Raw genomic sequence first — 57,671 nt, forward strand, 5'->3', positions numbered from 1 at the left:
CCTGCGAATCGACGGTGGGATCGGTGACCTCGAAGCTCGAGGCCATCGCGATCGCCTTGTCGGCGTCGGCGCCAAGTGCCTCCTTGACACCGCGCAGATATTCCTTGCCGGCGTCGTCGTTCTGGTAGAGCACCGCGAAGCGCGCATTCGGGTTCTTGGCGCGGGCATAGGCGACGTCGATCGCAGCCTCGCTGGTGTAGTTCGGCGCCCAGGGCAGCGCCATCGACCACGGCATGTTGGCGGGATCGTTCCACTTCGAGGCCGAGCTGATCAGGAAGATCTGCGGCACCTTGTTGCTGTTGAGGTATTTTGCGATCGCCGAGCTCGGCGCGGTGCCCATGGTGGCGAAGATGAAGGCGACGCCGTCGCCCTCGACGAGACGCCGCGCAGCTTCCATCGTCTTCGGCGGCGAGAACGCATCGTCGAGCGACAGGAGATTGAGCTTGCGGCCGTTGACGCCGCCCTTGTCGTTGACCTCGTCGAAATAGGCCGAGATGACCCTGCCGGTGATACCGAGCGGCGATGCCGGGCCGCTATAGGGCATGGTGTTGCCGATCTTGATCTCGGTGTCGGTGACACCGGGGCCGTAGGATTTCTGTGCGGATGCGGGCGTGGACAGGCAGGCGGCAGCCAATGCTGCGGCCAGGGCCAAAGCGGCTTTCATGGTTTCTCCCCGGTGATAACAGCCGCGCGGAGTCATGAGGCAAACGCGCGACGCGCTGCTCTTTGTCAGCGCGTCAGATCAGCGGAGTTCCACGACATGGTCTTGCGTCGAGTTGCTGGTCAGTGCCGCCGCTTCAGACCGAAGCCGACGCTGATCCAGCCCGCGCCCGCCGTGATCAGGTCGATGCCGAGGAACAGCCCGAGGATGTAGACGCTGTTCACCGGCCAGCGCGCCAGGATCAGGAGCCCGAGCAGCAGCGTGACGACGGCCGACAATGCCACCCACACCCACGGGCTCTCGCGCTTCATGCTGAAGGCGAGAAACAGCCTGACCGCGCCGGAGGCCAGCAGCGAGGCGCCAAGGAACAGGGTGAGCAGCACGGCTGCGAACAGCGGGTTCTCGAAGGTCAGGAAGCCCGCAATGACATAGAGCACGCCGAGCAAGGCCCAGATCAGAAACTTGCCCCAGCTCTTCATCTGGAACGCGCCGATGATCTCGGTGACGCCGGCGACGATCATCATCGCGCCGACCACGATCACGCTCGCCACCGTCGCCATCACCATGCTGCCGAGCGCGACGAAGCCGGCGATGAGATAGACGACACCGAGCGCGACGATCCAGCCCCATTTGGCACGGAGTGCCGCGATGCCCGAGCCTAAACTGGCATGGTGAGAGGTGTCTGAAACACTTGTCATGGCGGCACTCCCTGCCTGCTATGCCCCGCGGCGGACACGCCGGGGCAGAATAGTCGCGCGTCGGACCGGCACCAGCAGAGCAGTGCCGGGACGGGCCGACGTTGACGCAAGTCAAGCTCCCAGACGAAGTCCGGCGCAGCGTAATCGTTCCTGCCCGGGGGCGGCCGGGATCGCCGTAAAACGGCGCGAAGCAGAGGCGGCGCCGATGTCTCAGCGCCCGCTCAACGCCGCCCTGCGGATATCGAGCACGGCCTGCGCCCATTCGGCGGGCTGCTCCTGCGGCAGGTTATGGCCGGCCCCGGCGAACACGCGCCGCTCGAAGAAGCCCTCGAACTTGCGCGCGTGATGGGCGGTGCCGGGATTGACGCCGTCGCTGTCGCCGTCGATCGCAATCGTGGGAACGCGGATCTGTGGCTGCGCGGCGAGCTTCGCCTCGATGGCCGCATAGGCGGGATCGCCGTCGACCAGCGCGTAGCGGTGGCGATAGGAGTGGATCACGACGTCGACGAAATCAGGATTGTCGAACGACACCGCGCTTCTCTCGAACGTCGCGTCGTCGAATGTCCATGTCGGCGACCACATCGACCAGAGCTGGCGGGCAAAGCCGGCCCGGTTGCGTTCCAGCGCGCGGCGGCCGCGCTCGTTGTGAAAGAGATATTGATACCAGAGCGCGGCTTCCTCAGGCGGCGAGGCCGGCTCCATCGCGCGCGCGATGTTCTGGATGTTGTAGGAATTGCCGGAGACGAGGCCGACCACGCGCGCAGGATATAGCGCCGAGACCACGCAGGCCGCTCGGCCGCCCCAGTCATAACCGCCGACCACCGCACGCTCGATATGAAGCGCATCCATGAAGGCCAGGAGATCGGCGCCCAGCGCGGCCTGCTCGCCGGAACGCAAAGTGGATGTGGAACGGAAACGTGTCGGCCCGTAACCGCGCAGCCAAGGCACCAGCACCCGCGCGCCTGCTTCGGCGAGGATCGGCGCAGCCGCGGCATAAGCGTTCACGTCGTAGGGGAAGCCGTGGCCCATGATGCAGGGCCAGCCATCGGGCGCGCCGTAATCGAGATAGGCGATGTCGAGGACGTCGGTGGTGACGGTTTTTTGTTGCATGATGCGAACCCTTGCCGAGCCGTTCCAGCATAGACCGGAAAGCGGCGGTGATCCATTCGCGCAGACGGTTCGTTTTGGACTCAGCGAGGCTAATGGAACGCAACCATGGTCTATGTCTCGATGACTGGCTTCCGGCCGCATGGACTCGCGCAGTTGCCGCTGTTCTGGTGACGGACAACCCGGGCGTTTGCCCAGGCGCGACGCGCTCCCGGGAATTTGCTCACAACCTCCAGGCGGGTCGATGGTGTGTATCACACGATGACCGCTTGGTCAGACCCGGCCAGCATGCGCCTTTTTGTCACGAGCGGCGCGCACCTCAAAGCCATGGCCGACTTTCCCAGGCTGGGCACCGGACGCACCTTCGGTTACGCCTGCGAAAAGCTGCCCGATTGGGACGTCGTCTACGCACTCTGGAAGACATATAGCCGAGAGGTCTGATTCCCCGGATTCTGCCGTCGGCAACGCACCCGAAAGATGCCGTTGGAAACCAGCGCTCGCCATCTCGCGGTCGGATATCATGCGATTGACGAGATCGACGGGCATGGGTCGACCGAACAGATATCCCTGCACGCTGTCACAGCCCTCGGCGCGCAGGAAATCGAGATGCCTGGAGGTTTCAACGCCCTCGGCCAGGACGGGAATATTCAGGCTCCGGCCAAGCAGCAATGTCGCCTTGACGATTGCAGCGGCATGAACGCTGGTCTCGACCGACTGAATGAAGCTCTTGTCGACTTTTATCTTGTCGAACGGGAAGGCCTGGAGCGTCGACAGCGAGGAGTATCCGGTGCCGAAATCGTCCATGGCGACGGTCACGCCGATGGCCTTGAGTGCCAGCACGACCTGGAGCGCGTGCTGACGGTCAGCGATGATGCCGCTTTCCGTCAGTTCGATCTCGAGCCGTGACGGAAGGAGCCCCGTCTCCTTGAGAATTTCCGCCACCCGCCGCGGCAGGTCGTGGTTGAGCTGCATTGGCGCAACGTTCACCGCGACCTTGAACGGCAGGCGCCATTGCGCGGCCGTGGTGCAGGCCGTCCGCATCACCCAGTCTCCGATCTCGACGATGAGGCCGGTTTCTTCCGCGATCGGGATAAAGGCGTCTGGCGGCACGCGACCCTTCTGTGGATGGTTCCAGCGGATCAATGCCTCGAAGCCGACGATATCGCCGGTCTGCGCATCGTTCTGCACCTGATAGTGCAGCTCGAACTCGTTGCCCAAGAGCGCACGTTTGAGGTCGATGGCGAGCTCGGCGCGCATGCGGCTGGCCTCGTCCATGGAGGGCTCAAAAGTGCAGATCCTGCCCTGGCCGAGGCTCTTGGCGCGATACATCGCAAGGTCCGCGCGATGGATCAGCACGTCGCCGCTCTGACCATGCTCCGGGAAGAGCGCGACGCCGATGCTGCAGCCGACCGCAAGCGTCTGGTGCTCCCACACGACTGGCTCCAGTACGACCTTGCGCAGGCGTTCGGCGAACTTGACCGCCTCCCCCCGCGCGAAAATCTCGCTCTTGACCGCGACGAACTCGTCGCCGCCGATGCGTGCCAGGAATTCGCCGTCCTGCAAGACGGCAGAAATGCGCTGGGCCAGTTGCTGTAGGAGATGGTCGCCGCCAAGATGGCCATGGACGTCGTTGATGTCCTTGAACCGGTCGAGATCGATGGTCAGAACGACCACCCGTGCGGTGTCGTCGACACGCCCGCCAAGTAGATCGTGGAGGCGCTGAACGAGCCCGTTGCGGTTCGGAAGACCCGTCAGCGGATCGTGCAGCGCCAGATGCCGATAGTTCTCGGTGGCTTCATTGGCCGCCTGGAGATCGATCGCATAGGCGGAGGCCGCCATCGCCATCATCAGGCTGACGCCGACGATGACGCTGATGATCATGAACGGGTCCGACAAGGTCTGCGGAGGGATCGCCAGATCGAACACGGGATAAATGGCAACGGCCGCCATGCCGGTGAAATGCAGCGACAGAATCGCCAGGATCATCGCCAGGGTGCCGCCATATTTGCAGAAGCGGGTGATGGGTCTCGCGATCCGGTTCGCGGCAATGGCTCCGAAACCTGCCGCGAACAAGACGGACAGCACGACCAGCGGGTAATTCCAGCCGAGCACGCCCGGAATCTCGAAGGCCATCATGCCCGTATAATGCATGGCGGCGATGCCGAGGCCGAAGATCGCGCCGCCTGCCTCGATCGCCGGTCCAAGCTTGCTACGGGTGGTGATGAAGAAGCCGGCCCAGGCGAACACCACGGCGATGATCAGCGAAGCAAAGGACAGCGCGGGATCGAACGCGCGGGCAACGCGCGCATCATAGCCGAGCGTCGCAGCGAAATGGGTGGTCCAGACCGTCGCGCCGGCGACCAGACCAGCGAGGAAGAGAAGGTGCAGCCGGCGCAAACCCGTGTTGCGCCGGACGCGCGCGAGCAGCCGCATCGACAGCAGCGATCCCAGCACGCAGACGAGCGCCGCGGCGGTCACATAGCGGAGGTCGTGCTGCCCCGGAAGGCAGGTGAAAGCTTGCAACATCGGCTGATCTTCTCCCGAATGCGAGATACGGATCGGGGCTGGAAATGGATCTGGGCGGCTGGATGTTTGGTTAGGGAAGTACGAATGGACGCTGAACCGCGGGTTTGACGATCAAGCCATGGGAGAGCTTAAGCGCGGGTTGGGGCAGCCTGCCCCCGGCCCACCGGGCCCCCAGCAATTGGCGGCAGGATGAACAATCGGTGTCTGCGCAGGTGCCGCTGGGGCGCCGAACTTGCGCCGAGCGGTCGAGCATCTGGAAAATGGTGGCCCAGAGGTGATCCAAGCGGTGGCAGCCATCGTCCCCTAGACCAATACGCCGCCCGAGGTTCCATGAACGCCGAGTTTTTAATGCTGAACAGGCTTCCGCCGAGCAGACGTGCCAAGGCCGCAAGGCGGCTCGGTTCATGAGCCGGCAGGTGAAGCGAGTGCGGACGGCCGGAGAGGTCCGAAACCTGGTGATTGTGCTCGGCGATCAGCTCGATGCCGACAGCGCCGCCTTCGACGATTTCGATTCCGCGCGCGATGTGGTGCTGCAAATGGAGGTGACCGAGGAGGCCTCGTACATACCGCAGCACAAGAAGCGCATTGCATATTTTCTGGCGTCCATGCGCCATTTTCGGGACGAACTCGGCGCGCGCGGCCGGCGTGTCCACTACGTGTCGATCGACGATCCCGCAAACACCGGACGCTTCGAAACCGAGATCGCCCGCGCCCGGCAACTGTTCAATCCGGAACGGACCATTGCCCTCGAACCGGGCGACTGGCGTGTCCTGGACAAGCTGCGCCGCCTCGACCAGTCGCCGGAGATCCGAAGCGACCGTCATTTCATGTGCTCGCGGGACGAATTTTCGACGTTCTCCGAACGCCATCCACGCCCGATCCTGGAAACTTTCTATCGCGCCATGCGCCGAAAGACCGGCATTCTCATGGATCGCGATGGACATCCGATCGGAGGCGCGTGGAATTTCGATGCGGAGAACCGCAAATCCTTCGGCCGAGCGGGCCCGCGGATCCCTCCGAGGCCCGAATGCCCGCCTGACGCGATCACGAAGGAGGTGCTGCGGCTTGTTGCCCGGCGCTTCGCCGACAGTCCTGGAAAGCTCGACGGCTTCGACCTGCCAGTCACGCGCGCCGAGGCGCTGGCGCAACTGGACGACTTCGTCGCCGAACGCCTCCCGCTGTTCGGCACTTATCAGGACGCCATGCGATCCGGCGAACCCTTCCTTTTTCACTCGGTCTTGTCCGGCCCCCTGAACCTCCACCAGTTACATCCGCGTGAGGTGATCGAAGCCGTATTGAAGAACAGGACCGCCCCCCTCAATGCACTCGAAGGTTTCGTCCGCCAAATCGTCGGATGGCGCGAATTCGTCCGCGGCATCTATTGGCAGCGCATGCCGCAATATGCTGAGAGCAACGCACTCGATGCCGGCCTGCCCATGCCCCGCTTCTATTGGACCGGCGAGACAGAGATGCGCTGCCTCGCCGAAGCCATCGGCCATACCGTCGATCATGCCTATGCTCACCACATCGAGCGCTTGATGGTGCTCGGCCTGTTCGCCATGCTGCTGGGCGTGCGCCCCTACGACGTTCATGGCTGGCACATGTCGATGTTCTGGGATGCCGTCGACTGGGTGTCCCTGCCCAACACCCTCGGCATGAGCCAGCATGGCGACGGCGGCGTCGTCGGCACCAAGCCCTACGCTGCGTCGGGCAATTACATCAACCGCATGAGCGATCATTGCAGGCATTGCCGCTACGATCCAAAGCAGTCGGTGGGGGAGGATGCCTGTCCGTTCACGACGCTCTACTGGGACTTCCTCGACAAGCACCGCAAGCGCTTCGCCGCCAACGGCCGCATGAAGAACCAGTATGCCAATCTGTCGCGGAAGGACAATGACGAACTGCGCGCGATCCGGCGCCAGGCGGCCGCGATCACCGAATCGGTAACGTGATCGCGCCAGCTATTTCTGCGGACCGGACAGCGAGATGTCGCGCTCTGCGCGGAAGACGTTGCTGTAGAGATTGGCGATCCACTGCCGGCCGATTTCGGTCTTGTTCAGATATCCGATCTGGGTCTGGATGTGCGGTGCGACGCTATTCCAATAGAATTGCGGATAGCGGTTCACGATGTCGGCGGGCGAGTCGTAGCCGAGTTGCCGGTTCATGCCGACTTCCTCGAACTCGTAGTACAGCGCATTGGCCTTGCGCAGATAATTGGGATCGCCGAGCTGGCCGATGAAATCGGCGGCGCGCAGGATCGAGGCCTCGTCGTCATACTCCTGCCCTTCGCGGGCCGGAAAGCGCGTGCCCTCGATGGCGCGAGCCACGCGCTCGCTGTCTATGCCGGGAATATGGGGCAGCCGCCGCCTCACGAAAAGCTTTGAACGATCAACGTGGTACATCATCAGGCTGGCATCGGATGCGCCGCGCTGGAGCGACACCTTGGTGCCGGCGTCGTCGATGATGAAACCGTCCTCGTCGTCCTCCTCGAACAGGCCGCGGACATAGCCGATGTCGTGCGCGAGGCATGCGATCAGGATGTGCGTGTAGTCTTCCGCGGCGATATGCGTGTTGAGATTGCGGCCCATCAGGATCGCCTGGCCCGCCAGCGTCACCAGCATCGTGTGCTCGATGTTGTGGTAGAGCGCGTCGCTGTTGCCGATCAATTCCATGGCGGTGCGCGCCGATCCCCCCAGCACCCTGGCATAAGATTCGTCGAACCGGCTACGCATGAACGAGCCCAGCAACTTCTCCAGGGATTCAGCCGCCAGTCGCGGTAACGTCATCATGGATGCAGCCCCGTCTGTCGGTGGGCGTCCCACGCCAGCTCCCGACATCTCGTTCATGTCCTCGACGCAAGGGCCAGCATAGCCCATCTTTGGCTGGCTGGCCAAATCCGGAAACCGAAACACGCAGATATGTTACGGTACCGCTGCGCAGCATCACGGTTGCGGTCACGGTGCGGCACACCCGTCGCAGCGGGGCCGGCCGGCCAATGGCCGACCCTGACATTCATGTCATGAGGCGGGGACGTCGCAAGCCCTTGACATCGCGCACGGCCATGCACTGGCGCCTGCGGACAGCTGCGTCAATTCCCCCGCGCGGCGCGCCAGCATGGCGTCGAAGGCGACCTTGATCCGGCGGATGTAGGGGTCTTTGTAGGGGCAGTCCGGATTCTGGTCGTGCACCAGCATGGAGGCATTGACCTCGAACACGACGAGGTTGCCGTCGCGGTCGAGGGCGCAATCGATGCCGAAATAGTCGAGGCCGATGCGATCGCGGATCACCTGCAACATGGCGTCGTGCGAGACGTCAAAGACCCCGCCGGGATCGCGCAGAAAACGCTCTTCCTCCGCTTGCATCCAGCCGTGGCTCGCCATCTCGGTCGCATCGCGATGCAGCTTCCAGTCGTCGCCAATCGCCAGATGATAGGGCAGGATCTCCTCGCCGACGAACAGGAATCGATACTTGCGGAAGAAGCCGTCGATAGAGCGGTAATCGATATAGTCGATCACGTAGCGATCATGGTCCGCATGCGCCGCAAGAAACCCGATCAGCGCCTCGTCGTCGTCGAGCTTCTCGAAAACGTCGCCGCCATGGGTGCCGGCCAGCCGCGCCAGAATCGGAAACGTAAGCTCCGGGCACGCGGCAAGTCCCTCGCCTGCACCAATGCGGATCGTGCGCGGCATCCGGCAACCGTCGATGTCAGCAAGTGCCAGCGCCGTCGCATCGCGCGTCGTGCGCAGGACCTTCGCGGGATCGTTGATCACGGGCTTGCCGAGCGCATCTGCAACGGCGGCAACGAGCGGAAGCACCTCTCTGCCCTGGTCGGCATCGGAGACCAGGTTGACGACGACGTCGGCCTGATGCGCGAGCATCGCGATATCCGGCCGGCTCGCGGGCAGCAGCGACAGGATGCTGGTCTCGTACGTGCAGTCCCTGAACAGAAACTCGACCGGTGTGTTGCCGACGAAGGGCGCGAACAGCGCCAGCGCCCGGAACGACGGCTGCGCTGTAATCGCGGGCTTGCGCAGCAGCGGATGCGCCTGCGCGGCGCGGGCGTAAGCCGCCTGCGCCGCCTCGTTCTCGCCCTGCGCCTGCCTGACGGCACCGATCCAGTAGAAATTGTCGGCCTGATCCGGCGCGAGCGCCATCGCCTGCTCGAAATGTGCGATGGCTTCGCTGGCGTCACCGAGCTCGAAGCCCACCTTGCCGAGCTGGTTATGGAGGCCGGCATCGGCGGGCGTCTCCTCCAGCAATTCGAGCAGGAGCGACCTTGCGATCGCGAACTGCCGGGTTGCGACCAGTGCCTCGACCAGGTTGGTCCGCGACGGCCGGTGCGCCGGGTTGAGCCGGAGCGCTTCCAGATAGAGCGCGATGGCCTGTTGCGTCATGCCGCTGCGCTGATGGACGATGCCGAGATTGCACCAGCAGGCGACGAGACGCGGCGACAGACGCAAGGCCGCCTTGTAATTCTCGCCTGCCGACGCGATATCATCGCAGAGCATGAAGGCGTTGGCGAGCGCGGCGTGGAGATCGGCCGCGACATCGCTGGCTGCGCCGATCGGCATCATTGCCGCGCGCGCAAGCCCCGCCTGGAAGATCGCGATGGCGTCGGTGAGCTCGCCGCGGCGGTAGTGCTCGCGTCCCCTCAGCAAACAGGCAGCAGCGTCCGGCACGCCGGCTGCCGCCGGCGCGATGGCAATTGAAGTCGCAGTCATGGAATCTCCGCCGGAGGCCGCGCCGCAGAGATTCCGCGGGCCGCTTCAGCAATGACGATGAGCCAACATGTCGCGGCTCAGCGTTAACAGGCGCTTAATGAACGGCGCTTGGCCACAGCCAGGAAACATGCCGAAACAAATTTATCCGCCTGGTTCGTTCCCGACGCGAAATCCCGCTCACTCCACCAGCAGCACGTCGACGGCGACGCCGAGCTTCTGCTTCGGCGAACCGACGATGATGCCGTCGACGGGCGAGACGTCGGAGAAGTCGCGGGCGACCGCGAGCACGATGTGGTCGTTGGCGACGAGCAGATCGTTGGTCGGATCGAAATCGACCCAGCCCAGCTCCGCCCCGCACCACAGCGACACCCAGGCGTGGGTGGCATCGGCGCCTTGCAGGCGCGGCTGGCCCGCCGGCGGAATGGTGCGCAAATAGCCGCTGACATAGGCCGCGGGCAAACCAAGCCCACGGAGCCCCGCGATCATCACATGGGCAAAATCCTGGCAGACGCCATGGCGCTTGTCGAAGACCTCGTCGAGCGGCGTCGAGATCACGGTGGCCTTGGGATCGTAGCGGAATTCGGTGCGGATGCGATGCATCAGATCGACCGCGCCGGTGAGGATGCCCGCGCCGGGCGGAAAACTCATCGCAGCATAGGCGCTGACCGGGCGCAGCACCGGCACCAGCGGGCTCGCAAAGACATAGCCGACCGGCGAGGACGGACCGAGGCTCGTCGCCTCGAAGGCGATGTCGCGGATGCTCTCCCAGGGCGGGCTCGCAGCGTCGCGCGCGGGCGGCTCGCGCGAGATCGAGACACGCGAACGTGAATCGATGCGCAGATGACGGTGCGCGGCTTCGATCACCACGCTCTCGGTGAGCGTGCCGAAGAAATCGCGCCGGACGTGGCGCTCGACGGGGCGCGGACGGATCTCGACATGATGCGAGATCAGCTCCTGGCCGCCGCCGCTTCTGGGCTCCAGCCGCAGCGTGCAGCGTGCGAAGCTGACCGGGCTTTCATATTCGTAGGTCGTGACGTGCCGGATATCGTAGATCACGCCAGCCCCGTCAGCTTTTCCGGGCGGCTGGCATTGGGGCCGTGCGGGAAGTAGTGCAGTCCGATCGCCTCGGCGAGGCTGAGCAGATCCTGCTCCAGCGAGAACAGCGTCTTGACCTCGAGCTTCTCGGCCTCGGCGGTCGCGAGCATCGCCTGCACCGCGACTGCGAGCCGCTGCGGCTTCTCGATCAGGCCGTGCTCCTTCAGGCTCGGCAGCGCGGCGATGTGCTCGTTCAGCGTCATCACCTGGAACGCGACCGAGCGCGGATTGTAGGGATCGAGCACGGCAAGGTCGCGCACCGGCGCCAGGATCGGCGCCAGCAGATAGCGCGAACGGTAGGTGATCTGGGAATCCACCAGCGTCAGCAGGATGTCGAGATCCTCGTCGCCGGCCTCGTCATAGGCGAACTGGCGGGCGAAACGCGCGGTGTTGATGGCGCGCTCGGTGCGGCGGCCGATGTCGAGGAAGCGCCAGCCGGCGGCGCGGTTCATGTTTTCCTGCGCCAAACCTGCAAAACTGGAGAGCTCCTGCAAGGTCAGCTCGGCGGCGCTGAGCACGCCGTCGTCGTCCTCGACCTCATAAGACAAGCGCTCGGCCATCTCGATGATGACCTGCCAGGCGTCGGGCGACAGCCGCTCGCGCAAGGAGGTCGCGGTACGCTGCGCCGCGCGCACCAGCGACAGCGCCGAGCCGAAGCGCTCGGGGCTCTGCAGCGCCTCGGCGACGATGCGCCCTGGTGCGGCGCGCGAGGCTTGCGAGATCGCTCCCCATGACACCAGCAGGCGCTGGATGCGTTCGGAGGATTGCAGCGAGGCCGCGGTGCCCTTGTTGGGTCCGCTCGGCGAGCCCAGCGCGCGCACCAGGCGAAGCGTCGCCTCGGCACGTTCCAGATAGCGGCCGAGCCAGAACAGATTGTCGGCAGCCCGGCTCGGCAGCACGCCGGCCACGCGGCGAATGCGGACCTTGTCGGTCGCCGGCAGCAGCGAGGCGGTCGAGACCTGCTTGCCGGAGACGACCCAGACGTCGGCGGCACGCGCACCGTCTCCCATCGACACCGCGCGCGCGTCGGCCTTGTCGGCGATCCGGCAGAAGCCGCCGGGCATGATGGCCCAGCCGTCTGGCGTCGCGGCCGCGAACACGCGCAGTACGAAGGGGCGCGGCGTGATTTGGCCCTGGTCCCACACCGGCATGGTCGAGAGCCGCACCACCTCCTGGCCGACATAGTCCATGCCGCGCGCGCTGATGGCATCGGCGAGGCGCTGGCGTCCGGCAGTATCGAGCTCGCTCGCGAGCACCGGGCCGTTCTGATCAAAGCCGGGAACGCCGCGTGCGTAGGCGCCTTCGATCGCGACCTGGTCGAGCCGCGACAGAACCTCGTCGCGCGCCGATTTCTGACCGCACCACCAGGTCGCGATGTGCGGCATCTTCAGCTCTTCACCGAGCAGGCGGCGGGAGAGCGCCGGTAGGAAGCCGAGCAGCGCCCGCGCTTCCAGGACGCCCGAGCCCGGCATGTTGGCGACGACGACGCCGTCCTTGCGCAGCACGTCGATCAGGCCGGGCACCCCTAACCGTGAGGACGCATCGAGCTCGAGCGGATCGAGCGAGTTGGAATCGACGCGGCGGAGCAGCACGTCGAGCCGCTTCAGCCCGGCGACGGTGCGGATATGGACGCGGTCCTCGCTGACGGCGAGATCATCGCCCTCGACCAAGAGGAAGCCGAGATAGCGCGCCAGCGTCGCGTGCTCGAAATAGGTCTCGCTGAAGCTGCCGGGGGAAAGCACGCCGATCCGCGGCTCGTCGCGGTCGGCGCGTGCGCGCAGACTGTCGCGGAACGCTTCGAAAAACGGAGCGACGCGCGGCACGTTCATCGACTTGTAGAGATCGGAGAAGGCGCGCGAGAGCACCAGGCGGTTCTCCAGCGCGTAGCCCGCGCCCGACGGAGCCTGGGTGCGGTCGCTGAGCACCCACCAACGGCCATCGGGGCCGCGGCCGACATCGGCGGCATAGAGCGAGAGATAGCGCCCGCCGGGCGGCTCGACGCCGCAGACGGGACGGAGATATTCGGGGCTGCCGGCGATCGCAGCGGCCGGGAGCGCGCCTTCGGCGACCAGCTTGCCCGCGCCGTAGATATCGCGCAGCACGAGCTCGAGCAGCTCGGCGCGCTGCGTGATGCCGGCGGACAGCTGCTTCCAGTCGGCCTCGTCGATCAGAAGCGGCAAATGGCTGATCGACCACGGCCGGTCGGCGCTGTCGCCGGGCGCACGGTAGGTGACGCCGGCCTCGCGCAGATGGCGGTCGGCCATGCCGAAGCGCCGCTCGACCTCGTCGGGGGCGAGCGCACCGAAGGCGTCGAAGAAGCGGCGCCAGACCGCGCGGGGGGCGCCGTCGGGCCCCAGGAACTCGTCGGGAATGCCGGGCAGCCGGCTATAGTCGCGAACCCATTGCGCGATGCGCTGCTGGGCCTGCGCCCTGTCCGCCTGGTCGTTGTCTTCCGCTGCGCCCTCGCCCATGGGCCTTTCCCTCCCCCACCCTCATACTCATTGCAGGAGCGGGGTCCGCAAGTCGAGGGTCAGCGGAAATTCATTTGTGCGTTCCTCGGGCGGCGGCTGCATTGGACCCGGCGTATGGCCGTGGTCCTGGAAGCGCGCCAGCCGCCGCGCCTCGGCCTCATAGGTGTTGACCGGCTTGGTGTCGTAGTTGCGCCCGCCCGGATGGGCGACGTGGTAGACGCAGCCGCCGAGCGAGCGGCCGTTCCAGGTGTCGATGAGATCAAACGTCAGCGGCGCATGGACGGGAATGGTCGGGTGCAGGCCGGAGGCCGGCTGCCAGGCCTTGAAGCGGACGCCCGCCACGGCTTCGGCCGAGCGGCCGGTCGCGGTCATCGGCAGGCGGCGGCCGTTGCAGGTGATGATGTGGCGGCCTTCGACGAAGCCTTCGGCCTTGACCTGGAGGCGTTCGACCGAACTATCGACATAGCGCACGGTGCCGCCGCCCGAGCCCTCCTCGCCGAGCACATGCCAGGGCTCCAGCGCCTGCCGCAGCTCCAGCGTCACGCCGGCATGATGGATGCGGCCGAAGGCGGGGAAGCGGAATTCGAGCTGGGCCAGATACCATTCCGGCTCGAAGGCATAGCCTGACAGCTTGAGTTCGGAGAGCACGTCGAGAAAATCTTCCCAGATGAAATGCGGCAGCATGAAGCGGTCATGCAGCGCGGTGCCCCAGCGCACGAACTTGCCTTGTTGCGGCTCGCGCCAGAACTTCGCGATCAGCGCGCGGATCAGGAGCTGCTGCGCCAGCGACATGCGCGGGTCCGGCGGCATTTCGAGCGCGCGGAATTCGACCAGGCCGAGCCGGCCGGTCGGGCCCTCCGGCGAATAGAGCTTGTCGATGCAGATCTCGGCGCGATGGGTGTTGCCGGTGATGTCGACCAGCAGATGCCGGAACAGACGGTCCACCAGCCACAGCGGCGTCTGATAGCCCGGCGGCGGCACGTGCGAGAGCGCGATCTCGAGCTCGTAGATGCTGTCGTGACGGGCCTCGTCGATGCGCGGCGCCTGGCTGGTCGGGCCGATGAAGAGGCCGGAGAAGAAATAGGACAGCGAGGGATGACGCTGCCAGTACAAGACGAGGCTCTTGAGCAGGTCGGGCCGGCGCAGGAACGGCGAGTCCTGCGGTGAGGAGCCGCCGACTACGACGTGATTGCCGCCGCCGGTGCCGGTGTGGCGGCCGTCGACCAGGAAGCGGTTGGCGCCGAGGCGAACTTTCGCGGCGTCTTCATAGAGGCCCGAGGTGATCTCGACCGCATCGCGCCAGCTTCTGGCCGGCTGGATGTTGACCTCGATGACACCGGGGTCGGGCGTCACCTTGATCACCTCGATGCGCGGATCGAATGGCGGCGGATAGCCCTCGACATGGACCTGGAGCTGCATCTCCTCGGCGGTGGCCTCTAACGCCGCGACCAGCTCGAGATAATCCTCGATGCGCTCGACCGGCGGCATGAAGGCGCAGAGCACGCCGTCGCGAACCTCGATCGACATCGCGGTGCGCACCGGGATGGTGGTGTTGAGCTGCTCGGGCTTGACCCGCGGCGCCGGCTTCTCCGGACGCGCCGGCGACGTGAACACCGGCAGCTTGTCCCGCGGCTCCATCGGGTCCTGCTCGACGATGTAGGGATATTGGCTGGGCGGGATGTAGCCGAGCGAGCCGATCGGCAGGCGCAGGCCGAGCGGTGAATCGCCCGGCATCAGGAACAGATGACTGCGCCGGAGCTGCCAGCGCTCGCTGCGCCAGCGCGGCGGCGCGTTCCAGCGCTGCACCGGCAGCACGAAGCCGCGCGGCGTATTCAGGCCCTCGTCGAACACGCGGGCCATGCGGGCGCGCGCTTCCGGATCGGAGAGCTTGGAGTCGGAGGGATCGACGTTGACGGGAAGCTCGGCTTCCTTCTGCAGCCAGTAGGCGGTGTCCTCATAGGCCGGCATGATGTAGCCGGGATCGAGCCCGAGCCGCGCAGCCGTCGCTTCCATGAAGGTCTCGGCATCCTTCACCCCGGCGCGGCGCGGGTTCTCGATCTTGGCGATGAGGTCCGCGTTCTTCCAGATCGGCACGCCGTCCTTGCGCCAGTACAGGCCAAAGGCCCAGCGTGGCAGGCTCTCGCCGGGGTACCATTTGCCCTGGCCGTAATGCAGCAGGCCGCCCTCACCGAAGCGCGCGCGCAGGCGGCGGATCAGGTCGTCGGCGAGCGCCCGCTTGGTCGGGCCGACGGCTTCGGTGTTCCACTCCGCCCCTTCCAGATCGTCGACGGAGACGAAGGTCGGCTCGCCGCCCATGGTGAGCCGGACGTCCTGGGCCACGAGGTCGCCGTCGACCTGCTCGCCGAGATCGTTGAGCCGCGTCCAGGATTCGTCTGAGAACGGTTTTGTGATACGTGGCGCTTCGCGGATGCGCTTCACGCTCATGTCGAAGGCGAACTCGACCTCGGCAAAGCCAGCGCCGCCCGAGATAGGCGCGGCCGAGCGGTAATGCGGCGTAGCGGCGACCGGGATATGCCCCTCGCCCGCCAGCATGCCGGAGGTGGCGTCGAAGCCGATCCAGCCGGCGCCGGGCAGATAGACCTCGGCCCAGGCGTGCAGATCGGTAAAATCGTTCTCGACCTCGGGCGGGCCCTCGATCGGGTCGATGTCGGGACGGATCTGGATGAGATAGCCGGAGACGAAACGCGCGGCGAGGCCGAGATGGCGGAAGGTCTGGATCAGCAGCCAAGCGGAGTCGCGGCAGGAGCCCGCGCAGGAGGTCAGCGTCTCCTCCGGCGTCTGCACGCCGGGCTCCATGCGGATGATGTAGCGGATCTTCTTCTGGAGCTCGCGGTTGAGGTCGACCAGGAAGTTGACGGTGTTCGGCGCCTCGTGCGGGATGGTGTCGAGATATTGCGCGAACAGGCGATCGGGCTTGATGGTCTCGAGATAAGGCGCGAGCTCGGTCTTGAGGTCCTTCGGGTATTCGAACGGAAAACTGTCGGCATAGGGCTCGACGAAGAAGTCGAACGGGTTGACCACGGTCATCTGCGCCGTGAAATCGACCTCGAATTTCAGCTCGGTGGTCTTCTCCGGAAAGACGTAGCGGGCGAGCCAGTTGCCCTGCGGGTCCTGCTGCCAGTTCACGAAATGATTGGATGGGGTGACCTTGAGCGAATAGCTCAGGATCGGCGTGCGCGTATGCGGCGCCGGCCGCAGGCGGATGGTCTGCGGGCCAAGATCGATCGGGCGGTCGTATTTGTAGTGCGTGACGTGGTGTAATGCGACGTAGATCGACACGGGGTACGGTGCTCCAGCAGCTTTTTTGAGCAGAACACCTGACGTCAATGCGATCAAGCACTAACAACGGGCAGAGGGTGCCTATGCAAGGTGCGGGCCGGATGGTTGTGGGGCGTTATTGGTGTGCTGGCGGCGCTGTAGCCCCGGCCTCAGTATCGTAGGGTGGGCAAAGCGGAGCGTGCCCACGTCTTTGCCCAATTGATGCGAAGACGTGGGCACGGCGCGAGTGCGCCTTTGCCCACCCTACGAGGACGCTACGCCGCCGAGGTCAGGCGCTGCAGGAACTGCGTGACCTCGCGGCGGAGCGTTTCGACTTCGCCGTGGACGCGTTCGGAGGCGCTGTTGACGCGGCCTGCGACGCGGCCCGTATCGGCGGCGGCTTCGCTGATGCCGGTTACGTTGGAGGAGACCTGCGAGGTGCCGGCGGAGGCTTCCTGAACGTTGCGGGCGATCTCGCGGGTGGCGAGGCCCTGCTGCTCGATCGAGGTCGCAATCGAGGCGGTGATGCCGTCGATCTCGGCGATGGTCTGCGCGATCGCCTCGACGGCCGCGACCGAGTTGGTCGTTGACTGCTGCATCTCGCCGACCTTGGCGCTGATCTCTTCCGTCGCCTTCGCGGTCTGGTTGGCGAGGCTCTTGACCTCGGAGGCCACCACCGCGAAGCCGCGGCCGGCCTCCCCTGCCCGCGCCGCCTCGATGGTGGCGTTGAGCGCAAGGAGATTGGTCTGCGAGGCGATCTCGCTGATCAGCTTGACGACGTCGCCGATCCGCATCGCCGCATCTGCCAGCGAGCGGATCTCGCTGCCGGCGCGATTGGCTTCGTTCACGGCGCGTCCGGTGCTCGCGGTCGAGCCGGTGACCTGACGGCCGATATCGGCGATCGAGGATGCCAGCTGCTCGGCGGCGCTGGCGACGGTCGCGACATTGCGCGAGGCCTGGTCGGAGGCGCTGAGCACGCCGGAGGTCTGCCTGCTGGTCTTGTCGGCGGCCGCCGCCATCTGGTGGGCGTCGGATTCGAGATCGCTGGCCGCCCCCATCAGCGTGCCGGCGACGCTGTCGAGATGTGTGCCGAATTGCTTGGCGAGATCGGCGATCTCGACGACGCGACGGCCGAGGCTGTCGGTTCCGGAATTGATTACGACCGCGGAACGGCGGAACGAGCCGGGCAGACCGCGTGCAAGAATCTTGCGGAAATATTTACCGCGGCTGGCATAGTCCATCGAGGCCGACGCTTCGCGCAGATAAGCGTCGGTGATGTCGAGCATGTCGTTGACCGACTTCTGGATCGAGCCGATGCGGCCGGCCTGACGATGGCTCAGGATGCGCGCCTCGAGATCGCCATGCGACGCCTTGCGGCAGACTTCGGCGACCTCATCGACGGCCACCGCCGTGCGATGCTGGCACCAGACAGCGTAGCCGAGCAGTGCGATCGTCGCGCCGAGCAATGTCGCAACGACGATACCGGTCACACCGAGAAGCGAGAGGCCGAACGCGATGACGGCGAGAACGCACGCAAGCGCGGTCGCTCCCTGCGCCTTAGAGAGAGAGCACAAATTCATCGTAACCGACACCTTGTTGGTTTAGCAGCCCGACCATCGCATCGAAGCTCGCATGCATGCCGTCCTTGGCATTGGCATGCCGTGCCTCTTCCGCGCACAGCGTCTTGTAGATCGGCTTGATGCGCTCGATCTGCGCTGGATCCGGCTTGCGGCGGTTGGAGTGATAGCCGACGACATTGCCGCGCTCGTCGAAGGTCGGCGTGACGTGGGCGAACACCCAGTAATGGCTGCCGTCCTTTGCCAGATTGACGACGTAGGCGAAGATCTCCTGCTTCGCCTGCAGCGTGTCCCAGAGCAGCTTAAAGACGGCGCGCGGCATGTCGGGGTGGCGGATCAGGCTGTGGGGCGCGCCCATCAGCTCGGCGTAGGAGTATTTCGCCATCCGGATGAAGACGTCATTGGCGTAGGTGATGCGGCCCTTCAGATCGGTCTTCGAGACGATCAGTTCCTCCTCGCCGAGGAAACTTTCCACGCCGGTCGGCCGTATCGCGCGCGTCATCGTCGTTCAATCCTTGAAGGGCCAGCGCCCCAAAGGAGTGGGAGCCCGCATCACACCAAGGATTACGGCAGGAAACATTAAGCATAGGTGAGCGCGGGAACCCGTGCGGCTACGAGGAACACCCGTAGATTTACGGAGAGCGGTCGCCCGGCCTGCAAATTTCAGCAACGAGCTGCGCGCGATTACATGGTCGCGCCGAGCACCCAGGGCGCGAACTCGGCGCCGCCGAAATCAAAGCTCTCGCTCTTGGTCCGCTGGCCCGAAGCGGTCTTCAGGATGAGATCGAAGATGCGCTGGCCGCATTCCTGCACGCTCTCCTCGCCCTCAAGGATGGTGCCGCAATTGACGTCCATGTCCTCTTCCATGCGCTTGTACATGGGCGTGTTGGTGGCGAGCTTGATCGAGGGCGCGGGCTTGCAGCCGAACACGCTGCCGCGCCCCGTGGTGAAGCAGACGAGGTTGGCGCCGCCGGCGACCTGCCCCGTGGCTGCGACCGGGTCGTAGCCGGGCGTGTCCATGAAGACAAAACCCTTCTTGGTGACGGGCTCGGCGTAGCGCAGCACCTCGACGAGATTGGTGGTGCCGGCCTTGGCCATCGCGCCGAGCGATTTTTCCAGAATGGTGGTGAGGCCGCCGGCCTTGTTGCCGGGGCTCGGATTGGCGTTCATCTCGGCGCCTTCACGCGCGGTGTATTCGTCCCACCAGCGCATCAGGTCGACCAGCTTCTCGCCGACCTCGCGGCTGACCGCGCGGCGCGTCAGGAGATGCTCGGCGCCGTAGGTCTCCGGCGTCTCCGAAAGGATCACGGTGCCGCCATGGCGGACGATGAGATCGCTGGCCGCACCAAGTGCCGGATTGGCGGATACGCCGGAATAGCCATCCGAGCCGCCGCATTGCAGGGCGACGGTGAGCTCACTCACCGGCACGGACTCGCGGGTGACCTTGTTGGAATCGGCGAGCGCCTCGCGCACGAAGGCGATGCCGGCTTCCACGGTCTTGCGGGTGCCGCCGACCTCCTGGATGTCCATCGCGCGCAGGCGGCCCGCGAGCTTCTGTTCCTCCATCAGGCCGCCGATCTGGTTCACCTCGCAGCCGAGGCCGAGCACGATGACATGGGAGAAATTCACGTGCCGCGCATAGCCGCCGAGGGTGCGGCGGAGCAGCGCCAGCGGCTCGTTCTGCGTCATGCCGCAGCCGGTCTTGTGGGTCAGCGCAACCACGCCATCGACGTTGGGGAAGTCGGCCAGCGGATTATCGCCGGTGAAAGGATTCTTCTTGAAGACGTCGGCGACGAGGCTCGCGACATGCGCGCTGCAATTCACCGAGGTGAGGATACCGATATAGTTGCGCGTGGCGACGCGGCCGTCGGGGCGGCGGATGCCCTCGAAGGTCGCCGGCAGGTCGAAATTCGGCGTCGGCTTGACGTCGGCGCAATAGGCGTAGTCCTTGGCGAAATCGCCCATGCCGCAGTTCTGCACATGCACGTGCTGGCCCGGCGCGATGGCTTGGGTCGCAAAGCCGATGATCTGGCCGTAGCGGATCACGGGCTCGCCGACTGCGATCGGTTTGATCGCGACCTTGTGGCCTGAGGGAATGCGCTCGACCGTGGTGACGCCGTCGGCGACGACGGTGCCCGGAGGCAGGCTCGCGCGCGCGATCAGCACGCCGTCAGCGGGATGCAGGCGGATGACGGGGCTGATGGTCATGGGAGGTCTCCTTCGGAGGCGAATAGCGAATAGGGAGTAGCGAATGGAATAGGGAGCGGCGCTATTCGCCACTCCCTATTCACTATTCGCTAGAGATCAGGCCTTGCCGCCGGAATCCTTGCGGGTCGCGTTGACCTGCATCTTGGCGTAGGTGGTCATCAGGCCGACTTCGTTCGACAAGGTCACCAGCTTGAAGCCCATGTTGATGGCGCGCGCGGCACCTTCGGCGCCGCTGCAATGGATGCCGGGGTTGAGGCCGCGCTTGCCGCATTCCCTAATGATCTTCTCATAGATCGCGAGGATCTCGGGCTCGGTGCGGTCGAGCTTCGGCTCGAGGCCGTAGGAGAAGCCGAGATCGGACGGGCCGATATAGACGCCGTCGATGCCCTCGACGTCGAGGATCGCTTCCATGTTCTCGACCGCGGTTTTGGTTTCCATCATCGGCAGCAGGATGGTGTCGGCGTTCGCGGTCTTCTGGTAGGAGCCGGCGGTGCCGTACATGCCGGCGCGGATCGGACCGTTGGAGCGGACGCCCTGCGGCGGATACTTGGAATAGGAGACGAGGTTTTTGGCTTCCTGAGGCGTGTTGACCATCGGGCAAATCACGCCATAGGCGCCGCCATCGAGCACCTTGCCGATGATGCCGGGCTCATTCCAGGGCACGCGGACCATCGGGGTGACCGGGTGCTTGTCCATCGCCTGGAAGCACTGCACCATCGAGAGATAATCCTGCACGCCATGCTGCATGTCGACGGTGACGCTGTCGAAGCCGCATTGCGCGATCATCTCGGCCGAGAAGCCCGAGGGAATGGCGAGCCACGCATTGACCACGGCCTTGCCCGACTTCCAGATTTCCTTGACCTTGTTCGCCACGTTGCCTTCCTTCTTTGTTGTTGGGGCCTCTAGCACCACGCCGAGCGCCGCGACAGCACGACCCTGTTGTTACCGCCAACCGGATCGTCGCGCTACGCTCGCAATCACGCAAGACCTATGCGCTTGCCCATTGGGTGCGGGCTGCGCGGGCGGCGGACAGTATCGCCGCCCGGGTTCATCCGGCAAGGGATGCCTTTCGAGGCGCGTAGCCCGGGCTTTCGGCCCGGAACTGTCCCGGTTACGCACTGACCTTGGCATGGCCGCCGAGATAGGCGGCGCGGATGGCTTCATTGCCCCAGAGCTCGTCCGGCTTGCCGCCGAGCACGATGCGACCGGTCTCCAGCACATAGCCGTAATCGGCAACCGACAGGCCCATGCGCGCATTCTGCTCGACCAGCAGCACCGTCGTGCTGCGGCGGATCTCCGAGATGATCTTGAACACGGCCTGCACGATGACGGGCGCCAGCCCAAGCGAGGGCTCGTCGAGTAGCAACAGACGCGGCTTTGCCATCAGCCCGCGCGCCACAGCCACCATCTGCAGCTGACCGCCGGAGAGCGTCCAGCCGAGCGCATTGGTGAACTTGCGGATATCGGGGAACAGATCGAACATCGCGTCCGCCTCGCGCGAGATCTCCGAGGTCGACGCCTTCCGATTGGAGGCGCCGAGCATGATGTTCTCTTTCACCGTGAGGCCCGGAAACACCCGACGTCCTTCCGGCACGTGGCTGATGCCCATGCGGACGATCGCTTCGGGGCCGAGGCCCGCGATCGACTTGCCGTCGAACAGGATCTCGCCGGAGGTCGGCTTTGCGAGGCCGGAGATGGCGCGCAGGGTCGTGGACTTGCCGGCGCCGTTGGCGCCCAGCAGCGTCACCACCTGCCCCTCTTCCACCGCGCAGGTGACGCCGCGCAGCGCTTCGATCTCGCCGTAGCGCACGACCAGATTGCGGATTTCGAGCAACGGCATCATTCGCTCCCGAGATAGGCGGAGACGACGTCGGGATGACGCAGCACGGCCATGGATTCGCCGTCCGCGATGCGGCGTCCGAAGTTGAGCACGGTGATGTGCTGGGCCGCTTCCGAGACCAGCGTCATGTCGTGATCGATGATCAGGATGGTGAGGCCCTGCGCCGCAATACGCTTGAGCAGCTCGTGCAGCTCCAGCTTCTCGGTCGAGTTCAGGCCGGCCGCGGGCTCGTCGAGCAGCAGCAGCGTCGGATTCGAGGCGAGCGCACGCGCGATCTCGATCAGGCGCTGATGGCCATAGGAGAAGCTCGAGATCAGCTCGTTGGCGCGGCTGCCGAGGCCGACGAAGGTCAGCGCCTCCATCGCACGCTCGGTCAGAGCGTCATCGCCCTTCCCGACCATAGCGTTGCCCGGCCGCTCCGCGCCGATCTCGACGTTTTCGAGAGCCGTCATCGAGCGGAACAGGCGGATATTCTGGAAGGTGCGCCCTAAGCCCGCAGCCGTGCGCTGATGCGGCGGCATATGGGTGATGTCGGTGCCATCGAGCACGATCCTGCCTGATGTCGCCTGATAGAGGCCCGAGAGCACGTTGAGCGTGGTGGTCTTGCCCGAGCCGTTCGGCCCGATCAGCGCATGCACGCCGCCGCGCCTCACCGCGATGTCGACGCCGTCGACGGCCTTGAGGCCGCCGAAATGTTTCGACAGGCCGGTGACCTCCAGCACGATGTCGCCGCCGACCGTCGCCGGCTTCAGCTGCAGGGCGGCCGCGGCCGGCGTCGGCTTGATCCTGGCGCGCCAGCGCGTGAAGGCGTCCGCGACAAAACCCCAGATGCCGTCGGGCATGAAGCGGATGATCAGGATCACGAACAGGCCGTAGATCGCCAGATACAAGCCCGGCACACTCTTGAGGAAGCGCAGCCATTCCGGGATCAGGATCAAGAGGCCCGTGCCGATGGTCGAGCCGATCGGCGACGCAACGCCGCCGAGCAGCGACATGGTCAGGAACACGATCGATTCCGCGAAGGAGAACTGATCGGGGCTGACATAGGCAAAGCCGCCGGCGAACAGGCCGCCGGCGAGGCCGCCGAGCAATGCGCAGAGCGCGAACGCGTAGATCTTGGTACGGAAGACATCGATGCCGTTGACGCCGGCCGCAAGCTCATTGTCGCGCACCGCGCGCATGGCGCGGCCGAGCTTTGTATCGGCGAGATGCCAGACGAGATAGCCGACGATCGCCAGCATCGCGACGCAGAAGGCCAGATAGCTCTGCGAGGTCTGGAACAGGTCCGGACGCTTGATGTTGGAGACGCCGTCCGGGCCGTGCGTCAGCCAGATCGCGTTGATCATCACCAGCGTCACGATCTGCTGGAACGAGATCGTCACCATCGCGAGGTAATGCCCGCCGAGCCGCAAGGTGGACATGCCGAGGAACGCGCCCGCGAGCAGCGAGATGACGCAGCCGCCGACGAGGCAGAGCCAGAAGCTGAGATGCAGGTCGTTGGTGCCCAGACCAACCGCATAGGCGCCGAGGCCGAAGAACGCGGCTTGCGCCAGATTGATCTGGCCGCACAGGCCGAGCACGACCGAGAGGCCGAACACCGCGATCGAGAACGTGGTCGCCTGCAGAAGGATGTTGTGGACGTACCCATCGAAGCGCATGGTCGCGGCGAGCGCGACCAGGATCGCCGCGCCGATGAAGTACGGCAGGTGCCTGACCAGCAGCGGCTTCGAATGGATGGCGGGTGCCGGGATCGGCATGTTGTCGCTGGGAGCGCTCATGCTTTTTCCGCCACGCGTTCGCCGAAGATGCCCTGCGGCCGGAAGATCAGGAAGGCGACCAGCACCAGGAAGGCGAAGCCGTCCTTGTAGGGCACCGAGATGTAGGCGGCACCAAAAGTCTCGATCACGCCGAGCGAGAGGCCGCCGATGATGGCGCCGGCGACGTCGCCGAAGCCGCCGATGATGGTCGCCGCGAACGCCTTCAGCGCGATGGTCGAGCCCATCTGGATCGAGACGAACAGCACGGGCGCGACGAGGATGCCGGCGAGACCGCCGAGCACCGCCGAATAGATGAAGGTGATCATGATCATGGTGGAGACGGAAATGCCGAGCAGCGAGGCTATCTCCTTATCCTGCGAGGTCGCCTGCAGCTTCTTGCCAAGCAGCGTCTTCTCGAAGAACCAGAAATTGAAGATCACGAGGCAGATGGTGACGCCGATGATCAGGAGATACTGGCTGTCGAGATAGACCGGGCCGAGTTGGATGCCGGGCGTATCGAACCAGCCCTGCAGCACCTGCGGCTGCGGGCCGTAGATCGCGAGCACGGAGTTTGCCAGCAGGATCGAGGCGCCGATGGTGGCGATGATCACGGGCAGATAGGTGCGGTGGCGCAGCGGATAATAGACGCCGAGATTGAAGACGACACCGAGCAGCGCCATGCCGAGCAGCGCGACGATGAAGGCGGCCCAATAAGGCAGGCCAGCTTCGACCGCCACGACCATCAGGTAGGCCGCGACCATGGAGAATTCGCCCTGGGCAAAATTCACCACGTTGGTGGCCCGGAAGATCAGCACGAAGCCGAGCGCGACCAGCGCGTAGACGGCGCCGATACCGATGCCGGTAAAGAGCAGTTGGAGGGCGAGATCCATGACAAGCTTCTGTTGGAGAGCGGATACATTCAACGTGAGACGTTTCGGCCTCCCCGACCGGCATCGGGGAGGCCGAACGAGCGTCAGTCGTTGAACTCGATGTGCTTGTCGAAGACGATGTTGCCCTTGTCGTTCTTCACGATGTTGTAGCCGTGCAGACCGTCGCCGTTCTGGTCGAAATTGTATTCGCCCTCGGCGCCCGCGAACTTCTTGATCGACAGGATGGCTTCGCGGATCTTGGCGGCATCGGTGGAACCGGCCTTGTTGATCGCCGCCGACAACACGTTGATCGCATCGAACGTCCAGGAGCTCTGGTTGTCGGGCGCGACCTTGACCGCGTCGCGGTAGATCTTGCCGAACGCCTTCGAGCCCTCGCTGGAATCCTCGGCATAGTCGGCGACGCCATAAGTGTTGTAGAGCGCGGGACCGGCGAGCTTGAGCGCGGTGATGTTGACAATCGAGGGCGAGCCGACCCACGGGATGTTCACGCCGAGCTGACGAAGTTGGCGGGCGAAGATGCCGAGATCGTTCTCGAAGGTGAAGTAGGAGCCGAGGATGTCTGCGCCGGACTGCTTGATCGCGAGCACGACCGGCGTGAAATCCTGGCTCTGGTTGGCGTAGCCCTGGTCGAGCACCGGCGGCGCGCCGAGCTTGGTCAGTGCCTCCGTCAGCGCCTTGCCGCCGGCGGTGCCGAAGGCATCGGTCGAATGCAGCACGGCCCATTTCTTCTTGCCAAGCGTGCTCACGCCGTACTCGGCGATGACGCGGCCGGAATAGCTGTCATTGGGGCGGCAGCGGAACAGCCACTGATTACCCATATGCGTAAGGTTCGGATCGGTGCCGCCGATCATCACGGGCTTGCCGAGCTTGATGACGTCGGGCGAGATCGCATGGACCTGGGTCGAACGGATCGAACCGAGGAAGCCGACGATGTCGGACTGCGCAGCAAGCTTGGAGAAGGCGAGCACGATGCCCGGATTGGTGGTCTGGTCGTCCTCGACGATCAGTTCGGCCTGCTTGCCCAGGATACCGCCGGCCTTGTTGACGGCTTCGAGCGCGAGCTTGGCGCCCTTGATGGCGTAACCGCCGGATTCAGCGGCAGGACCTGTGACGGGCGCGCACATGCCGATCTTGATGGTGGCGCCTTGCGCATGTGCGCTCTTGATGAGGTAGGGCGCGGCAATGCCGGCAGCAATTCCGGCCGCAAAATCGCGTCTCGTCAGTCTCATTCATTCCTCCCTGGAGCCGGGCATCCTTGTCGGCCCTTCTTTGTTTGGCCTTGTCACTGAATACAGAGCCGGATGCTACTTACGGATTCTCGCCGTGTGAGTAAATTGATATTGAGGCATCATCGACTAAGTGCGGAGAGTTCGCGCCTAACGATGATGAACACCGGCAGCGACGATCTATTCTCAGCTGTTTTTTCCGGGAAATTCGCGTATTTCACTCTGCGCGCACTGCCCACGCGTTATGCAACGACGACAGTCATGCGCGGCAGGAACATCATCATGCAAATTTGCCGTTACGTTTCATCCGTAACGTCGTCGCTCGCACCGGTGGAAGCGAGACACAATTCCAACTCTCCGAGCATCTCCTGCAACTCGGCGAGCTTGCGCGCGCCGAAACGCTGCGTGATTTCGGCGTAGATCGCTTCCGACGATGGCGCCACGGCGGCCATCAGCTTCACGCCCTCTCTGGAAATCGAGACCATGCTGCGGCGCTGGTCCGCCTTCGCCGTCTTGCGCTCGATCAGATTACGCGCCTCGAGATCGCGCAGGATGCGCGACAGGCTCGGTCCTAGCAGAAACGCGGTGCGCGCGAGTTCCGTGACCTCCGCGGCCTCGATCGCCGCGAGCGCGCGCAGGATGCGCCATTGCTGCTCGGTCAAACCGTGCTCGCGCAGCTTTGGACGGAACTGCCGCATCACGGCTTCGCGCGCGCGGAGCAACGACATCGGCAGCGAGCGCGAGAAGTCGCGCATCGGCACCTGCCGTGCGGCGGGCTCACTTCCGTTCGCGGGATCAGCCGGTCTCTTCGCCATAAAGCCCTTTCAAACTCGCCCTTTCAGGCCGCAAAAAGTTTGCAGTGCAGCAAGGGGGAATTGTGTTTGACGCATTCACTTAACATGTTAAGTATCTTCGCGCACCACGATTTTGGTAGGCCACCCCATGGCGCTTTCCAGAGACGATATCCAGGCTTGCGCGAGCCGTCTGCACCAGGCGGAGAAGACCCGCGTGCAGATCCGGCAGCTCTCGCAGGATTTCCCTGACATCAGCATCACTGACGCCTACGCGATTCAGAAGACCTGGGTCGACGTCAAGATCGCCGAGGGGCGCGTGGTCAAGGGCCATAAGATCGGCCTCACCTCCAAGGCGATGCAAAGCGCGCTCAATATCGACGAACCTGACTCCGGCGTGCTGCTCGACGACATGTTCTTCGCCGATGGCGGGATCATTCCGACCAAACGCTTCATCGCGACGCGCGTCGAGGCCGAGCTTGCCTTCGTGATGAGCAAGCGGCTTACGGGGCCCGATTGCACGCTATTCGACGTACTCAACGCCACCGATTTCGTGGTGCCGGCGCTGGAGATCCTGGATACGCGCATCGAGCGCGTCGATCCCAAGACAAAAGCCACGCGAAAAATTTTCGACACCATTGCGGACAACGCGGCGAATGCCGGCATCGTGGTCGGCGGACGGCCAATCCGTCCGCTCGATGCCGATTTGCGCTGGATCGGCGCGCTGTGTTTCAAGAACGGCCAGCTGGAAGAAACCGGCCTTGCCGCCGGTGTGCTCAATCATCCCGCGACATCAGTGGCCTGGCTTGCCAACAAGATCGCCCCGCTCGGGCTCGCGCTCGAACCGGGACAGGTCGTGCTCGCGGGCTCCTTCATCCGTCCGATCGAGACCCGCAAGGGCGACACAATTCAAGCCGATTATGGCGCCTACGGCTCGGTCAGCTGCTACTTCGCCTAGACGAAAAGAAAATACAGGGAGTGAAACCGCGATGCCGCATTTCACGATCGAATATTCGGCCAATCTCGACAGCCGCCTCGATATCGGCAAGGTCTGCGAGGTCGTGCGCAAGGCGGCGGTCGAGACCGGCATCTTCCCGCTCGGCGGCATCCGCGTCCGCGCGATCAGGTGCGAGCATTACGCGATCGCCGATAACAGGAATGATTACGGCTTCCTCGACATGGTGCTGCGTATCGGCGAAGGCCGCGACCTGCCGACGCGCCAGAAGGCCGGCGAGCATGTCTTCCAGGCGCTGTCGAAACATCTCGATCCCGTCTTCGCGGCCGGCAAGTTCGCTCTGTCGTTCGACATGCAGATCAACGACAAAGACACGAGCTGGAAGCGCAACAACATCCACGACGCCCTGAAAGTGGAGGCCGCCCATGGATAAGCCCACCCCGAAAGCCGATGTGTTCCAGGCCAACCGCGACCGCGCCGCACCGCTGCTGAAGACGCTGCGCGCCGACGGCATCGGGCACATGATCGACGGCAAGGTCGTCCCGTCGATCTCCGGCGAGACCTTTGAGACGAAGTCGCCGGTCGATGGCGCCGTGCTCGCCAGTGTCGCCCGCGGCAATGCCGAGGATATCGACGCCGCCGCTACGTCCGCCGCCCTCGCCTTCAAGTCCTGGCGCGACATGGGGCCGGCGATGCGCAAGAAGCTGCTACATCGCGTTGCCGACGCGATCGAAGACAACGCCGAAGACATCGCAGTGCTCGAATGCATCGACACCGGGCAGGCCTATCGCTTCATGGCCAAGGCCGCGATCCGCGCCGCCGAGAATTTCCGCTTCTTCGCCGACAAATGCGCGGAGGCGCGCGACGGCCTCAACACGCCTAGCGACGAGCACTGGAATATCTCGACCCGCGTGCCGATCGGCCCCGTGGGCGTGATCACGCCTTGGAATACGCCGTTCATGCTCTCGACCTGGAAGATCGCCCCTGCCCTCGCTGCGGGCTGCACTGTCGTGCACAAGCCGGCCGAATGGTCGCCGGTGACCGCCAGCATTCTGGCGCGGCTCGTCAAGGAGGCCGGCGTGCCCGACGGCGTGCTCAACACCCTCCACGGCTTTGGCGAAGAGGCCGGCAAGGCGCTGACCGAACATCCCGCCATCAAGGCGATCGGCTTCGTCGGCGAGAGCGCGACCGGCTCGGCGATCATGGTTCAGGGCGCGCCGACCTTGAAGCGCGTGCATTTCGAGCTCGGCGGCAAGAACCCGGTGATCGTGTTCGACGACGCCGATCTCGAGCGCGCACTCGATGCCGTCGTGTTCATGATCTACTCGCTCAATGGCGAGCGTTGCACCTCGTCGAGCCGCCTGCTGATCCAGCAGAACATCGCCGAAAAATTCGTGGAGAAGCTGACCGCGCGCGTGAAGGCGCTGAAGGTCGGCCATCCGCTCGATCCCTCAACCGAGATCGGGCCGCTGATCCACGAACGCCATTTGGCGAAGGTCTGCTCCTATTTCGACGTCGCGCGCCAGGACGGCGCCACCATCGCGGTCGGCGGCAAGACCTATGACGGCCCGGGCGGTGGACATTATGTCGAGCCAACATTGGTCACAGGCGCGCATGGCAAAATGCGCGTGGCGCAGGAGGAGGTGTTCGGACCGTTCCTCACCGTGCTGCCGTTCAAGGATGAAGCGGACGCCATCACGATTGCCAACGACATCCGCTATGGCCTCACCGGTTATGTCTGGACCAACGATGTCGGCCGCGCCCTGCGAGTTGCCGACGCGCTGGAGGCCGGCATGATCTGGCTGAATTCGGAAAACGTTCGCCACCTGCCGACACCGTTCGGCGGCATGAAGGCGAGCGGAATCGGCCGCGACGGCGGCGACTATTCGTTCGACTTTTACATGGAAACCAAGCACGTCTCGCTGGCGCGGGGCACGCACAAGATTCAGAAACTGGGGATTTGACGCTCGTCGAGCCGAGGGGAAACGCCAATGCCGGTACCGCAACACATCTTCGAGCCGCCGTTCAACATCATCCGTTCCAGCCACGTCGTGCTCGACGTGACCGACCTGAAGCTGAGCCGCGAGTTCTACGAGACCACCGTCGGCCTGCATGTCGAGGATGCCGATGACAAGCTCGTGTACCTGCGCGCCGCCGAGGAGCATCAGCATCACTCGCTGGTATTGCGCAAGGCCGCCGCGCCCGCCTGTAACAGGCTCGGCTTCAAGGTCGGCAATGACGGCGATCTCGACAAGGCCGCAAAGTTCCTGTCCGAGAACGGGCTCGGCTACGCCTTCACCGATCAACCATTCCAGGGTCGCACGCTGCAGTTCACTGATCCCTTCGGCTTCCAGCTCGAGCTCTATGCGACGATGGACCGCCGGCCGCATCTGCTCCGCCACTACGACCTCTACCGGGGCTGCCACCCGCAGCGGCTCGACCATTTCAACGTCTTCGCCGCCGAGGTGCAGGACACCATGGATTTCTACGCCCGGCTCGGCTTCCGCCTCACCGAATATGCCGAAGAGGACGGGCCGAACGGCCGCATTGCCGCGGCCTGGATGCATCGCAAGGGCAATGTCCACGACTTCGCCATCACCAACGGCAAGGGTCCGCGCCTGCACCATTTCGCCTACTGGACGCCGACGGCGATGAACATCATCCATCTCTGCGACGTCATGGCCTCGCAAGGCTTTGTGAAGAACATCGAGCGCGGCCCCGGCCGTCATGGCATTTCCAATGCCTTCTTCCTCTACGTCCGCGATCCCGATGGCCACCGGCTCGAGCTCTACACCAGCGATTATTTCACTGGGGATCACGACCACGAGCCGCTGCGCTGGTCGCTCCGCGATCCGCGCCGTCAGACGCTATGGGGCGCGCCGGCGCCGCGCTCCTGGTTCGAGCAGGGTTCGCCCTTCACGGGCCAGGCCGTGCGCGAGCCGAGATTCGTGGCCGACGTGCTGGTGGCAGACTGATGAAGCTCCCTCGCCTCGCTACCTATTCCGTCAAGGGTGAAACACGCTACGGCGCCGTTCTCGAAGGCGGCATCGTCGATCTCTCCGCGCGCCATGCCAAGGATTATCCGACGCTGCGCGAGGTGATCGCGGCGGGAAAGCTGATCAGCCTTGCCGAGGAAGCGGCCGGCCGCACGCCGGTCCACGCGCCCGGCGAGATCACCTGGCTGCCGCCGGTACCTGCGCCGGAAAAGATCATCTGCATCGGCGTCAACTATCCAGATCGTAACGCCGAGTACAAGGACGGTCAGGAGGCGCCGAAATATCCGAGCATGTTCATGCGCTCGCCCCGCTCGTTCGTCGGCCACGACACGCCGCTGGTGCGCCCGCGCGCATCGGCTCAGCTCGACTATGAGGGCGAGATCGTGTTGGTGATCGGCAAGCCCGGCCGGCACATCGCGGAGAGCGCGGCGCTCGACCACATTGCGGCACTGACGCTCTGCAACGAAGGCTCCGTGCGCGACTGGTTGCGCCATGCCAAGTTCAATGTGACGCAGGGCAAGAATTTCGATTCCAGCGGCAGCCTCGGGCCGTGGCTGGTGCCCTACACCAGGGAAGCGCAGATCGCGGACATCCGCCTCACGACGCATGTCAACGGCGAGCTCAGGCAGGACGACCGCACCAGCCGGCTGATGTTCCCGTTCCGCTACCTCATCAGCTATATCTCGACGTTCGCGACGCTCGTTCCCGGTGACATCATCGTGACGGGCACGCCGACCGGCGCCGGTGCGCGGTTCGATCCGCCGCGTTACCTGAAGCCCGGCGACGTGATCGAGGTCGCGGCCGAGGGCATCGGCACTTTGCGCAACGGCGTCGTCGACGAAGCCTGAACAAGAACTGAAGTGGAATGAAGCAATGACCACCCTCACCGGCGGCGAAGCGATCGTAAGCGGGCTTGTCGCTCATGGCGTCGACACCGTGTTCGGCCTGCCCGGCGCGCAAATCTACGGCCTGTTCGACGCCTTCCACCAGGCCCAGCTCAAAGTGATCGGCGCACGGCACGAGCAGGCCTGCGGCTACATGGCGTTCGGCTATGCCCGCTCCAGCGGCAGGCCCGGCGTGTTCAGCGTGGTGCCCGGCCCCGGCGTGCTCAACGCCAGCGCGGCGCTGCTCACCGCCTATGGCTGCAACGAGCCGGTGCTCTGCGTCACCGGCCAGGTGCCGACGCAGTTTCTCGGCAAGGGCCGCGGCCATCTGCACGAGATGCCCGACCAGCTCGCGACCTTGCGCACCTATGTGAAATGGGCCGACCGGATCGAATATCCCGGCTACGCTCCGACCATCGTGGCGCGGGCGTTCCAGGAGATGATGTCGGGACGGCGCGGCCCCGCCTCGGTGGAAATGCCCTGGGATATCTTTACCCAGCGCGCCGACACCCGCGCGGCACAGGTGCTGGAGCCGCTGCCCGCGCCGCTGCCCGACCCTGATCTGATCAAGCAGGCGGCCGCCCTGATCAAGGCCAGCAAGGCGCCGATGATCTTCGTCGGCAGCGGCGCGATCGAGGCCGGTGCCGAGATCCTCGAGCTGGCCGAGATGATCGATGCGCCCGTCGTCGCCTTTCGCAGCGGCCGCGGCATCGTCTCCAATGCGCATGAGCTCGGCCTCACCATGGCCGCCGCCTACAAGCTGTGGCCGACAACCGACCTGATGATCGCGATCGGGACACGCGCGGAGCTGCCGGTATCGGGCTTCCGCTGGCCCTACCAGCCATCCGGCTTGAAGTCGGTCCGCATCGACATCGATCCCGCCGAGATCCGCCGTGTCGTCTGCGACACGTCCATTGTCGCCGATGCCAAGGCCGCGACGGCCGATCTCGCCGCCGCCGTCCGCAAGGCCGGGTACAGCAAGACCGCCGGCCGCCGTGCCGCGATCCGCGAGGCTAGCGCGGCCGCGCAGCAGGAGATCCAGCGCATCCAGCCGCAGATGGCCTATCTCAACATTCTGCGCGAGGTGCTGCCGGCGAACACGATCGTGACGGATGAATTGTCGCAGTTCGGCTTTGCCTCCTGGTACGGCTTCCCGATCTACCAGCCGCGCACCTTTATCACCTCGGGCTATCAGGGCACACTCGGCTCGGGTTTTCCGACCGCGCTCGGCGCCAAGGTCGCCAATCCCGACAAGCCGGTGGTCGCGATCACCGGCGATGGCGGCTTCATGTTCGGCGTGCAGGAACTTGCCACCGCCGTGCAGTTCAACATCGGCGTGGTGACGCTGGTGTTCAACAACAACGCCTATGGCAATGTCCGCCGCGACCAGCGCGAACGCTTTGACGGCCGCGTGGTGGCGTCGGATCTGGTTAATCCGGATTTCGTCAAGCTCGCGGAGTCGTTTGGGGTGGCCGCGGCGCGCGTGACGGCGCCGGATCAGTTCAAGGCCGCGATGGAGAAGGCGCTCGCACATGGCGGGCCGTATCTGATCTCGGTGGAAGTGACCAGGGATTCCGAAGTGAGCCCGTGGGCGTTCATTCATCCGCCGAAGCCGTAAGCGAAGCACGTCACGCCGCGGCTCTTTCCTTTTCCTCTTGTGGGAGAAGGAAGATTACCGCGTCCGGCGAAAGGTCAGATTGATCCGCTTGCGTCCGAGCAGCGCATGCTCGCCTTCCGCGAGCGGCGCGACGCCGTGATAGGCGAGCCGCGACGGGCCACCCCAGACGACGACGTCGCCATGGACGAGCCGATAGCGGCGCGGCTTGTCGGCACGTGCCAGGCCGCCGAACAGGAAAGTCGCGGGCAGGCCGAGCGAGACCGAGACGATCGGCGCCGAATAGTCCAGCTCGTCCTTGTCCTGATGCAGCGACAGTTTTGTGCCGGGCTCGTAGCGGTTGACGAGGCAGGCATCGGGCGTGAAGTTTTGGAAGCCACCCTGCTCCGCCGCGCGGCGGGCGAGGTCGCGGAGGACGGACGGCATCGCCGGCCAAGGCGCGCCGGTGCGCGGATCGATGGCATCATAACGATAGCCGGTGTGATCGGTGACCCAGCCGCGCTCACCGCAATTGGTCATCGCCACTGACATCAAATGGCCGCCGGGCGTGGTCATGCGGCGCAACGGCGACTGCGTCACGATGGCGCGCACCGCTTCGATCAGCTCGCGCTCGATCGGCTTGACGAAGCCGCGCAGCAGCACCGCGCCGTCGGCGATCTCCTCACGTGACGGCTGCGCCTCAGCGACGCTATCGAACAGATCAGCCGTCAATCGTCCCACTCATTTGGCATCATGAAAGATCACACCCAGCGTGTGGCGCTGGCCGGACCTGATCCGGCTGACGCCATGGCGCATATTAACGCGGTAGCTGCCGCGTGTCCCCTGCACCGGGCGGTGATGCACAGCGAACGCCACCGCATCGCCCTGTGCAAGCGGAACCACCTCGGCGCGGGACTGCATGCGCGGGCGCTGCTCGGTCAGCACGAACTCGCCGCCGGTGAAATCGCGACCGGGCTCGGAGAGCAGAATCGCAACCTGGAGCGGGAACACGTGCTCGCCATAGAGATCCTGGTGCAGGCAGTTGAAGTCGCCGGCCTCGTATTGCAGCAGCAGCGGTGTCGGCCGCATCTGGCCGGCGTCGTGGCAGCGCTTGAGGAAAGCGGCATGAGCTGTGGGATAGCGGATGTCGATGCCCATCGCCTCGTTCCATCGATTGGCGACGGCTTGAAGATGCGCGTAGAGCGCCGGCCGCAACTCCGCAATCAGATCCGGGAGCGGGTAGGAGAAGTATTTGTACTCACCGCGGCCGAAGCCGTGGCGGCCCATGACGATGCGGCTGCGGAAGTGCGCATCGTCGGGATAGAACGCAGCGATGGCGCGGCATTGCTCGGGCGTGAGCAGGCCCTTGAGGACAGCGCAGCCCTGGGCGTCAAGTTCGGCGGTGATCCGGGGCCAGTCGAGGGTGTCGACGTGGGCGGCGAGATCGACGGCGGGTTTATGCAGTGATTTGCGTGCGGTCATTGTCATGCCAATCACCTTTGCAGTCGGACGTTCCCCTCCACCACCCGATTTCCGATGACTGTCTCCCCGTCATTGCGAGCGAAGCGAAGCAATCCAGAATCCCTCCGCGGAACCAGTCTGGATTGCTTCCGCGTTCGCCGGTTGCTTGTGGAGCTAGCCCCTCACCGGCAGCGTCACCACGTCATAACCGTGCTTGATCGTGCGCTTCAGCACGGGATCTTCCAGCTCGAAATCGAAACGCTCGGCGGGGCGGATGCCGCCCTTGGCGGCGAAGGTGCCGCCGAACATGGCGCAGCCGTCGGGGAATTTTCCGCCTTCGAAACCGCGAGCGATGAGGTCCTTGACGGGCAGCATCGCGTCGAGCGTGCCTTCCTGGTAGAGCACGCGCTCGCCCTTGATCGTGGCATAGGAGCGCAAAATCATCTTGTCCCAGTGGCCGATGACGTCCTCAAGCTCCCACAGCGTGGACGCAATGGGCTTGTCGCACATCTGCTTGGAGACGGTGACGTTATAGGCCTCGACCTTCCGGTCGGTATGGTCGGAGCCGCAGCCGACAAAGATGCGGCCCTGCCAGCCAATCAGCACGAACTCGACTTCACCGGAGGAATCGCCGCCGGTGCATTCGATGCTGTCCTCCTGGGTCAGCCGCCGCGCCGAGGCGCGGTAGTAGATCGGCGTCGAGGCCGGCGGGGCGATCCCCATCTCCTGCAGCTCTTTGATGTGCTTGTCGCGCGCGACGGGATCGCGGCCGGTCCAGCCGGCGATGACCATCTGGTCGATCGCCAAGGTCAGCGGCGTGGTGGTGTCCTGGGCGTCGACGGTGAAAGTCAGGTCAAACACGAATAACGGCCTCCATGCCGGCAGCAAGTTCAAAGATGCGGCGATCCGAGCCACCCGCCCCTGCAAGCATCAGGCCGACGGGAATATCGCCCTCGCGATGCGCAGGGAGCGAGATGGCGCAGCCGTCGATCATGTTGATGAGGGTGCAGTTGCGCAGCGCGCGCAGGTTTTGCGTGGTGAACGCCTTGTCGTCGGCGAGATCAGAAATCTTCGGCGGCGTGTTGGCGGTGGTCGGCAGCACCAGGGCGTCATAGGGCGCGATGCGCGAATTGACGCGGGCGATCAGCGAGCGGCGCTCGTTGAGCAGATCGATGTAATCGGCCGCGCTCTGCGCCTCGCCGCGCATGATACGCACGGAGACTCGGGGGTCGTAGACGTCGCCCTTGGCGGTGATGAGATAACGGTGCCAGGCATAACTTTCGGAGGCCGCAAAGCCGCCCTTGGCATTCATCGGGCCGATGTCGTGGAATTCGGCTATCTCGATACGCTCGATGATCGCGCCGTGATCTGCAAGCGATTTCAGCGCGCGCTCGAAGGTCGCGGAGACCTCCGCGTCGAGGTCGTCGAGCGCGATCGTGGTAGGCACCGCCAGCCGCATGCCCTTCACGGGACGCGGCCGCAGCGGAACGATCGGCTCGTTCGCGAGCACCGCATCGAGAATGGCACAGCAGCTGACCGATCGCGCCAAGGGTCCGATACTGTCGAGCGAGAACGACAGCGGCACCGAGCCATCGAGCGGCACGCGGCGCTGCGTGGGCTTGTAGCCGACGATGCCGTTATAGGCGGCGGGGATGCGGCAGGAGCCGCCGGTGTCGGTGCCGAGCGCGCCATGCGCCATGCCATCGAGCACGGAGACCGCGGCACCCGAGGACGAGCCGCCGGGCACATGACCCTCGGCCCGGTTCCAGGCGCCCTTGGGCGTGCCGTAATGCGGATTGATGCCGATGCCGGAATAGGCGAACTCGGTCATGTTGGTGCGGCCGATCACGACGAAGCCGGCCCTGCGCAGCCGTGCCACCGTCGCGGCGTCCTGCTCCGCCGGCGGGGAATCGTCGAGCGCGCGGGAGCCGGCGCGCGTGACCTGGCCCTTGATGTCGAACAGATCCTTGATCGAGATGGGGATACCGGCATAGCGCGACGGCGCCGCCTTGGCCTTGCGCAAGGCGTCCATCGCGTCGGCGGTCGCAAGCGCGGCGTCCTTGTCGACGTGGATGAAGGTGCGCTGGCCCTCGCCCGCCGGATCGGCGATCCTGGCGATGCACGCCTCGACCAGTTTTCGGGCGGTGGTACGGCCGCTTTCGAGGTCGTCGGCGAGGCTCGCCAGTGTCGGAAAATCGGGCATGTCTGTCTCACGGAATATTTGCGCGCGCAATCTATAGCGCCGGCTCAGTTCGATACAAGCATTGTGCGCATGATGGCATGCATGCGTATTGCTGGACCGTTGACGCACCATGGTCGATTGTCGCATCAAGATTGCAACAGGCGGGCATGAAGCCTGACTTCTGGGAGGGCATTCCGACATGGCCGAACCGCAGCGCGCGCGACCGAAACCGACGCCGGAGACCCAGCATTTCTGGGACGGCACGAAAGCGGGTGAATTGCGCCTGCAGCGCTGCGACGCCTGCGCGCATGTCTACTTCCCACCGCGCCCGTTCTGCCCGTCCTGCGCCTCGCGCAAGGTCTCTGTCTTCAAGGCGAGCGGCAAGGGTTTCCTCTATAGCTACGTGATCAACCACCGCCCCGCCGCGCCCGGCTTCACGCCGCCTTACGCGATCGCCGTGGTCGAGCTCGACGAGGGGCCGCGGATGATGAGCAACATCATCGACTGTCCGCAGACGCCGGAGGCGCTCGCGCTCGACATGAAGCTCGAGGTCGCCTTCCAGGAGCTCGACGACAAGATCACCCTCCCCGTGTTCCGTCCGGCGAAGGGGTAAGCGATGCGCAAGAACCAGGTTGCCGTCGTCGGCGCGGCCGAGACCACCGAGCTCGGTGTTATCCCCACCATGTCGCAGCTCCAGCTGCACGCGGATGCGGCGCTCAATGCCATTGCCGATGCCGGGCTGAAGCTGTCCGACATTGACGGCTTTGCCACCGCAGTCGAAACACCGCAGCAGGTCTGCCACTATCTCGGCATCAAGCCGACCTGGGTCGACGGCACCTCGGTCGGCGGCTGCTCCTTCATGCTGCACGTCCGCCATGCCGCCGCAGCAATCGAGGCCGGCCTGTGCAAGACCGTGCTGATCACCCATGCCGAGAGCGGCAAGTCGATGATCGGCAAACTGCCGCGCTCGACGCCGGCGGACAGCCTCAACGGCCAGTTCGAGGCGCCTTATGGCGTCTATGGGCCGCCCAGCATGTTCCCAATCCCCGTGCTGCGCTTCATGAAGACCTATGGCATCACGCATGAGCAGCTCGCCTCGGTGGCTGTGGTGCAGCGGGAATGGGCCGCGAAGAATCCGCGGGCGATGATGAAGGACCCGATCACGGTCGCCGACGTCCTCAACTCGCGCATGATCGCCTATCCGTTCCGCCTGCTGCAGTGCTGCCTCGTCACCGACGGCGGCGGCGCGCTGATCCTGACCTCGGCCGACCGCGCCAAGGATTTCCCGAGAAAACCCGTCTACATCATGGGCACCGGCGAGAGCGTGGAGACACCGATGGTCAGCCAGATGGAGACGTTCAACTCCTCGCGCGCGTTCAAGACGGCGGGGCCGCTGGCGTTCAAGGAGGCCGGCATTGCCCACAAGGACGTCGATCATCTCATGATCTATGACGCCTTTGCGCATCTGCCGCTGTTCGGCCTCGGCGATCTCGGCTTCATGCCGTATGAGGAGACCGGCCAGTTCATCGCCGACGGCAACACGCGGCCCGGCGGGAAGCTTCCGCTCAACACCAATGGCGGTGGATTGAGCTACATGCATTCGGGCATGTATGGCATGTACGCACTCCAGGAGAGCGTGCGCCAGATGCGCGGCATCGCGCCGGCGCAGGTGCCGAACGCGAAGATTTCGGTATGCCACGGCGTCGGCGGCATGTTCGCGGCGAGTGGTACGATCGTGTTTACGAACGAGAGGTAGCGCACATGAGCAAATCACTGCAGGACAAGGTCATCATCGTCACCGGCGCAGGCCGCGGCATCGGGCGCGAGATCGCGCTGCTCTGTGCGGCCGAAGGCGCCAAGGTCGTGGTCAACGATCCCGGCGTGGCCGCCGACGGCGCAGGCTCGAGCGCTTCCCCCGCTGAGGAAGTGGTCGAGGAGATCAAGAAGCGCGGCGGCGTCGCGGTGCCGAACTTCGAGTCGGTGGCGGAAGCGGTGCCCGCCAGCAAGATCGTGAAGACCGCGACCGATCATTTCGGCCGGCTCGACGGCGTCGTCAACAATGCCGGCATCCTGCGCGACATGATCTTCCACAAGATGAGCGTGGAGGCGTTCGAGGCCGTCATCAAGGTCCATTTGATGGGCTCGTTCTATGTCAGCCACGCCGCCGCGCGCATCTTCCGCGAGCAGGAGAGTGGCTCCTTCGTGCACTTCACCTCGACCTCCGGCCTGATCGGCAACTTTGGCCAGGCCAACTACGCCGCCGCCAAGCTCGGCATCATTGGGCTGTCGAAGTCGATCGCGCTCGACATGGGCCGCTTCAACGTCCGCTCGAACTGCGTCTCGCCGTTCGCCTGGACCCGCATGATCGGCACCATCCCGACCGAGACCGAGGCCGAGAAGGCGCGCGTCGAGAAGATCAAGCAGATGGGCCCGGAGAAGATCGCGCCGATCTGCGCTTACCTGCTCTCCGACGCCGCCAAGGACGTCACCGGCCAGATTTTCGGCGCGCGCATGAACGAGCTGTTCCTGTTCAGCCAGAACCGCCCGCTGCGCTCGGTGCATCGCAGCGAAGGCTGGACGCCGCAGACGATCGCGGAGCACGGCATGCCGGCGCTGAAGGGCTCGTTCTACAAGCTCGACCGCTCCGCCGACATCTTCCCCTGGGATCCCGTCTAGTCATATTTTTGGCATCCCTGCGCTGCGATCTCCGGTTGTCTCATCCAGGGTTCGCCCCGCTTTATGCCTGATTGCGGGCGAAGGGTGTCCTCCCAACACAATCTTGGGAGGAAACCATGACAAGAATACTGACCAACACCGGCGACACGACTGCAGACGCCGGCCTCGGGCGCCGCACGCTGCTCAAGGGCGCGGCCACCGTTGCCGCAAGCGCCCTGCTCGCCTCGAAGGCCGATGCCCGCGACTTCGGCGCCAATGCCGAGCCGCAGCGTTATCCCGATCCAGACATCGTCGTCATCGATCCCAAACGCTTCAAGGCCAAGGTCGGCAATACCTCGATCAAGCGGCTCTACACCGGCTGCCTGTGGGCCGAAGGGCCGGCGTGGAATGCGCAGGGACAATATCTCGTCTGGAGCGACATCCCCGCCAACCGGCAGCTGCGCTATCTCGACGACGACGGTCACATCTCCGAGCAGTTCCACAAGCCGTCGAACGAGGCCAACGGCAATTCGTTCGACACGGAGGGACGTCAGATCACCGCCGAGCGCACCCGCCTCGTCCGCTACGAGCACGACGGTTCGGTGACGACGCTGGCCGAGCAGGCGAACGGCAAGCCGCTGAACGGGCCGAACGACATGGTCGTGCATCCCAACGACAAGGCGATCTGGTTCACCGATCCCGGCTATGGTGCGATCAGCATCTACGAGGGCAAGCTCGCCAACACCGGCTCGCTGCAGCCCTACCAGAAAGAGGCGGTGTATCGTCTGGACACGCAGACGGGACAAATCGCCAAGGTCGCGGACGAGCCCTTCAAGCCGAACGGCATCGCGTTCAGCCAAGACTACAAGAAGCTCTATGTCTGCGACACCGGCATCACGCATTATCCGCAGGCCGAGAACGTGGTGTGGTCCTATGATATCGACGGGCCGAAGCTCTCGAACCCGAAGCGGCTGATCGACATGAAGCTCGAGGGCAAGTCAGGCTTCCCCGACGGATTGCGCGTCGACACCGAGGGCAACATCTGGGTCGGCGCCGGCTGGGTCGGGCCGGGTTATGACGGCGTGCAGGTGTTCGCACCGAGTGACGGCACGCGGATCGGGCAGATCCTGTTGCCGGAGACCTGCGCCAATCTCTGCTTCGGCGGCAAGAAGCGCAACCGGCTGTTCATGACCGCGAGCCAGTCGCTGTATTCGGTGTATGTGGAGACGCAAGGGGCGCATTTCTGTTGAGATTGGCGAATAGTGAGTGGCGAGTGGCGAATTGAGTTCTATTCGCAACTCGCCATTCGCAATTCGCCCATCAACCCGTGTTCCTCAACCCCGCCGAGATGCCGTTGATCGTCAGCTGAATCCCGCGCAGCACCTGCTCGTCCGGGTTCTGCGCGCGGTGCTCCTTGAGCAGCTCGACCTGCACGTGGTTGAGCGGATCGAGATAGGGGAAGCGGTGGCGCACCGATCGCTCGAGCAGCGGGTTGCCCTGGAGCAGCCGGTCCTGGCCCATGATGTCGAGCAGCGTCTCGATGCAGGAATGCCATTCGCGGCGGATGCGGCCGAAGATCTTTTCGCGCAAGGCTTCGTCCGGCACCAGCTCTGCATAGCGCGAAGCGATCGCGATCGAGCTCTTGGCGAGCACCATGTCCATGTTCGACAGCAGCATGCGGAAGAACGGCCATTCCTTATAAAGCTCTTTCAGGAACGGCATGCCCTTGTCGGGATGCTCGGCGATCCATTGCTCGACTGCGCTGCCAAAACCATACCAGCCCGGCAGCATCAGGCGGCATTGCGCCCAGGAGAACACCCAGGGAATCGCGCGCAGATCCTCGATGGCGCGGGTCTTCTTGCGCGAGGCCGGGCGGCTGCCGATGTTCAAGGTCGCGATCTCGTTGATGACGGTCGAGCCCCAGAAATAGTCGACGAAACCGTCGGTCTCGTAGACGAGGCCGCGATAGGCCTTGAAGGCGAGGTTCGACAGCTCGTCCATCGCGGTCAGATATTCGCGGCGCGGCGCGCTCTGGCGCGGCTGCAGCAGGCTGGCATCGAGCGTCGCGGCCGCCAGGATCTCCAGATTGTTGCGGCCGACTTCCGCGTTGGAATATTTCGACGAGATGATCTCGCCCTGCTCGGTGATGCGGATCTGGCCGTTCACCGCGCCGCCCGGCTGGGCGACGATGGCGTCATAGCTCGGCCCGCCGCCGCGGCCGACCGAGCCGCCACGGCCATGAAACAGGCGCAGCCGCACGTGATGCCGCTCGAACACCTCGACGAGGCCGATCTCGGCCTTGTAGAGCTCCCAGCCCGAGGTGACGAAACCGCCATCCTTGTTGGAGTCGGAATAGCCGAGCATCACCTCCTGCACGCTGCCGCGGCTGTCGACGAGCCGGCGATAATCGTGCAGCGACAGCATGCGGTCCATGATGGCGGATGAGGCCTGCAGATCCTCGATGGTCTCGAACAGCGGCACGATGTTGATGGCGCTGCGCCCGGAGGGATGGACGAGGCCGACCTCCTTCAAGAGCACGGCGACCTCGAGCATGTCGGACATGCCCTTGCACATCGAGATGATGCATTGGGGAATGGCGTCCGAGCCGAATTTCGCATGCGCTTCCGCGGCCGCGTGGAAGACGTTGAGCTCGCCCATGGTCTCGTCGCTGTATTTGACGAATTGCGAGACCAGCGAGCGCGTCGAGCGCAACTCGTTGGTGAGCAGCGAGATGCGGGCGTCCTCGCCGAGCGCGAGGTAGGACATGCCGGGATTGGCGGCGTCCATCAGCTCGGCGATTGTCCGTTCGTGCACGGCCGAGTTCTGGCGGATGTCGAGCCGCGCCAGATGGAAGCCGAAACAATCGACCGCGCGCCGCAGGAGCCGCAGCCGGCCGCGGGCGATGACGCGGGCGTTGTTGGAGATCAGCGAACGGTGCAGCACGTCGAGATCGGCCTGCAACTCCTTGACGGTCGCGTAAGGCTTGCCCTTGCCGACCGGGCGGCGCGTGATCTCGACCTCGAGCGCTTCGGCCGTCGCCGTGAGCCGCGCATAGATGCCGGAGACGGCCAGACGATAAGGCTCGCCGCTCCGGTGCGGCGAGGTATCCGGCGAGCGCTCCGCCAGCGTGCGCAGCTCCTCGGAGACGTCGGCGAGGTGCGCGGCGATCGACAGCTCGGAGCCGAGCACGTGCAGCTCGTTGAGATAGAACTGCATCACGCGGCTGGACTGCAGCCGCAGCGTGCCGCGCATGACGTCGGCGGTGACGAAAGGATTGCCGTCGCGATCGCCGCCGATCCAGCTGCCCATGCGCAGGAACGAGGCGAGCTCGCTGGCAGCCTGCTCGCCGCCCTCCTCCAGCCGGTCTTCCAGCACGTTCACCAGCCGCGGCACCTCGCGCAGGAAGGTGTAGTCGTAGAAAGAGAGGCCGTTGGCGACTTCGTCGAGCACGGTCAGCTTGGTGCGGCGGAGCAGATTGGTCTGCCACAGCGTCAGCACCTCGCGGCGCAGCTGCTCGTCGCTGGCGGCGGCCTCGTCCGCGGTCAGCGCGACACGCTCGCGGCGGTCGAGCAGCGCCGCGACCTCCATCTCGCGGTCCATGGTGCTCTTGCGGCGGACTTCGGTCGGATGCGCGGTCAGGACCGGGCTGACCAACGCGGTCTTGAAGAAATTGCGCAAGCTGTCGGCGCTGATGCCGGCCGCCTTGGCATGGGCAAGCGTCTCCGCCAGCACGCCGGAGCCGCCGCGGCTGGAGGCGCTGCGGGCGCGCATCTGGCGGATGTTGTTCTGGTCTTCGGCGATGTTGGCGAGGTGGGAGAAATAACTGAAGGCGCGGACGATCCGCACCGTCTCGGAGATCGACATGCTGTCGAGGATCTGCTCGAGCTCGCGGCGGGCGAGCCGGTCCTCGTCGCGGTGGAACCGGATCGAGGTCTGGCGGATGCGCTCGACCAGGTCGAACACGTCGGCGCCCTCCTGGTCGCGCACCGTGTCGCCCAGGATGCGCCCGAGCAGGCGGATATCGTCCCGCAGCCGGGTGTCGGCCTCCAGCGCCTGGACGTCCTCGGGGCGATTGTGGCGGAGATCGGCGGCGTCGGATGGTACGGTTTGGAGGGACATTGGCTCGCTCCCTTAAGTAGAGCTCCCTATGGCTCCCCGGCCTATCGAGTGTGCGATATTTTTCTACCGCAGCGCAAGATGAAGTTGGGGGCGGCGCACACTCAAGAGCGTCATTGCGAGTGGAGCGCATCACCGCAAGTCTTGACGCACAGACCCCGGGCGTCAGGACCACACGCTTTTGCCGTCGGCGGACGGCGCTCCCCTGCATGTGGCGTGTTTTGCCCGTCGGGCAACGCGAGGGACGGTGCCAAGGCGTAGGATGGGTTGAGCCCTTACGAAACCCATCCTGTTGCCTCATCGGGGAGATCGATGGGTTTCGCTGACGCTCTACCCATCCTACGAGGTCAGTTGCGCGCGGCCGCAGCATCGGCAGGCATGACCTCGCGAATTGCCGAGAGCAGGACAGTATTGAATGCGTCCGGATCCTCGATTTGCGGGATGTGCCCGACGTTCTGCATGACGTGAACCGAAGCGGACGGAATGAGCGAGCGCAAATCGTTTGCCTGGGCGAGCGGCGTGACATCGTCACGATCGCCCCAGATCATCGAAACCCGAAGCTTGATGCCGGCAACCTGATCACGCGATGCGCTCAGGGCCGTCCGGTCGGAACCTGCGAAGTCAAGCAACCAGTCGGCGATGTGGGAGGTCGTGCCTTCCACGCGCATCGGAGCTTTGAGGATGTCGAGTACCGCGTCGGTGGCCGCCTCTTGCCGGTAGATCAGCTTGGATAGCAGAAAACGAGTCGCCAACGGATTGGTCGCAGTCGCCGAAACCAGCAGCTGACGCACTGGACCATAGGTCAGAATGGCCGGTGCATCGGATGGCGTCTGCGTCAATCCGAGAGCGGCATCCACGAGGACCAGCCCGATCACGCGATCACGATGCCGCATGACATATTCAAGGGCGGCACCGGCACCGAAGGAATGCCCCACCACAATTGCGCGTCCAGTTCCGAGCGTCGTCATCATGCCGTCGATACGGGCCGCCTGTTCAAGGCGGCTGTAACCGCCCTGCCGCTCGGAGTAACCGAAGGGCGGAAGGTCCGGAACGATCGGTCGATAGCCTTCATTCTTCAACGCGGTTGTCGTACGCCACCAGAGCCTACTCCAGGCCGCGGTCCCATGAAACAACACGACGGGAACGCCGTCCCTCGGTCCCTGGTCCATGACAAACATGCGTCCGTGGCCGCTTTCGACGAATTTGCCGTCCGCGGGGGCTGCTGCAGCGGCGCTTTCATCTTCCCGCAGATAGGCCGCGACCCGCAACAAGGCCAAGCTCGCGATCGCGCAAGCGACGAGAAGGACGATGACGAGCACGAAGCGGCGAATCCAGCGCATCATCGACGGCCGCATCCGGCGGTGAGCACCGGCCACACCAACCAGGCACCGTTTTGATAAAGCGATCTGACCGTGTCGGTGCTGCCCGTCCGCATCGCCAGGAAGCCGCGGCCGGATGCGAGCAGATCGCCGTCCCCCGCCGCAAGCCGGGCCGGGTCCCCGAAAGCGACGACGACGGTCGGGGTGACGACGACGGCAGCAGCAGCCATGCCGACGAACCAAACCGCGAGCACGGCGGCGGCACCTCCGGCAATGGGCAGCAGACGGCGGCGTGCCTCAGTAATCATAGGCATGCTCGAATTTGGCTCCGTGCGCCTCGAGGGCAGAAGGAAGCGCAGCCACCGCGGCGACCTGCGTGTCGTATCCCACCCTGCGCCATCCGGGCATCGACTGTACGCTGGTCTCGAAAATCTGTTTGGCTCCGCTCGGCGGCGGCGGAGCGCCCGGAGGGACGAGCACCGTCGTCAAGATCCGCGTGTTGCCTGCGATCTCCGCGAACGACTGGCCCTTGGCGCCGACCTCGCGGATAATGCTGGTGAATTCGCGATAACGTGGGGTGATCATCAACACGCCCTGACGACCGTCCGCCGCCTGAACCACGCGCAAGGGCTTGATACGGTCATCTTTGGGCAGCGCCTGCGCCGACGGCGCCAGTACGATACTCGATATTTCGAGGTCGGCCGGGGACAGGCCAGCGAGCGCTTCGATACCCTTCGCATAGATCGCCTTGACGCCGTACTGCAGGGACAGCGAAAAGCGGCGCTCGATCGAACGCAGCGACGGCGCGAACGGAACGTCGCGCCAGAGCGCCGACAGCTTGTCGGCGAAGGGATAGCGGTACCACGGCGTCTGTTCGAGGAATTTGGCATAGTCGTCCAGCAGCGCCAGATTGAAATCGTCCTCCCTGGTGCGGCTCGAACCGCGTAAGCCGACAGTCACCGCCCCGACCGTACGTTCGTAGAGTCCCTGCACCGCCATCTCGGCGGTGAAGCTCGATCCGATGATATAGTCGGTGATCATCTGATCCTGCGTCGGCGGCCGTTGCAACGACGTCGAGCGCCGCGCCCCGCACAGGCTGGACCAGAACCCGCCAATGCTGCTGAAATAGTTGAAGGACGATTCCGACGATGCGCGCGTCACGCCGGCGAGATCGGCATAGGCGTAGACGATGTACCATTCCGGATAGGTCAGGAAGCTGTCGCCTTCCGCCCGCGCATATTTCGGGTCGTCGATGCCGAAGCCGATTGCCGTGCTCGTCGCCGGGCCTTCCGGCTTGCAGCCGTATTGAATATTGAGGATCTGCCAGGTGCAGGTCACGACGAATGCGAGAAAGCAGAGGCCGACAACGGCCGCGACCCGGCGAAGCCACTTCATGCCGGCTGTCTCCGTGCAGTGAAGCCCGTTGCGATCCCGAAAGCGCCGAGCGCGAGGTGCGGCACGCTGGATGCGATCTTCACGTAGGTCGATGTCGGGCGAATGCCGTCGATGAAGATGCTGAGATCGAGATATCCGGATCCCGTGAACACGCCCATGACGCCGTCAAGAAAATAGAGCGTCCCGAACACTTTCAGGAAGAAGATCGCCGCCGATCGCGAGATCAGGGCCGCGGCGATGGCCCATGCCGCGGAAGCCAGATGCAACGCATCCTTGTAGATGTCGAGATGGAACAGCCCGAACACCCGTCCTTCCTGGTCGATGAAGGCCGGAATATAGTCCGTGGCGGCCGCGAACAGGAGCGCAGCTCCGAGCAGGCAGGCAGCCAGGCGGGATCGATCCATCATCCTGATATCCTCACGCGAAATAGGCATCCCACATCATGTTGCGGAACACGAGCGATGGATCGAGCCTGCGTTTGGCTGCAATGAATTCCTCCGCGCGCGGATAGATCGAGCGCACCTGATCGCGCCGCGCATGCAGGCGGTAAGGAAGGTAGAATGCACCACCGAGGTCTTTGATGCCTTCAATCAGCGCTTCCGTCATCGTCATCATGTCGGCTTCGCCTTCAGGGCTGATCTTCTGCGAGAACGACATCACGGCCGCGATCCGCTTCTGCGGCGCATAGGCCAGCACAGCGACCGGATCGGCGTCGACATAGCGTAACGTGACATTGAGAAATTCAGCCTTTGCCTTCGGGATGACGGCCCTGCATAGATCGATAAAACCTGCGAAGCGATCCGGCGGCACGAAATATTCGTGCAGGATGTCGGTGCGCGTGTGGTCTCCGGACGCCAGATTGACGACGGGCTCCACCATCAGCGTGTTGCGCGTGGCCGCACCCGCAATGGACGGACTGACGGACGCCTCCATGAACCAGCGGAAATTTTTCGCCCATTCATGCCCGGTCTGCGCCCGGTAGACATTGCGTGCGAAGCCGCTCAACGCGAAATGATCGACTGCTGCCGGCAGCGGCGACGGCTGTGTCGCGGCGGGACGATAGGTGATCAGCAGCGCTTCGTCGAACAGGCTCTCGCGCGCAACCGAAAGACGACCATAGGCCATGCGTACCGCCGGATCGGTCTCGACCGCCTTGATGAAAGCGTCGGCAAAACGCAGCGGATTCATCCGGACGTAAGACGGTTCGAGCGACAGATTCGGCACCATATCGAGCTCGGCTTCGACGATCGCGCCGAACAGACCATAGCCGCCCATCGCGAGCGCAAAAAGGTCGGCGTTTTCGGTGCGCGAGCATGTTACGAGTTCGCCACCGGCGGTCACGATCTGCACCGACCTGACCGTAGCGCCGAACGGACCGTAGCGTGTCGGCCAGCCGTGCGAATTGACACAGAAGGTCGAGCCGACGCCGAAGTCGCTGTTGGACTGCATCACCGCCGGTGAGAAGCCTTGCGCGTCGAGTGCCCGGATCACCTCGAACCAGCGCATGCCGGCGCCGACGCGATACGTCATCCGCGCCTTGTCGAGTTCGATGTGCCCGCCGGTCAGGGTGACGGCAACGCCATCCCTAGGAATCGATTGGCCGCCCATCGAGTGACGCGCCGTGCCGATGGCGAAGGGGCGTCCTTCCGCGGCAGCGGCGGCAATCTCTTTCCGAATTCGTCCGACGACGTCGTCAGTCGGCGTTGCCTTGAACGCCACGTGCCGCGCAACCGCCGTCGGATTGAGCCGGCTGGCATCGTTGACGATGGTTCGGGGGGTGAATTCGGCACGCGCCGGCACCGCTCCGGCGACCGCCAGGGCAAGTCCTCCCTTGAGGACGCTTCTTCGCGATATCGTCAATCAGCCCCCCGGAAACGTTGCTGCAATCCTACGAGATAAAACGGGTACGCCACCGTCTCAATTTCCACGTCGATCAACCGGCGCGGCTTGCGGTGCAAGACGCAACAGAATGAAATGCGTCGGGATGAAAGCGAACAGCGGAAGACCAATCATGAGGCCGGCAAGCCAGACCAGCGGCGGCACGAAGCTCTGAGGAGCGGTATCGCTCGGCCCGAAGACGTAATTGATGTTGACCGGCGTCATGCCGGGATTGGGTGTCGGCGGCGGCATCAGAAAATAGCAGGTGAGCAGGAGCGCCCACGCCAAGACGCTCCACCTGAGCAGCGCGCGTGGATCATAACCGAGTCGCCAGATCAGGAAAACAAGCAGGAGCGGCAACCAGCCGTGGAAGCCGGACAGAAATCGCAGGAAGAAAGAGTGCTCCGAGATGAACATGTAGTCGGTCATGCCAATCAGCGAGTAGCCGCTGAATCGGGCGGCGAAGTCGAGCATCCAGAACGCTTGCGGCAGCAGGAGGCCCACGGCAGACATCGAGATCAGCAGTGCACTTTCGGTCCATATTCCGATGAGCGTCAGGACCAGGCTGACGTCGCAAAAATAGAGAAAATTGGTCGGACCGTACCAATAGACATAGACCGGTACCAGAACGGCCATGAAGGCAGTGAACGCGATCTTCACCGACAGCGGAACGCGTCCGCTGTCCGACTCCGCAGCGGTGGCGGTAACAGACATTGCCGCAAACCTCTTCAATCAGGCTGGCAGCACCACTATACCGCATTAGGTAAACAGAGATTCCACGTCGCGACCCCTGGTTGAATGCCCTCAATGTTTTGCAAAGATTCGGTTAATGCCGATCCCGGGCCGCCGCGATTCCTCGGATCCGCCAAGGGATTGGCAGAGCTGCAGGCCTCGGCACTGCCGACATCAGGCAGCGCGTGGGGTGGGCGAAGGCGGGAAGCGCAGTGCCCACGTCTTCGCACCAAATAGGTAGGACGTGGGCACGCTTCCGCCTTCGCTCTTCGAGCTACGGCGGACAAGTCGCTTTGCCCACGCTGCAGGCCACAAGCTTCACTTACACACCCTACGCCGGCACGATCACCTTGCCGATCGGCCAGAGCGCGATGCCGGCGAGCTTGAGGTGGGCCCATGCGAAGGGAATGCCGATGATGGTGACGGCGAGAACCAGCGCGGTCACGAGGTGGCCGAGGGCCAGCCACCAGCCGGCCAGCACGAACCAGATGATGTTGCCGATCACCCCGAGCGGGCCGGTGCCGATGTCCTCGACGCCGGTGACCTCGTAGCGGCTGACCGCCCGAGAGCCGAACGGCATCAGCGTGTAGACGGCGATGTTGAAGGCCGCCCGCGCCCAGGGCAGGCCGATGATGGTGACGGCCATGATGACCGCAGCGACCAGCCAGCCGAACGCCATCCAGGCGCCGCCGATGAGAATCCAGAGGATGTTGAGCAGGATGGAAACGGGGGTCATGGCATTATCCCTGGTCGATGACCCCCTTTATATAGGTGCGAAAATCGTCGCTGCGAAGACAGCCATCGGCTCACACCGGTACAATCCCGCTCTCGCTTCATTGAATTGACGCACGCAGCACCCAGAATGGCACGGCATTTGAAACATTCTGGCGCAATGGCGTTGCCGTCGCGCCCGTTGGGGCCTGGGGGGTTCACATGACCGATTTGATCATCGAGGAAGGCCTGCCCTATCCGCTCGGCGCCCATTGGAGCGGCAAGGGTACGAACTTCGCGGTGTTTTCCGCCAACGCGACAAAGGTGGAGGTCTGCCTGTTCGACGGCGACCGCGAGACTCACCGCTTCGAGCTGCCGGAATATACCGACCAGGTTTTTCACGGCTACATCGCTGGCGTCGGGCCCGGCACCTTCTACGGCTACCGCGTCTATGGCCCCTACCATCCGGACGCCGGCCACAGATTCAATCCCAACAAGCTGCTGCTCGATCCCTATGCGCGTGCCCATGCCGGGAGCCTGACCTGGAATCCGGCGGTGTTCGGCTACAGGATGGAGACCGGCGACGACACCACCTTCGACGAACGCGACAGCGCGCCGTTCATGCCGAAATGCGTCGTGGTCGATCCCGATTTCGACTGGCAGGCCGAAGCGGCGCGGCAGAACGTCCATTGGGACGAGACCATTGTCTACGAGACCCACGTCAAGGGTTTTACCAAGAAGCACCCTGCGGTGCCGGAGAATCTTCGCGGCACCTATGCGGGCTTTGCCGCGCCCGAGATGATCGCACACCTGACCTCGCTGGGCGTGACCTCGATCGAGCTCTTGCCGGTGCACTCCTTCATTAACGACGACAATCTGCTCCGCAAGAACCTCGTCAATTACTGGGGCTACAACACCATCGGCTTCTTCGCGCCGGACCCGCGCTATGCCTCCGACGTGCCGAACTCCTTGCGCGAATTCAAGGAGATGGTGTCGAAGCTGCACGGCGCGGGGCTCGAGGTGTTCCTCGACGTCGTCTACAACCACACCGCCGAGGGCAACGAGCTCGGGCTGACGCTGTCCTTCAAGGGCATCGACAATGCCAGCTATTACCGCCTGCTGCCGGACCGGCGGCGCTATTACATCAACGACACCGGCACCGGAAACACGGTGAACCTGTCACATCCGCGCGTGATCCAGATGGTGATGGACTCGTTGCGCTACTGGGCCGGCCACATGCATATCGACGGCTTCCGCTTCGATCTCGGCACCATCCTCGCGCGCGAGGTCTACGGCTTCGACGAGCAGAGCGGGTTCTTGAAGGCGATGGACCAGGATCCTTTGCTATCGACTGTGAAGCTGATCGCCGAACCCTGGGATTGCGGCCCCGGCGGCTACCAGGTCGGCGGCTTTCCGCCGGGCTGGGCCGAGTGGAACGACAAATATCGCGACACCGTGCGCGACTATTGGCGCGGCGAGGCGCCGCCGTCTGCGCTGGCGACGCGGCTGCTCGGCTCAGGCGATATCTTCGGCCGGTGGGGAGGACGGCGTTCATGGGCCAGCGTCAACTTCATCACGGCCCATGACGGTTTCACGCTGAACGACTGGGCGAGCTACAACGACAAGCACAACGAAGCCAATGGCGAGGGCAACCGCGACGGCAATTCGACCAACCGCTCCTGGAATTGCGGCGTCGAGGGGCCGACCGACGATCAGAACGTCACTGCGCTACGCGAGCGGCAAAAGCGCAACATGCTGGCGACGCTGCTGCTGTCGCAGGGAACGCCGATGCTGCTTGGCGGCGACGAATTCGGCCGCACCCAGCAGGGCAACAACAACGCCTATTGCCAGGACAGCGACATCTCCTGGTTCGACTGGAATTTTGGCGAGGACGCGCAGAAGCTGCTCGCGTTCACCAGACGCGTGATCCAGCTCCGCCGTGACTATCCGATCCTGCGCCGCAGCCGTTTCCTCACCGGTGCACATGACGCAAAGCTCGACATCCGCGACGTGGTCTGGGTCAACGCCAATGGCAGCGAGATGTCGAGTGCCGACTGGGAGAGCGGCTGGCTGAAGTGTTTCGGCGTGGTGCTCGACGGTCGCGCGCGCAAAACCGCGATCGCACGCCGCGGCGAGGACGACAGCGTGCTGATCATCCTCAACAGTTACGAGGGCGAGGTCGACTTCAAGCTGCCGCACACCACGGCGGGTCCGTGCTGGTCACTGCTGCTGGACACCAATGTGGGAGACGGCGGCTCTGGGGCACGGTTCGAGTTCGACAGCGTCTACAAGGTGCCGGGAAGGTCGTTCCTGCTGTTCGTCGGTGGGGAGCTGGTTGAGGGCGCTTCGCTCTCGTAGGGTGGGCAAAGGCGCGCTTGCGCCGTGCCCACGACTGTCTCGGTAAGCGAATTTTCGTGGGCACGCTTCGCTTTGCCCACCCTACGATACTACGATACTGTCAAATCTTCCGCCCCGCCTGCTCCCAATAGGGATCGCGCAGGCGGCGCTTGAAGATCTTTCCGGAGTCTTCGCGCGGCAGGCCCGCGCGGATCTCGATGTGCTTGGGCACCTTGTAGTCGGCCAGATGGGCTTTCAAGCTCGCGCGGATGGAAGCTTCATCGAGCTTAACACCCGGCTGCGGTTCGACCACCGCCATCAACGCCTCGCCGAACTCCGCATCGGGGATACCGAACACCGCGCAATCGTGCACGCCGGGCACCGCGTGCAGCACCGCCTCGATCTCGGCCGGATAGATGTTGACGCCGCCTGATATCACCATGTCGCGCTTGCGGTCGCAGATGAAGACGTAGCCGTCTTCGTCGATATAACCGACGTCGCCGGAGGTGATGAAGCCGTCGCGGTCGATCTCGGCGCGCTTCTCCGGCTTGTTGTGGTAGGTGAAGTCGGCCATGTCGGACATGCGCGAATAGATCTCGCCAATTTCGCCGACGCCGAGCACGCGGCCGTCGTCGCCGATGAAGCGCAGCTCGGCGCCGGGCGAGATCCTGCCGACCGTGCCGGGCTTCCTCAGCGCGTCCTCGGAGGTTGCAAAGGTGACGGCGCTGGATTCGGTCGAACCATAGAATTCGTAGATCACCGGCCCCCACCATTCGATCATGGCACGCTTGACGTCGGCCGGGCACGGCGCGGCGGCATGGATGACGTGGCGGAGCGAGGAGACGTCGTACTTCTTGCGCACCGCCTCGGGCAGCTTCATCAGGCGGATGAACATGGTCGGCACCATGAAGATGGTGTCGATTTTGTAGCGCTCGATCAGCTCGAGAAATTCTTCCGCCTCGAAGCGCGGCATCAGCACCAGTACCCCACCAAGCTTTCCGGCGCGGATGCCGAACGAGTTCGGCGCGGAATGATAGAGCGGGCCAGGCAGGATCGCGCGGGCACCGGGCTTGAGCCCGTAGATCATCGCGCGCATGCGCTCGCCCGCGGCCTGCTGCTCCGGCGTCGGCGCATTGCGGCGCACGCCCTTGGGGTGGCCCGTCGTGCCCGACGTGTAGATCATGTTCATCGGCTGTGGCACGACCGGACCGTCATAGGGCGGGAATTGCGCGAGCCAGGATTCGAAATCGATCGCGAAGTCCGGCGTCGTCAGGTGATCGGGATCGATCTTGTAGTTTTTGCGGATCTCCGGCGGCGTCGGCACACTGAGTACGGTGACGCCTTTCGGGATCGCGTCGCGCAGTGCGTGCAGCATGTCGGCGTGTCCGATCAGCACGGATGTGCCGGTGTCACCGAGGATGTAATTGATCTCCTCCGGCTTGAAGTGCCAGTTGATCGGAACGCCATAGGCACCGAGCCGCATCGCGGCGTAGGCGGCTTCGAGGAAGGCGATGTCGTTGCGCATCAGCATGCAGACGCAATCGCCTTGGCGGACGCCGATCCTGGCGAGGCCGGAGGCGATGCGGTCGGCGCGAGCGGCGACCTCAGTGTGGGCGCGACGGCGATCGCCGGAAACGATGCCGAGGAAGTTGGACGTTTCGCTCATGTGTTTTTCTTTGTTGTTCGTGGCCGTCATTCCGGGGCGATGCGCAGCATCGAACCCGGAATCCATTTCGCGGCATGGAATGCGGCTCAATGGATTCCGGGCCTGCGCCTGCGGCGCATCCCGGACTGACGAACTCAATCCACATACTTCGCCGCGCGCTTCTCCAGATTGGAGCGCACGGCTTCGGTCTGGTTCGGGCTTCCGATCAGCTTCTGCTGCTCGACGGACTCGGCGAGCAGTGCCGGCCCGGGATCGACCGAGAGATTGTTCAGCAGCCGCTTCGCTGCGCGGATCGCATCGGGGCTCTTGCCGGCAATCTCGCGCGCGACTTCGAGGGCGCTCGCGCGCGGATCATCGCAGATGCGCGTCGCCAGACCATAAGTCATCGCCTCCTGCGCGGAGAAGATGCGGCCCGTATAGGTGAGATCGCGCAAAATGTCGTCGCGCACGAGCGAAGCCAGGATCGGCGTACCCGCCATGTCAGGCACGAGACCCCATTTGATTTCCATGATCGACATCCGCGCATCGGCGCTCAGGAAGCGCATGTCGGCCCCGAGCGAGAGCTGAAAACCGCCGCCGAAGGCGACGCCGTGCACAGCCGCGATCACTGGCACCGGCAATTGGCGCCATCCCCAGACAGCCTGTTGCGGAAAATTCGCCTGGCCATGCGTGCGCTTGGTGAGATCGCGATTTTCGCCGCCCGGAATTCCGTTGCCGCCCTTTTCCTTCATGGCGGCAAAACGCCCCATGTCGAGACCGGCGCAGAAGGCGCGGCCCTCGCCGGAGAGCACGACGACGCGCACGCCTTTTTCCTTCGACAGCCGCTCGGTTGCCGCGACAAGGGCCTCGAACATCGCCTGATCGAGCGCATTCATCTTGTCCGCGCGCACCAGGCGCACGTCGGCGACGCCTTCCGAGATCGAGATCGAGACGCGTTCTTCCATGGATGAATTCTCCCCTGGTTCTTGCCTGTTCTTGTTCGGTGCCGCTTTACAGAAAGCTGGCGGACGGATTTAGTCAATCGACCAATTAACTGACGATAGGTACGGGAGAAACAGCCATGTTCAAGGAAAATCTTCTGGCTGGGCGGCGCATTCTCGTGACCGGCGGCGGCACCGGGCTCGGCAAGTCGATGGCGGCGCGCTTCCTCCAGCTCGGCGCCGAGGTGCACATCTGCGGCCGGCGCAAGATCGTTTGCGACGAGACCGCGACCGAGCTGATGGCCGAGTATGGCGGCCGCGTCACCAGCCACGGCGTCGACATCCGCAATGCGCTCGCGGTCGAGGAGATGATCGAGAACATTTTTCGCGACGGTCCCCTCACCGACCTCATCAACAACGCCGCCGGCAATTTCATCTCCCGCACCGAGGAGCTGTCGCCGCGGGGTTTCGATGCGGTCGCCAACATCGTGATGCACGGCACGTTCTACGTGACGCATGCCGTCGGCAAGCGCTGGATCGCGGCAAAGCAGCCCGGTAACGTGGTGTCGATCACCACAACGTGGGTGCGCAACGGCTCGCCTTACGTGGTGCCGTCGGCGATGAGCAAGTCGGCGATCCATGCGATGACGATGTCGCTCGCTGCCGAATGGGGCCGTTACGGCATCCGCCTCAACACCATCGCGCCGGGCGAAATCCCGACCGAAGGCATGAGCAAGCGCATCAAACCGGGTGACGAAGCCGGCGCGCGCACCAAAGCGATGAACCCGATGGGGCGCGTCGGCACCATGGAGGAATTGCAGAACGTCGCGGTGTTCCTGATCTCCGGCGGCTGCGACTGGATCAATGGCGAGACCATCGCCATGGACGGCGCGCAGGCGCTCGCGATGGGCGGCAATTTCTACCAGCTCCGCGACTGGAGCGACGACGACTGGAAGACCGCACGCGAGAGCATCATGGCGCAGAACGAGAAGGATCGGGCGAAGCGGGGGTGAACACTGTCTCGTGCCCCGGACGCAGCGCAGCACTCCCGGCGATGGGCAGCATCGTCCGGTGTGGTGCGCTGCTGAGCCGAGGCCCAGAGCGCTTGACGCCCCGTACAAGCATGGGTCCCGGCTCTGCGCAGCAGCGCTGCGCGCTGCAGCGCGTCCGAGACACGAGACCGGCGAATCTCAATGCTTCCCCGGCCCCATATACCCGAACAAAAACCCCGCCACTTTGCGCATCTGGATCTCCTCGCTGCCCTCCGTGATTCGGTACCGGCGGTGGTGGCGATAGATGTGCTCGAACGGCTTGTGGCGTGAATAGCCCATGCCGCCATGGACCTGCATGGCGCGGTCGGCGGATTCGCAACAGAGGCGGTTTGCGTAATAGTTGCACATGGAGACGCGGTCGGAGAGCGTGCGCTCGATCTGCTCCTCGGTGAGCTGGTCCATCTCCCAGGCAGTCTTGCGGATCAACAGGCGCAGCATCTCGGCTTGCGTGGCGAGCTCGACCAGCGGGAACTGGATCGCCTGGTTCTCGGCCAGCGCGCGGCCGAACGGCTTGCGCTCACGGGCGTATTTGACGCTTTCGTTGACGCAGTAGACGGCCGCACCGAGCGAGCTCGCCGCCTGGCGGATGCGGTTCTGGTGGACGAAACACTGCGCCAGCGACAGGCCGCGGCCGACCTCGCCGAACAGCGCATCCTCGGGCACGAAGACGTCGGTAAAGCTGACGCGGGGATGGTCGGTCGGCATGTTGAAGGTCCACATGTACTCCTCGATCCTGACGCCGGGGCTCTTGGCCTGCACCAGGAAGCAGGTGATGCCGCGGGCATCGCCGTCATTGCCGCTTGTCCGCGCGAACAACGCGCAATGCGTGGCGACATGCATGCCGGTCGTCCACATCTTCTCGCCGTTGATGATCCAGCCCTTGACGTTGTCGCGCGTGGCCGGCACCGCGCGCGTCTCCATGTGGGTCGCGTCCGAGCCGTGATGCGGCTCGGTCAATCCGAACGTGATGCGGTACTTGCCCCTGATCGAGCCGTCGATCATCGCCTTCTGGTCGTCCCGGCCGTAGCGGTCGAGCATGGTGACGACGGGGAAATTGCCGACGATGGAATGCTCGTTCTGGAGATCGTTGTGCAGGCCGAGGCCCTTGGCGGCAAAGTGCTCGCGGATCACCGCCATCCAGAGATTGGAGCCGTCCTTGCCGCCATATTGCTTCGGCACCGGAAAGCGCAGATGGCCGGCGGCATCGGCAAGATCCTTGGCCTTGCGCAGCAGCGCTTCCCATTCATGACGCGGCAAGCCGCCATTCTCGAAATCGGTGCGCGCCCATTCGCGGCGATGGTCGAAGAAGCGGATGTTGTCGTCGGCCTGTTCCAGCGGCTTGATCTCGCGGTCGATGAAACGGTCGAGCTCTGCGAGATAGGCGACGAGATCGGCTGGCAGTGCGAAATCCACAGGCTCTCTCCCGGATTGATCTTATCGTTTTGCGTTAAGGCGCTAGGCGCGTTTTCGCTTCGTGCGATTAAGGTGAGAAGTGCGTATCCAAGTCAAGCAAAGCGAGGCGTGCCGGCTGCGCAAGGCGCATTGCGCAATTCGATGGTGCTGCGGTGCCGCCGCGCGCTAGTATGACGCCCATATTCCTTCACGAGAACATGCGGGGAGCGCGCGATGGAGCTGAAATTCTCAAAGGTGGAACGCAAGGGGCCGATCACGATCGTCACGCTGTCGCGGCCCGAGGTCTACAACGCGCTACACACCGACGCGCATTTCGAGCTTCAAAAAGTGTTCGACGATTTTGCCGCGGACCCCGAGCAATGGGTCGCGATCGTCACCGGCGCTGGCGACAAGGCGTTCTGCGCCGGCAACGATCTGAAATGGCAGGCGGCGGGAGGAAAGCGCGGCTGGGACAAGAGCGGCTTTGCCGGCCTCACCGCGCGCTTCGATTGCGACAAGCCGATCATCGCCGCGGTCAACGGCGTCGCCATGGGCGGCGGGTTCGAGATCGCGCTCGCC

At 64.4% G+C, this 57,671-nt stretch carries 47 protein-coding genes (2 of these 47 cut by a window edge); 14 read left to right on the forward strand and 33 right to left on the reverse strand.

Annotation, left to right across the window (positions count from 1 at the left end; genetic code table 11):
- The 4 genes from HYH08_RS14625 to HYH08_RS14640 all read right to left on the reverse strand — a co-directional run.
- Positions 1 to 664: the 5' portion of an ABC transporter substrate-binding protein gene (locus tag HYH08_RS14625; RefSeq protein ID WP_220010513.1), read on the reverse strand. It extends 548 nt beyond the left edge of the window; the window shows 664 of its 1,212 coding nt (coding positions 1–664); it begins with the start codon at positions 662 to 664; the stop codon falls past the left edge of the window.
- Positions 665 to 783: 119 nt separating this feature from the next.
- Entirely contained in the window at positions 784 to 1,359 is a 576-nt protein-coding gene (locus HYH08_RS14630; protein ID WP_220010514.1) for an HdeD family acid-resistance protein, read from the reverse strand.
- Positions 1,360 to 1,569: 210 nt separating this feature from the next.
- The gene (locus HYH08_RS14635; protein ID WP_220010515.1) at positions 1,570 to 2,469 is read right to left on the reverse strand and encodes an alpha/beta fold hydrolase; all 900 of its coding nucleotides are present in this window, start codon (positions 2,467 to 2,469) and stop codon (positions 1,570 to 1,572) included.
- 270 nt (positions 2,470 to 2,739) lie between these two features.
- Positions 2,740 to 4,992, reverse strand: a complete 2,253-nt coding sequence (locus HYH08_RS14640; protein ID WP_228747834.1) for a putative bifunctional diguanylate cyclase/phosphodiesterase — start codon at positions 4,990 to 4,992, stop codon at positions 2,740 to 2,742.
- Positions 4,993 to 5,417: 425 nt separating this feature from the next.
- Here HYH08_RS14640 and HYH08_RS14645 point away from each other — a divergent pair, with 425 nt between their 5' ends.
- Positions 5,418 to 6,944: a cryptochrome/photolyase family protein gene (locus HYH08_RS14645; RefSeq protein WP_349631430.1), complete on the forward strand. Its 1,527-nt coding sequence runs from the start codon at positions 5,418 to 5,420 to the stop codon at positions 6,942 to 6,944.
- A 9-nt stretch (positions 6,945 to 6,953) separates the two neighbouring features.
- Here the strand turns inward: HYH08_RS14645 and HYH08_RS14650 are convergent, their stop codons facing one another.
- The 14 genes from HYH08_RS14650 to hpaR all read right to left on the reverse strand — a co-directional run bounded on the left by HYH08_RS14650 (position 6,954) and on the right by hpaR (position 26,871).
- Positions 6,954 to 7,781, reverse strand: a complete 828-nt coding sequence (locus tag HYH08_RS14650; RefSeq protein WP_220010517.1) for an HD domain-containing protein — start codon at positions 7,779 to 7,781, stop codon at positions 6,954 to 6,956.
- A gap of 228 nt (positions 7,782 to 8,009) precedes the next feature.
- Positions 8,010 to 9,713, reverse strand: a complete 1,704-nt coding sequence (locus HYH08_RS14655) for a tetratricopeptide repeat protein (protein WP_220010518.1) — start codon at positions 9,711 to 9,713, stop codon at positions 8,010 to 8,012.
- Positions 9,714 to 9,890: 177 nt separating this feature from the next.
- Positions 9,891 to 10,769, reverse strand: coding sequence for a transglutaminase family protein (locus HYH08_RS14660; protein ID WP_220010519.1), 879 nt, complete (start codon positions 10,767 to 10,769; stop codon positions 9,891 to 9,893).
- Positions 10,766 to 13,279 (reverse strand): circularly permuted type 2 ATP-grasp protein, encoded by a 2,514-nt coding sequence (locus HYH08_RS14665; RefSeq protein ID WP_220010520.1) that lies wholly within the window; start codon positions 13,277 to 13,279, stop codon positions 10,766 to 10,768. Before HYH08_RS14665 ends, HYH08_RS14660 begins: the two co-directional genes overlap by 4 nt.
- A gap of 27 nt (positions 13,280 to 13,306) precedes the next feature.
- Positions 13,307 to 16,579 (reverse strand): transglutaminase family protein, encoded by a 3,273-nt coding sequence (locus HYH08_RS14670; protein WP_220010521.1) that lies wholly within the window; start codon positions 16,577 to 16,579, stop codon positions 13,307 to 13,309.
- A gap of 254 nt (positions 16,580 to 16,833) precedes the next feature.
- Entirely contained in the window at positions 16,834 to 18,138 is a 1,305-nt protein-coding gene (locus HYH08_RS14675) for a methyl-accepting chemotaxis protein (protein ID WP_220010522.1), read from the reverse strand.
- A complete protein-coding gene (locus tag HYH08_RS14680) occupies positions 18,116 to 18,637 on the reverse strand; it encodes a PAS domain-containing protein (RefSeq protein ID WP_220010523.1) in 522 nt (173 codons plus the stop codon). The genes HYH08_RS14675 and HYH08_RS14680 overlap by 23 nt, the downstream gene beginning before the upstream one ends.
- Before the next feature lie 182 nt (positions 18,638 to 18,819).
- Positions 18,820 to 20,343: a UxaA family hydrolase gene (locus HYH08_RS14685; protein WP_220010524.1), complete on the reverse strand. Its 1,524-nt coding sequence runs from the start codon at positions 20,341 to 20,343 to the stop codon at positions 18,820 to 18,822.
- A gap of 96 nt (positions 20,344 to 20,439) precedes the next feature.
- Entirely contained in the window at positions 20,440 to 21,216 is a 777-nt protein-coding gene (locus HYH08_RS14690) for an HpcH/HpaI aldolase family protein (protein WP_220010525.1), read from the reverse strand.
- Between the two features lie 238 nt (positions 21,217 to 21,454).
- Positions 21,455 to 22,183: an ABC transporter ATP-binding protein gene (locus HYH08_RS14695; protein WP_220010526.1), complete on the reverse strand. Its 729-nt coding sequence runs from the start codon at positions 22,181 to 22,183 to the stop codon at positions 21,455 to 21,457.
- Positions 22,183 to 23,961, reverse strand: coding sequence for a branched-chain amino acid ABC transporter ATP-binding protein/permease (locus HYH08_RS14700; protein WP_220010527.1), 1,779 nt, complete (start codon positions 23,959 to 23,961; stop codon positions 22,183 to 22,185). Before HYH08_RS14700 ends, HYH08_RS14695 begins: the two co-directional genes overlap by 1 nt.
- Entirely contained in the window at positions 23,958 to 24,830 is an 873-nt protein-coding gene (locus tag HYH08_RS14705; RefSeq protein WP_220010528.1) for a branched-chain amino acid ABC transporter permease, read from the reverse strand. The genes HYH08_RS14700 and HYH08_RS14705 overlap by 4 nt, the downstream gene beginning before the upstream one ends.
- A gap of 83 nt (positions 24,831 to 24,913) precedes the next feature.
- Positions 24,914 to 26,059, reverse strand: a complete 1,146-nt coding sequence (locus tag HYH08_RS14710) for an ABC transporter substrate-binding protein (protein WP_220010529.1) — start codon at positions 26,057 to 26,059, stop codon at positions 24,914 to 24,916.
- A gap of 293 nt (positions 26,060 to 26,352) precedes the next feature.
- Positions 26,353 to 26,871: a homoprotocatechuate degradation operon regulator HpaR gene (gene hpaR, locus HYH08_RS14715; RefSeq protein WP_220010530.1), complete on the reverse strand. Its 519-nt coding sequence runs from the start codon at positions 26,869 to 26,871 to the stop codon at positions 26,353 to 26,355.
- A 127-nt stretch (positions 26,872 to 26,998) separates the two neighbouring features.
- Here hpaR and hpaH point away from each other — a divergent pair, with 127 nt between their 5' ends.
- From hpaH to HYH08_RS14745, 6 genes are read left to right on the forward strand one after another with little or no spacing between them, the layout of a single operon-like run.
- Positions 26,999 to 27,805, forward strand: a complete 807-nt coding sequence (gene hpaH / locus HYH08_RS14720) for a 2-oxo-hept-4-ene-1,7-dioate hydratase (RefSeq protein ID WP_220010531.1) — start codon at positions 26,999 to 27,001, stop codon at positions 27,803 to 27,805.
- Positions 27,806 to 27,836: 31 nt separating this feature from the next.
- Entirely contained in the window at positions 27,837 to 28,235 is a 399-nt protein-coding gene (locus tag HYH08_RS14725; RefSeq protein WP_220010532.1) for a 5-carboxymethyl-2-hydroxymuconate Delta-isomerase, read from the forward strand.
- A complete protein-coding gene (gene hpaE / locus HYH08_RS14730) occupies positions 28,228 to 29,766 on the forward strand; it encodes a 5-carboxymethyl-2-hydroxymuconate semialdehyde dehydrogenase (protein ID WP_220010533.1) in 1,539 nt (512 codons plus the stop codon). The genes HYH08_RS14725 and hpaE overlap by 8 nt, the downstream gene beginning before the upstream one ends.
- 27 nt (positions 29,767 to 29,793) lie before the next feature.
- The gene (gene hpaD, locus HYH08_RS14735) at positions 29,794 to 30,777 is read left to right on the forward strand and encodes a 3,4-dihydroxyphenylacetate 2,3-dioxygenase (protein ID WP_220010534.1); all 984 of its coding nucleotides are present in this window, start codon (positions 29,794 to 29,796) and stop codon (positions 30,775 to 30,777) included.
- Positions 30,777 to 31,646, forward strand: coding sequence for a fumarylacetoacetate hydrolase family protein (locus HYH08_RS14740; RefSeq protein WP_220010535.1), 870 nt, complete (start codon positions 30,777 to 30,779; stop codon positions 31,644 to 31,646). The genes hpaD and HYH08_RS14740 overlap by 1 nt, the downstream gene beginning before the upstream one ends.
- A gap of 25 nt (positions 31,647 to 31,671) precedes the next feature.
- Positions 31,672 to 33,300: a thiamine pyrophosphate-dependent enzyme gene (locus HYH08_RS14745; protein WP_220010536.1), complete on the forward strand. Its 1,629-nt coding sequence runs from the start codon at positions 31,672 to 31,674 to the stop codon at positions 33,298 to 33,300.
- 54 nt (positions 33,301 to 33,354) lie between these two features.
- Here the strand turns inward: HYH08_RS14745 and alkB are convergent, their stop codons facing one another.
- The 4 genes from alkB to HYH08_RS14765 all read right to left on the reverse strand — a co-directional run bounded on the left by alkB (position 33,355) and on the right by HYH08_RS14765 (position 36,940).
- Complete coding sequence (gene alkB / locus HYH08_RS14750) at positions 33,355 to 34,008, reverse strand: DNA oxidative demethylase AlkB (protein ID WP_220010537.1); 654 nt, start codon at positions 34,006 to 34,008, stop codon at positions 33,355 to 33,357.
- A 9-nt stretch (positions 34,009 to 34,017) separates the two neighbouring features.
- Positions 34,018 to 34,764, reverse strand: coding sequence for a 2OG-Fe(II) oxygenase (locus HYH08_RS14755; protein WP_220010538.1), 747 nt, complete (start codon positions 34,762 to 34,764; stop codon positions 34,018 to 34,020).
- A 147-nt stretch (positions 34,765 to 34,911) separates the two neighbouring features.
- Entirely contained in the window at positions 34,912 to 35,598 is a 687-nt protein-coding gene (locus HYH08_RS14760) for a DUF2848 domain-containing protein (RefSeq protein ID WP_220010539.1), read from the reverse strand.
- On the reverse strand, positions 35,591 to 36,940 hold the full coding sequence (locus HYH08_RS14765) for an amidase (RefSeq protein ID WP_220010540.1): 1,350 nt from the start codon (positions 36,938 to 36,940) through the stop codon (positions 35,591 to 35,593). The genes HYH08_RS14760 and HYH08_RS14765 overlap by 8 nt, the downstream gene beginning before the upstream one ends.
- Positions 36,941 to 37,118: 178 nt before the next feature.
- Here HYH08_RS14765 and HYH08_RS14770 point away from each other — a divergent pair, with 178 nt between their 5' ends.
- The 4 genes from HYH08_RS14770 (at position 37,119) to HYH08_RS14785 (ending at position 40,824) form a co-directional block, all read left to right on the forward strand.
- The gene (locus tag HYH08_RS14770; protein ID WP_025034962.1) at positions 37,119 to 37,532 is read left to right on the forward strand and encodes a Zn-ribbon domain-containing OB-fold protein; all 414 of its coding nucleotides are present in this window, start codon (positions 37,119 to 37,121) and stop codon (positions 37,530 to 37,532) included.
- Positions 37,533 to 37,535: 3 nt separating this feature from the next.
- Positions 37,536 to 38,675: a thiolase C-terminal domain-containing protein gene (locus tag HYH08_RS14775; protein ID WP_220010541.1), complete on the forward strand. Its 1,140-nt coding sequence runs from the start codon at positions 37,536 to 37,538 to the stop codon at positions 38,673 to 38,675.
- 5 nt (positions 38,676 to 38,680) lie between these two features.
- Entirely contained in the window at positions 38,681 to 39,595 is a 915-nt protein-coding gene (locus tag HYH08_RS14780; protein ID WP_220010542.1) for an SDR family oxidoreductase, read from the forward strand.
- A 116-nt stretch (positions 39,596 to 39,711) separates the two neighbouring features.
- Entirely contained in the window at positions 39,712 to 40,824 is a 1,113-nt protein-coding gene (locus HYH08_RS14785) for an SMP-30/gluconolactonase/LRE family protein (protein ID WP_220010543.1), read from the forward strand.
- A 70-nt stretch (positions 40,825 to 40,894) separates the two neighbouring features.
- On the opposite strand, the gene ppc is transcribed toward HYH08_RS14785, so the two are convergent.
- The 8 genes from ppc to HYH08_RS14825 form a co-directional block, all read right to left on the reverse strand.
- On the reverse strand, positions 40,895 to 43,693 hold the full coding sequence (gene ppc / locus HYH08_RS14790) for a phosphoenolpyruvate carboxylase (RefSeq protein WP_220010544.1): 2,799 nt from the start codon (positions 43,691 to 43,693) through the stop codon (positions 40,895 to 40,897).
- A gap of 344 nt (positions 43,694 to 44,037) precedes the next feature.
- The gene (locus HYH08_RS14795; RefSeq protein ID WP_220010545.1) at positions 44,038 to 45,033 is read right to left on the reverse strand and encodes an alpha/beta fold hydrolase; all 996 of its coding nucleotides are present in this window, start codon (positions 45,031 to 45,033) and stop codon (positions 44,038 to 44,040) included.
- Positions 45,030 to 45,317: a hypothetical protein gene (locus HYH08_RS14800; protein WP_228747836.1), complete on the reverse strand. Its 288-nt coding sequence runs from the start codon at positions 45,315 to 45,317 to the stop codon at positions 45,030 to 45,032. Before HYH08_RS14800 ends, HYH08_RS14795 begins: the two co-directional genes overlap by 4 nt.
- The gene (locus tag HYH08_RS14805) at positions 45,307 to 46,404 is read right to left on the reverse strand and encodes a hypothetical protein (protein ID WP_220010547.1); all 1,098 of its coding nucleotides are present in this window, start codon (positions 46,402 to 46,404) and stop codon (positions 45,307 to 45,309) included. Before HYH08_RS14805 ends, HYH08_RS14800 begins: the two co-directional genes overlap by 11 nt.
- Complete coding sequence (locus HYH08_RS14810; protein WP_220010656.1) at positions 46,401 to 46,808, reverse strand: DUF4383 domain-containing protein; 408 nt, start codon at positions 46,806 to 46,808, stop codon at positions 46,401 to 46,403. The genes HYH08_RS14805 and HYH08_RS14810 overlap by 4 nt, the downstream gene beginning before the upstream one ends.
- Positions 46,809 to 46,821: 13 nt before the next feature.
- Positions 46,822 to 48,264, reverse strand: a complete 1,443-nt coding sequence (locus HYH08_RS14815; RefSeq protein WP_220010548.1) for an FAD-binding oxidoreductase — start codon at positions 48,262 to 48,264, stop codon at positions 46,822 to 46,824.
- A gap of 57 nt (positions 48,265 to 48,321) precedes the next feature.
- Positions 48,322 to 48,996: a hypothetical protein gene (locus HYH08_RS14820; RefSeq protein WP_220010549.1), complete on the reverse strand. Its 675-nt coding sequence runs from the start codon at positions 48,994 to 48,996 to the stop codon at positions 48,322 to 48,324.
- Positions 48,997 to 49,345: 349 nt separating this feature from the next.
- Positions 49,346 to 49,750 (reverse strand): YccF domain-containing protein, encoded by a 405-nt coding sequence (locus tag HYH08_RS14825; RefSeq protein WP_220010550.1) that lies wholly within the window; start codon positions 49,748 to 49,750, stop codon positions 49,346 to 49,348.
- Between the two features lie 197 nt (positions 49,751 to 49,947).
- On the opposite strand from HYH08_RS14825, the gene glgX reads away from it, so the two are divergent.
- Positions 49,948 to 52,083, forward strand: a complete 2,136-nt coding sequence (gene glgX / locus HYH08_RS14830) for a glycogen debranching protein GlgX (RefSeq protein ID WP_220010551.1) — start codon at positions 49,948 to 49,950, stop codon at positions 52,081 to 52,083.
- 100 nt (positions 52,084 to 52,183) lie between these two features.
- Here the strand turns inward: glgX and HYH08_RS14835 are convergent, their stop codons facing one another.
- Positions 52,184 to 53,728, reverse strand: a complete 1,545-nt coding sequence (locus tag HYH08_RS14835; protein WP_220010552.1) for an acyl-CoA synthetase — start codon at positions 53,726 to 53,728, stop codon at positions 52,184 to 52,186.
- 134 nt (positions 53,729 to 53,862) lie between these two features.
- Positions 53,863 to 54,672, reverse strand: a complete 810-nt coding sequence (locus tag HYH08_RS14840; RefSeq protein ID WP_220010553.1) for a crotonase/enoyl-CoA hydratase family protein — start codon at positions 54,670 to 54,672, stop codon at positions 53,863 to 53,865.
- 116 nt (positions 54,673 to 54,788) lie between these two features.
- Between HYH08_RS14840 and HYH08_RS14845 the strand changes: the two genes are divergently transcribed.
- The gene (locus HYH08_RS14845) at positions 54,789 to 55,661 is read left to right on the forward strand and encodes an SDR family oxidoreductase (RefSeq protein WP_220010554.1); all 873 of its coding nucleotides are present in this window, start codon (positions 54,789 to 54,791) and stop codon (positions 55,659 to 55,661) included.
- A gap of 177 nt (positions 55,662 to 55,838) precedes the next feature.
- Here the strand turns inward: HYH08_RS14845 and HYH08_RS14850 are convergent, their stop codons facing one another.
- A complete protein-coding gene (locus tag HYH08_RS14850; protein ID WP_220010555.1) occupies positions 55,839 to 57,113 on the reverse strand; it encodes an acyl-CoA dehydrogenase family protein in 1,275 nt (424 codons plus the stop codon).
- 213 nt (positions 57,114 to 57,326) lie between these two features.
- Here HYH08_RS14850 and HYH08_RS14855 point away from each other — a divergent pair, with 213 nt between their 5' ends.
- Positions 57,327 to 57,671, forward strand: the start of a protein-coding gene (locus tag HYH08_RS14855) for an enoyl-CoA hydratase-related protein (RefSeq protein WP_220010556.1). 435 nt of this gene lie beyond the right edge of the window; the window shows 345 of its 780 coding nt (coding positions 1–345); its start codon is at positions 57,327 to 57,329; its stop codon lies beyond the right edge, outside the window.

It is taken from the genome of Bradyrhizobium sp. BR 10289, assembly GCF_019455385.1.
GTDB lineage: Bacteria > Pseudomonadota > Alphaproteobacteria > Rhizobiales > Xanthobacteraceae > Bradyrhizobium.

Bases quoted from the DNA above. Each gene is read 5' to 3' on its own strand.
- HYH08_RS14630 (WP_220010514.1), bottom strand. From the start codon at position 1,359: ATGACAAGTGTTTCAGACACCTCTCACCATGCCAGTTTAGGCTCGGGC.
- HYH08_RS14635 (WP_220010515.1), bottom strand. From the start codon at position 2,469: ATGCAACAAAAAACCGTCACCACCGACGTCCTCGACATCGCCTATCTC.
- HYH08_RS14640 (WP_228747834.1), bottom strand. From the start codon at position 4,992: ATGTTGCAAGCTTTCACCTGCCTTCCGGGGCAGCACGACCTCCGCTAT.
- HYH08_RS14650 (WP_220010517.1), bottom strand. From the start codon at position 7,781: ATGATGACGTTACCGCGACTGGCGGCTGAATCCCTGGAGAAGTTGCTG.
- HYH08_RS14655 (WP_220010518.1), bottom strand. From the start codon at position 9,713: ATGACTGCGACTTCAATTGCCATCGCGCCGGCGGCAGCCGGCGTGCCG.
- HYH08_RS14665 (WP_220010520.1), bottom strand. From the start codon at position 13,279: ATGGGCGAGGGCGCAGCGGAAGACAACGACCAGGCGGACAGGGCGCAG.
- HYH08_RS14675 (WP_220010522.1), bottom strand. From the start codon at position 18,138: ATGAATTTGTGCTCTCTCTCTAAGGCGCAGGGAGCGACCGCGCTTGCG.
- HYH08_RS14680 (WP_220010523.1), bottom strand. From the start codon at position 18,637: ATGACGCGCGCGATACGGCCGACCGGCGTGGAAAGTTTCCTCGGCGAG.
- HYH08_RS14685 (WP_220010524.1), bottom strand. From the start codon at position 20,343: ATGACCATCAGCCCCGTCATCCGCCTGCATCCCGCTGACGGCGTGCTG.
- HYH08_RS14695 (WP_220010526.1), bottom strand. From the start codon at position 22,183: ATGCCGTTGCTCGAAATCCGCAATCTGGTCGTGCGCTACGGCGAGATC.
- HYH08_RS14700 (WP_220010527.1), bottom strand. From the start codon at position 23,961: ATGAGCGCTCCCAGCGACAACATGCCGATCCCGGCACCCGCCATCCAT.
- HYH08_RS14705 (WP_220010528.1), bottom strand. From the start codon at position 24,830: ATGGATCTCGCCCTCCAACTGCTCTTTACCGGCATCGGTATCGGCGCC.
- HYH08_RS14710 (WP_220010529.1), bottom strand. From the start codon at position 26,059: ATGAGACTGACGAGACGCGATTTTGCGGCCGGAATTGCTGCCGGCATT.
- hpaR (WP_220010530.1), bottom strand. From the start codon at position 26,871: ATGGCGAAGAGACCGGCTGATCCCGCGAACGGAAGTGAGCCCGCCGCA.
- hpaH (WP_220010531.1), top strand. From the start codon at position 26,999: ATGGCGCTTTCCAGAGACGATATCCAGGCTTGCGCGAGCCGTCTGCAC.
- HYH08_RS14725 (WP_220010532.1), top strand. From the start codon at position 27,837: ATGCCGCATTTCACGATCGAATATTCGGCCAATCTCGACAGCCGCCTC.
- hpaE (WP_220010533.1), top strand. From the start codon at position 28,228: ATGGATAAGCCCACCCCGAAAGCCGATGTGTTCCAGGCCAACCGCGAC.
- hpaD (WP_220010534.1), top strand. From the start codon at position 29,794: ATGCCGGTACCGCAACACATCTTCGAGCCGCCGTTCAACATCATCCGT.
- HYH08_RS14740 (WP_220010535.1), top strand. From the start codon at position 30,777: ATGAAGCTCCCTCGCCTCGCTACCTATTCCGTCAAGGGTGAAACACGC.
- HYH08_RS14745 (WP_220010536.1), top strand. From the start codon at position 31,672: ATGACCACCCTCACCGGCGGCGAAGCGATCGTAAGCGGGCTTGTCGCT.
- HYH08_RS14755 (WP_220010538.1), bottom strand. From the start codon at position 34,764: ATGACAATGACCGCACGCAAATCACTGCATAAACCCGCCGTCGATCTC.
- HYH08_RS14765 (WP_220010540.1), bottom strand. From the start codon at position 36,940: ATGCCCGATTTTCCGACACTGGCGAGCCTCGCCGACGACCTCGAAAGC.
- HYH08_RS14770 (WP_025034962.1), top strand. From the start codon at position 37,119: ATGGCCGAACCGCAGCGCGCGCGACCGAAACCGACGCCGGAGACCCAG.
- HYH08_RS14775 (WP_220010541.1), top strand. From the start codon at position 37,536: ATGCGCAAGAACCAGGTTGCCGTCGTCGGCGCGGCCGAGACCACCGAG.
- HYH08_RS14780 (WP_220010542.1), top strand. From the start codon at position 38,681: ATGAGCAAATCACTGCAGGACAAGGTCATCATCGTCACCGGCGCAGGC.
- HYH08_RS14785 (WP_220010543.1), top strand. From the start codon at position 39,712: ATGACAAGAATACTGACCAACACCGGCGACACGACTGCAGACGCCGGC.
- ppc (WP_220010544.1), bottom strand. From the start codon at position 43,693: ATGTCCCTCCAAACCGTACCATCCGACGCCGCCGATCTCCGCCACAAT.
- HYH08_RS14795 (WP_220010545.1), bottom strand. From the start codon at position 45,033: ATGATGCGCTGGATTCGCCGCTTCGTGCTCGTCATCGTCCTTCTCGTC.
- HYH08_RS14800 (WP_228747836.1), bottom strand. From the start codon at position 45,317: ATGATTACTGAGGCACGCCGCCGTCTGCTGCCCATTGCCGGAGGTGCC.
- HYH08_RS14805 (WP_220010547.1), bottom strand. From the start codon at position 46,404: ATGAAGTGGCTTCGCCGGGTCGCGGCCGTTGTCGGCCTCTGCTTTCTC.
- HYH08_RS14810 (WP_220010656.1), bottom strand. From the start codon at position 46,808: ATGGATCGATCCCGCCTGGCTGCCTGCCTGCTCGGAGCTGCGCTCCTG.
- HYH08_RS14820 (WP_220010549.1), bottom strand. From the start codon at position 48,996: ATGTCTGTTACCGCCACCGCTGCGGAGTCGGACAGCGGACGCGTTCCG.
- HYH08_RS14825 (WP_220010550.1), bottom strand. From the start codon at position 49,750: ATGACCCCCGTTTCCATCCTGCTCAACATCCTCTGGATTCTCATCGGC.
- glgX (WP_220010551.1), top strand. From the start codon at position 49,948: ATGACCGATTTGATCATCGAGGAAGGCCTGCCCTATCCGCTCGGCGCC.
- HYH08_RS14835 (WP_220010552.1), bottom strand. From the start codon at position 53,728: ATGAGCGAAACGTCCAACTTCCTCGGCATCGTTTCCGGCGATCGCCGT.
- HYH08_RS14840 (WP_220010553.1), bottom strand. From the start codon at position 54,672: ATGGAAGAACGCGTCTCGATCTCGATCTCGGAAGGCGTCGCCGACGTG.
- HYH08_RS14845 (WP_220010554.1), top strand. From the start codon at position 54,789: ATGTTCAAGGAAAATCTTCTGGCTGGGCGGCGCATTCTCGTGACCGGC.